General features: G+C 69.9%; 49 protein-coding genes and 1 tRNA gene. 26 read left to right on the forward strand and 24 right to left on the reverse strand.

Going from position 1 to position 53,073, the window contains the following annotated elements; all coding sequences use genetic code 11:
- Positions 1–68: 68 nt before the first annotated feature.
- Positions 69–1,847 carry an acetyl/propionyl/methylcrotonyl-CoA carboxylase subunit alpha gene (locus tag ACFWGD_RS11750; protein WP_377778879.1) on the reverse strand — a complete coding sequence of 593 codons (1,779 nt, stop codon included), beginning with the start codon at positions 1,845–1,847 and terminating at the stop codon, positions 69–71.
- A 483-nt stretch (positions 1,848–2,330) separates the two neighbouring features.
- Entirely contained in the window at positions 2,331–3,224 is an 894-nt protein-coding gene (locus tag ACFWGD_RS11755) for a sulfurtransferase (RefSeq protein WP_377778880.1), read from the reverse strand.
- Positions 3,225–3,515: 291 nt separating this feature from the next.
- Between ACFWGD_RS11755 and ACFWGD_RS11760 the strand changes: the two genes are divergently transcribed.
- Complete coding sequence (locus ACFWGD_RS11760) at positions 3,516–4,583, forward strand: Cj0069 family protein (RefSeq protein ID WP_377778881.1); 1,068 nt, start codon at positions 3,516–3,518, stop codon at positions 4,581–4,583.
- A 60-nt stretch (positions 4,584–4,643) separates the two neighbouring features.
- Here ACFWGD_RS11760 and ACFWGD_RS11765 read toward each other — a convergent pair whose 3' ends face one another.
- From ACFWGD_RS11765 to ACFWGD_RS11780, 4 genes are all read right to left on the reverse strand, one after another.
- Positions 4,644–5,330 carry a Maf family protein gene (locus tag ACFWGD_RS11765; protein ID WP_377778882.1) on the reverse strand — a complete coding sequence of 229 codons (687 nt, stop codon included), beginning with the start codon at positions 5,328–5,330 and terminating at the stop codon, positions 4,644–4,646.
- 104 nt (positions 5,331–5,434) lie between these two features.
- On the reverse strand, positions 5,435–5,698 hold the full coding sequence (locus tag ACFWGD_RS11770; RefSeq protein WP_377778883.1) for an acyl-CoA carboxylase subunit epsilon: 264 nt from the start codon (positions 5,696–5,698) through the stop codon (positions 5,435–5,437).
- A complete protein-coding gene (locus ACFWGD_RS11775; RefSeq protein WP_377778884.1) occupies positions 5,695–7,323 on the reverse strand; it encodes an acyl-CoA carboxylase subunit beta in 1,629 nt (542 codons plus the stop codon). The genes ACFWGD_RS11770 and ACFWGD_RS11775 overlap by 4 nt, the downstream gene beginning before the upstream one ends.
- A 126-nt stretch (positions 7,324–7,449) precedes the next feature.
- Positions 7,450–9,102: an acyl-CoA carboxylase subunit beta gene (locus tag ACFWGD_RS11780; protein ID WP_377778885.1), complete on the reverse strand. Its 1,653-nt coding sequence runs from the start codon at positions 9,100–9,102 to the stop codon at positions 7,450–7,452.
- A gap of 210 nt (positions 9,103–9,312) precedes the next feature.
- Between ACFWGD_RS11780 and ACFWGD_RS11785 the strand changes: the two genes are divergently transcribed.
- Both ACFWGD_RS11785 and ACFWGD_RS11790 read left to right on the forward strand, forming a co-directional pair.
- On the forward strand, positions 9,313–10,161 hold the full coding sequence (locus ACFWGD_RS11785) for a biotin--[acetyl-CoA-carboxylase] ligase (RefSeq protein ID WP_377778886.1): 849 nt from the start codon (positions 9,313–9,315) through the stop codon (positions 10,159–10,161).
- A gap of 2 nt (positions 10,162–10,163) precedes the next feature.
- Positions 10,164–10,625 carry a hypothetical protein gene (locus ACFWGD_RS11790; protein ID WP_377778887.1) on the forward strand — a complete coding sequence of 154 codons (462 nt, stop codon included), beginning with the start codon at positions 10,164–10,166 and terminating at the stop codon, positions 10,623–10,625.
- Between the two features lie 39 nt (positions 10,626–10,664).
- On the opposite strand, the gene ACFWGD_RS11795 is transcribed toward ACFWGD_RS11790, so the two are convergent.
- On the reverse strand, positions 10,665–12,161 hold the full coding sequence (locus ACFWGD_RS11795) for a DUF1846 domain-containing protein (RefSeq protein ID WP_377778888.1): 1,497 nt from the start codon (positions 12,159–12,161) through the stop codon (positions 10,665–10,667).
- A gap of 125 nt (positions 12,162–12,286) precedes the next feature.
- On the opposite strand from ACFWGD_RS11795, the gene ACFWGD_RS11800 reads away from it, so the two are divergent.
- A complete protein-coding gene (locus ACFWGD_RS11800; protein ID WP_377778919.1) occupies positions 12,287–13,534 on the forward strand; it encodes a 5-(carboxyamino)imidazole ribonucleotide synthase in 1,248 nt (415 codons plus the stop codon).
- Between the two features lie 55 nt (positions 13,535–13,589).
- On the forward strand, positions 13,590–14,114 hold the full coding sequence (gene purE / locus ACFWGD_RS11805) for a 5-(carboxyamino)imidazole ribonucleotide mutase (protein WP_377778889.1): 525 nt from the start codon (positions 13,590–13,592) through the stop codon (positions 14,112–14,114).
- A 40-nt stretch (positions 14,115–14,154) separates the two neighbouring features.
- Here purE and ACFWGD_RS11810 read toward each other — a convergent pair whose 3' ends face one another.
- The 6 genes from ACFWGD_RS11810 to ACFWGD_RS11835 form a co-directional block, all read right to left on the reverse strand.
- Positions 14,155–15,270: a S41 family peptidase gene (locus ACFWGD_RS11810; protein ID WP_377778890.1), complete on the reverse strand. Its 1,116-nt coding sequence runs from the start codon at positions 15,268–15,270 to the stop codon at positions 14,155–14,157.
- Between the two features lie 75 nt (positions 15,271–15,345).
- On the reverse strand, positions 15,346–15,561 hold the full coding sequence (locus tag ACFWGD_RS11815; RefSeq protein ID WP_377778891.1) for a hypothetical protein: 216 nt from the start codon (positions 15,559–15,561) through the stop codon (positions 15,346–15,348).
- A gap of 22 nt (positions 15,562–15,583) precedes the next feature.
- Positions 15,584–16,426: a carbohydrate ABC transporter permease gene (locus ACFWGD_RS11820; protein WP_377778892.1), complete on the reverse strand. Its 843-nt coding sequence runs from the start codon at positions 16,424–16,426 to the stop codon at positions 15,584–15,586.
- Positions 16,423–17,496 (reverse strand): carbohydrate ABC transporter permease, encoded by a 1,074-nt coding sequence (locus tag ACFWGD_RS11825; RefSeq protein WP_377778920.1) that lies wholly within the window; start codon positions 17,494–17,496, stop codon positions 16,423–16,425. The genes ACFWGD_RS11820 and ACFWGD_RS11825 overlap by 4 nt, the downstream gene beginning before the upstream one ends.
- 139 nt (positions 17,497–17,635) lie before the next feature.
- A complete protein-coding gene (locus ACFWGD_RS11830; RefSeq protein WP_377778893.1) occupies positions 17,636–18,892 on the reverse strand; it encodes an ABC transporter substrate-binding protein in 1,257 nt (418 codons plus the stop codon).
- A 119-nt stretch (positions 18,893–19,011) separates the two neighbouring features.
- A complete protein-coding gene (locus tag ACFWGD_RS11835; RefSeq protein WP_377778894.1) occupies positions 19,012–20,103 on the reverse strand; it encodes an ABC transporter ATP-binding protein in 1,092 nt (363 codons plus the stop codon).
- 159 nt (positions 20,104–20,262) lie between these two features.
- On the opposite strand from ACFWGD_RS11835, the gene ACFWGD_RS11840 reads away from it, so the two are divergent.
- From ACFWGD_RS11840 to ACFWGD_RS11860, 5 genes are all read left to right on the forward strand, one after another.
- The gene (locus ACFWGD_RS11840; protein WP_377778895.1) at positions 20,263–21,642 is read left to right on the forward strand and encodes a histidine kinase; all 1,380 of its coding nucleotides are present in this window, start codon (positions 20,263–20,265) and stop codon (positions 21,640–21,642) included.
- A 5-nt stretch (positions 21,643–21,647) separates the two neighbouring features.
- Positions 21,648–22,502, forward strand: a complete 855-nt coding sequence (locus tag ACFWGD_RS11845; protein WP_377778896.1) for a response regulator — start codon at positions 21,648–21,650, stop codon at positions 22,500–22,502.
- 281 nt (positions 22,503–22,783) lie between these two features.
- Complete coding sequence (locus ACFWGD_RS11850) at positions 22,784–24,511, forward strand: DUF222 domain-containing protein (RefSeq protein ID WP_377778897.1); 1,728 nt, start codon at positions 22,784–22,786, stop codon at positions 24,509–24,511.
- A gap of 167 nt (positions 24,512–24,678) precedes the next feature.
- Positions 24,679–25,419, forward strand: coding sequence for an ATP-binding cassette domain-containing protein (locus ACFWGD_RS11855; RefSeq protein ID WP_377778898.1), 741 nt, complete (start codon positions 24,679–24,681; stop codon positions 25,417–25,419).
- A 117-nt stretch (positions 25,420–25,536) separates the two neighbouring features.
- A complete protein-coding gene (locus ACFWGD_RS11860; RefSeq protein WP_377778899.1) occupies positions 25,537–26,400 on the forward strand; it encodes a hypothetical protein in 864 nt (287 codons plus the stop codon).
- Between the two features lie 70 nt (positions 26,401–26,470).
- Here the strand turns inward: ACFWGD_RS11860 and ACFWGD_RS11865 are convergent, their stop codons facing one another.
- The 6 genes from ACFWGD_RS11865 to rpmB form a co-directional block, all read right to left on the reverse strand.
- A complete protein-coding gene (locus ACFWGD_RS11865) occupies positions 26,471–27,184 on the reverse strand; it encodes a TIGR03089 family protein (protein WP_377778900.1) in 714 nt (237 codons plus the stop codon).
- Positions 27,185–27,304: 120 nt separating this feature from the next.
- Positions 27,305–28,243 carry an AEC family transporter gene (locus ACFWGD_RS11870; RefSeq protein WP_377778901.1) on the reverse strand — a complete coding sequence of 313 codons (939 nt, stop codon included), beginning with the start codon at positions 28,241–28,243 and terminating at the stop codon, positions 27,305–27,307.
- 260 nt (positions 28,244–28,503) lie between these two features.
- A complete protein-coding gene (gene rpsR, locus ACFWGD_RS11875) occupies positions 28,504–28,755 on the reverse strand; it encodes a 30S ribosomal protein S18 (RefSeq protein ID WP_005511410.1) in 252 nt (83 codons plus the stop codon).
- A gap of 15 nt (positions 28,756–28,770) precedes the next feature.
- On the reverse strand, positions 28,771–29,076 hold the full coding sequence (gene rpsN, locus ACFWGD_RS11880; protein ID WP_046649899.1) for a 30S ribosomal protein S14: 306 nt from the start codon (positions 29,074–29,076) through the stop codon (positions 28,771–28,773).
- Positions 29,077–29,079: 3 nt separating this feature from the next.
- A complete protein-coding gene (gene rpmG / locus ACFWGD_RS11885) occupies positions 29,080–29,244 on the reverse strand; it encodes a 50S ribosomal protein L33 (RefSeq protein ID WP_018019289.1) in 165 nt (54 codons plus the stop codon).
- Positions 29,245–29,481: a 50S ribosomal protein L28 gene (gene rpmB, locus ACFWGD_RS11890; RefSeq protein ID WP_035119548.1), complete on the reverse strand. Its 237-nt coding sequence runs from the start codon at positions 29,479–29,481 to the stop codon at positions 29,245–29,247.
- 623 nt (positions 29,482–30,104) lie between these two features.
- Between rpmB and ACFWGD_RS11895 the strand changes: the two genes are divergently transcribed.
- From ACFWGD_RS11895 to ACFWGD_RS11920, 6 genes are all read left to right on the forward strand, one after another.
- The gene (locus tag ACFWGD_RS11895) at positions 30,105–30,374 is read left to right on the forward strand and encodes a type B 50S ribosomal protein L31 (protein ID WP_035119546.1); all 270 of its coding nucleotides are present in this window, start codon (positions 30,105–30,107) and stop codon (positions 30,372–30,374) included.
- A gap of 18 nt (positions 30,375–30,392) precedes the next feature.
- Positions 30,393–30,566 carry a 50S ribosomal protein L32 gene (rpmF, locus tag ACFWGD_RS11900; protein WP_295627907.1) on the forward strand — a complete coding sequence of 58 codons (174 nt, stop codon included), beginning with the start codon at positions 30,393–30,395 and terminating at the stop codon, positions 30,564–30,566.
- Between the two features lie 135 nt (positions 30,567–30,701).
- Complete coding sequence (locus ACFWGD_RS11905) at positions 30,702–31,394, forward strand: response regulator transcription factor (RefSeq protein ID WP_377778902.1); 693 nt, start codon at positions 30,702–30,704, stop codon at positions 31,392–31,394.
- A complete protein-coding gene (locus ACFWGD_RS11910) occupies positions 31,391–33,118 on the forward strand; it encodes an ATP-binding protein (RefSeq protein WP_377778903.1) in 1,728 nt (575 codons plus the stop codon). The genes ACFWGD_RS11905 and ACFWGD_RS11910 overlap by 4 nt, the downstream gene beginning before the upstream one ends.
- A gap of 189 nt (positions 33,119–33,307) precedes the next feature.
- On the forward strand, positions 33,308–34,783 hold the full coding sequence (locus tag ACFWGD_RS11915; protein WP_377778904.1) for a S1C family serine protease: 1,476 nt from the start codon (positions 33,308–33,310) through the stop codon (positions 34,781–34,783).
- Positions 34,784–34,969: 186 nt separating this feature from the next.
- Positions 34,970–35,551: a molybdenum cofactor biosynthesis protein B gene (locus ACFWGD_RS11920; protein ID WP_377778905.1), complete on the forward strand. Its 582-nt coding sequence runs from the start codon at positions 34,970–34,972 to the stop codon at positions 35,549–35,551.
- 315 nt (positions 35,552–35,866) lie between these two features.
- Here ACFWGD_RS11920 and mscL read toward each other — a convergent pair whose 3' ends face one another.
- From mscL to ACFWGD_RS11935, 3 genes are all read right to left on the reverse strand, one after another.
- On the reverse strand, positions 35,867–36,331 hold the full coding sequence (gene mscL / locus ACFWGD_RS11925) for a large-conductance mechanosensitive channel protein MscL (protein WP_377778906.1): 465 nt from the start codon (positions 36,329–36,331) through the stop codon (positions 35,867–35,869).
- A gap of 311 nt (positions 36,332–36,642) precedes the next feature.
- Entirely contained in the window at positions 36,643–37,272 is a 630-nt protein-coding gene (locus ACFWGD_RS11930) for an SAF domain-containing protein (RefSeq protein ID WP_377778907.1), read from the reverse strand.
- A 251-nt stretch (positions 37,273–37,523) separates the two neighbouring features.
- Positions 37,524–38,249 carry a 5-formyltetrahydrofolate cyclo-ligase gene (locus tag ACFWGD_RS11935; protein ID WP_377778908.1) on the reverse strand — a complete coding sequence of 242 codons (726 nt, stop codon included), beginning with the start codon at positions 38,247–38,249 and terminating at the stop codon, positions 37,524–37,526.
- A gap of 62 nt (positions 38,250–38,311) precedes the next feature.
- Between ACFWGD_RS11935 and ACFWGD_RS11940 the strand changes: the two genes are divergently transcribed.
- The 7 genes from ACFWGD_RS11940 (at position 38,312) to ACFWGD_RS11970 (ending at position 44,397) form a co-directional block, all read left to right on the forward strand.
- Positions 38,312–39,304, forward strand: coding sequence for a UTP--glucose-1-phosphate uridylyltransferase (locus ACFWGD_RS11940; RefSeq protein ID WP_377778909.1), 993 nt, complete (start codon positions 38,312–38,314; stop codon positions 39,302–39,304).
- Positions 39,304–40,554 (forward strand): gephyrin-like molybdotransferase Glp, encoded by a 1,251-nt coding sequence (glp, locus tag ACFWGD_RS11945; protein ID WP_377778910.1) that lies wholly within the window; start codon positions 39,304–39,306, stop codon positions 40,552–40,554. The genes ACFWGD_RS11940 and glp overlap by 1 nt, the downstream gene beginning before the upstream one ends.
- Positions 40,555–40,610: 56 nt before the next feature.
- The gene (locus ACFWGD_RS11950; RefSeq protein WP_377778911.1) at positions 40,611–41,234 is read left to right on the forward strand and encodes a GNAT family N-acetyltransferase; all 624 of its coding nucleotides are present in this window, start codon (positions 40,611–40,613) and stop codon (positions 41,232–41,234) included.
- 191 nt (positions 41,235–41,425) lie between these two features.
- Positions 41,426–42,826, forward strand: a complete 1,401-nt coding sequence (gene glpR / locus ACFWGD_RS11955) for a gephyrin-like molybdotransferase receptor GlpR (protein WP_377778912.1) — start codon at positions 41,426–41,428, stop codon at positions 42,824–42,826.
- A 145-nt stretch (positions 42,827–42,971) separates the two neighbouring features.
- Positions 42,972–43,044, forward strand: a tRNA-Ala gene (locus ACFWGD_RS11960).
- A 96-nt stretch (positions 43,045–43,140) separates the two neighbouring features.
- The gene (locus ACFWGD_RS11965) at positions 43,141–43,545 is read left to right on the forward strand and encodes a DoxX family protein (protein WP_377778913.1); all 405 of its coding nucleotides are present in this window, start codon (positions 43,141–43,143) and stop codon (positions 43,543–43,545) included.
- 9 nt (positions 43,546–43,554) lie between these two features.
- The gene (locus ACFWGD_RS11970; RefSeq protein WP_377778914.1) at positions 43,555–44,397 is read left to right on the forward strand and encodes a zf-HC2 domain-containing protein; all 843 of its coding nucleotides are present in this window, start codon (positions 43,555–43,557) and stop codon (positions 44,395–44,397) included.
- Positions 44,398–44,448: 51 nt separating this feature from the next.
- On the opposite strand, the gene ACFWGD_RS11975 is transcribed toward ACFWGD_RS11970, so the two are convergent.
- Positions 44,449–45,990: a dolichyl-phosphate-mannose--protein mannosyltransferase gene (locus ACFWGD_RS11975; protein ID WP_377778921.1), complete on the reverse strand. Its 1,542-nt coding sequence runs from the start codon at positions 45,988–45,990 to the stop codon at positions 44,449–44,451.
- A 65-nt stretch (positions 45,991–46,055) separates the two neighbouring features.
- On the opposite strand from ACFWGD_RS11975, the gene rsmI reads away from it, so the two are divergent.
- Entirely contained in the window at positions 46,056–47,000 is a 945-nt protein-coding gene (gene rsmI / locus ACFWGD_RS11980) for a 16S rRNA (cytidine(1402)-2'-O)-methyltransferase (RefSeq protein WP_377778915.1), read from the forward strand.
- 184 nt (positions 47,001–47,184) lie between these two features.
- Positions 47,185–48,999, forward strand: a complete 1,815-nt coding sequence (locus ACFWGD_RS11985) for a BCCT family transporter (protein ID WP_377778916.1) — start codon at positions 47,185–47,187, stop codon at positions 48,997–48,999.
- A 55-nt stretch (positions 49,000–49,054) separates the two neighbouring features.
- Here the strand turns inward: ACFWGD_RS11985 and ACFWGD_RS11990 are convergent, their stop codons facing one another.
- The gene (locus ACFWGD_RS11990) at positions 49,055–50,404 is read right to left on the reverse strand and encodes a chorismate-binding protein (RefSeq protein ID WP_377778917.1); all 1,350 of its coding nucleotides are present in this window, start codon (positions 50,402–50,404) and stop codon (positions 49,055–49,057) included.
- A 322-nt stretch (positions 50,405–50,726) separates the two neighbouring features.
- Between ACFWGD_RS11990 and metG the strand changes: the two genes are divergently transcribed.
- Complete coding sequence (metG, locus tag ACFWGD_RS11995) at positions 50,727–52,580, forward strand: methionine--tRNA ligase (protein ID WP_377778918.1); 1,854 nt, start codon at positions 50,727–50,729, stop codon at positions 52,578–52,580.
- Positions 52,581–53,073: the final 493 nt, after the last annotated feature.

The following is a 53,073-nucleotide window of genomic DNA, read 5'->3' on the forward strand; positions in this document are numbered from 1 at the left end:
CGCCGCACCATCCGGTGCGGCGGGGATCGCCGTCGTTCAGTTCCCGCCCGGAGGCGGGAGGGGGGAGCCTACTTCAGCTCCATGAGGACGTCGCCCTTGCCGACGCCCGCGCCCGCCTCGGCCGCCAGGCCGGTGACGGTGCCGGCCTTGTGGGCCTTGACCGGGTTCTCCATCTTCATGGCCTCGAGCACGACCACGGTGTCGCCCTCGGCGACCTCCTGGCCCTCCTCGACCTCGACCTTGATGACGGTGCCCTGCATCGGCGCGACCACGGCGTCACCGGAAGCGGCCTTCTTGGCGCCACCGGCGCGGCGCTTCTTGGCCTTCTTGCGGGCGCCGCCGGCGCCGCCGCCCAGAGCCAGATCGCCCGGCAGGGCGACCTCGACGCGGCGGCCGTCGATCTCGACGGTGACCTTCTGCGACGGCACGGCCTCGTCGGCGTCGACCTCGGAGTCGCCGGCGTACGGCTCGATGGGGTTGTCCCACTCCTCCTCGATCCACTTGGTGTAGACGTCGAACTTCTCGCCGTCGCCGACGAACGCCGGGTTCTCCACGATGTGGCGGTGGAACGGGATGACCGTGGCCAGGCCCTCGACGTTGTACTCGTCCAGGGCGCGGGCGGAGCGGCGCAGGGCCTCATCGCGGTCCTTGCCCCACACGATCAGCTTGGCCAGCATCGAGTCGAACTGGCCGCCGATGACGTCGCCCTCGCGGATGCCGGTGTCCATGCGGACGCCCGGGCCCGACGGCTCCTCGTACTTGGTGATGGTGCCCGGCGCCGGCATGAAGTTGGTGCCGGCGTCCTCGCCGTTGATGCGGAACTCGAAGGCGTGGCCGTGGAGCTCCGGGTCCTCCTTGAGGGTCAGCTCGCGGCCCTCGGCGATGGCGAACTGCTCGCGGACCAGGTCCAGGCCGGTGACCTCTTCGGTGACCGGGTGCTCGACCTGGAGGCGGGTGTTGACCTCGAGGAAGGAGATCAGGCCGTCGGAACCGACCAGGTACTCGACGGTGCCGGCACCGTAGTACCCGGCCTCCTTGCAGATGGCCTTCGCGGACTCGCGCAGGCGCTGGTCCTGATCCTCGGTGAGGAACGGGGCCGGGGCCTCCTCGACCAGCTTCTGGAAGCGGCGCTGCAGCGAGCAGTCGCGGGTGGAGGCGACGATGACGTTGCCGTGCTTGTCGGCCAGCACCTGGCACTCGACGTGGCGGGCCTTGTCCAGGTAGCGCTCGACGAAGCACTCGCCGCGGCCGAAGGCGGCGACGGCCTCGCGGGTGGCGGACTCGAAGAGGTCCTTGACCTCCGACATCTCGTAGGCGACCTTCATGCCGCGGCCACCGCCGCCGAAGGCGGCCTTGATGGCGATGGGCAGGCCGTACTCCTCGGCGAAGGCGACGACCTCGTCGGCGTCCTTGACCGGCTCCTTGGTGCCCGGGGCCATGGGGGCGTCGGCCTGCAGCGCGATGTGGCGCGCGGTGACCTTGTCGCCCAGCGAACGGATCGACTCCGGCGACGGGCCGATCCAGATCAGGCCGGCGTTCTCGACGGCCTCGGCGAAATCGCCGTTCTCCGACAGGAAGCCGTAGCCCGGGTGGATGGCGTTGGCGCCGGACTTCTTGGCGGCGTCGAGGATCTTGTCGAAGACGAGGTAAGACTCCGCGGACGTCTGGCCGCCCAGCGCGAACGCCTCGTCGGCCATCGTCACGAAGGGCGCGTTAGCATCCGGCTCCGCATAGACGGCGACCGACGGAATGCCGGCGTCCTTCGCGGCGCGGATGACGCGAACGGCGATCTCGCCACGGTTGGCGACGAGAACCTTCGTGATCTTCTCGGTGGTCTGCTCGGACACGAAACCCTCCTGTTTTCGTGGGCACCGGACGGCTCGTCCGACCGGCGTTTGGTACGACAGTCATCGGGGTCCGACGGTGCGGCAGGCCACATGCACGGGGCACATGTACGGGCTAACACCGTCCAACCCAATACGGCCATTCTGTCACAGGTGGCCGTCATGGCCTTTGTCGCCCCACCCCGCCTTGGGGACACCCTGCGAACTTGAACGGTGTTCGACCTCGGTAATTGGGTCGGCCAACTGGTTGCCCCGCCCAAAGTTCGCATTACATCGCACCAAGGGCCCAGGAAAGAACCCCCGGCGCGTGTCCGTGCCCGGCTCCCGGGGTGTGGAATGCACCCGGTTCCGGGGGGATCGCGTCGGGGGTGATGGAGGTGCGGGAACGGAAAGATGATGCGGGCGGAGGTGGCGTCGTCAAGCAAACGAGACGACCCGCCCGCAGGCCCGGGCCCGGTCCGCGGAGCCGTGACCTACTTTGCCGGCCTACTTCGCCGGGGCCTCGCCGGGCTCGGCGCCGCGGGCGATGGGCATGCGGATCATGTTGCCCCACTCGACCCAGGATCCGTCGTAATTGCGCACGTTTTCGCGGCCCAGCAGGTGATGCAGCACGAACCACGTGTGCGCCGACCGCTCGCCGATGCGGCAATAGACGATCGTGTCGCCGTCCGGCTCGACGTCGGAATAGATGGCCTCCAGCTCCTCGCGCGAGCGGAACCGGGAATTCGGGTGCACGGACTGGTTCCACGGCACGTTGACCGCAGTCGGGATGTGGCCGCCGCGCAGCACGCCCTCCTGCGGGTAATCGACCATGTGCGTGCGGTTGCCCGAGTACTCCTCCGGGGTGCGCACGTCGATGAGGTTGCCGTCGCCCATCAGCTCGCGCGCATCGGCGGCGTACGCGCGCAGGGTGCGGTCGTCGCGCTCGATGACCGGGTAGTCGGTGCGCGGGTACTCCGGGACCTCGAAGCTGGTGTCGCGCTCCTCCGTCATCCACGCATCGCGGCCGCCGTTGAGCAGGCGCACGTCCGGGTGGCCGAACAGCTCGAAGACCCACAGCGTGTACGCCGCCCACCAATTCGACTTGTCGCCGTAGATGACCACCGTGTCGTCGCGGGAAATGCCCTTCGAGCGCATCAGCTCGGCGAAGGCCTCCGCATCGACGTAGTCGCGCATCGTCGGATCGTTCAAATCGGAGTGCCAATCGATGCGCACCGCGCCCGGGATGTGCCCGATGTCGTAGAGCAGCATGTCCTCGTCGGACTCGACGACGCGCAGGCCGGGCGAACCGAGGCGGGCGGCCAGCCAATTGCTGGACACCAGGCGCTCGGGGTGCGCGTACTGCTGGAACTGCGGGTGCGGGTCGTGCGGGGCCGCCATCTTTGCTCCTTCTCGAGGGTGCCGCGCCGGCGCGGTCGGCGCGAAACGGTACCCACCACCTTACGGGCATCGCCCCCACTGCCCCCGCACCCGCCCCAAAGTGCCGCGTGACCTGCGATGACGCCGTGCTTTTCGGGCGGGGGTGAAAGTGGCGGATGTTACCCTAATAAGTTCTCAGTGCCCGTTTAAGATTTTCTTGGAACGTGCACTAAACCCGCGTGTTCCGGGGCCCCGACCTGCACGGGGAGGCGGTGCCGGCGAACCCGGCCCCATGCTTTCGAGGAGCAGAAAATGCACAAGAACATCGTCGTCTTCGAGGTCGAGGGCGGATCCGACAAGTACTTCGACGGCCACCGGCGCGACACCATGCCGATCGTCGAGGCCATCCGCGAAAAGGGCTGGGGCGCCGACGTCGTCTACTACCGCCCGGAATGGTCCGACGCCCTCTTCGATCACGTGTCCGCCAACTACGACGGCTACGTTTCCCGCGTCAACCCCGGCAACATCCCCGGCGGCGAGCAGGGCTACTTCCAGCTGCTGACCCGCCTCTCCAGCGAGGCCGGCCTAGTCGGCATGTCGACGCCGGAGGAGATGATGGCGTACGGCGCCAAGGACGCCCTGGTCAAGCTCAAGGACACCGACCTGGTGCCCTCCGACACCGCCGCCTACTACGACGTCGAGTCCTTCCACGAGACGTTCCCCACGTCCCTGTCCTACGGCGAGCGCGTGCTCAAGCAGAACCGCGGCTCCACGGGCTCCGGCATCTGGCGTGTGCAGCTGGAGGACAAGGAGCTCGCCGCCTCCGTCGAGCCGGGCACCGCCCTGCCGCTGGACACCAAGCTCAAGTGCACCGAGGCCGTGGACAACCACACCGAGGTCCGCGAGCTGGGCGACTTCATGAACTTCTGCGACCAGTACATCATCGGCGACAACGGCATGCTCGTGGACATGCGCTTCATGCCCCGCATCGTCGAGGGCGAGGTCCGCGTGCTCATGGTCGGCCCGCACCCGGTGTTCGTGGTGCACAAGAAGCCGGCCGCCGGCGGCGACAACTTCTCCGCCACCCTGTTCTCCGGCGCCAAGTACACCTACGACAAGCCGGAGGACTGGCAGGAGCTCGTCGACATGTTCGCCGACGCCCGCCCGGTCATCGCCGAAAAGCTCGGCGGCGACAACATCCCGCTGATCTGGACCGCCGACTTCATGCTCGACGACGCCGAGGACGGCGGCGACACCTTCGTCCTGGGCGAGATCAACTGCTCCTGCGTCGGCTTCACCTCGGAGCTGGACATGGGCATCCAGGAAATGGTGGCCGACGAGGCCATCAAGCGCGTCACCGACAAGTTCGGCGACGCCTAAGAACTGTTCCTGATCCGGCTCCTTATCCGGCCCCTTGCGCCGGATCGGGGAGCCGGTTTTTCAGGCCTGCGCGCGGCCCGGGCGGTTCCAGAACGCGGAAACGTCCAGGCCCCATCCGGCCAGGGTCCTCCGGATCAGCGGCAGCGACAGGCCGAGCACGCTGGACGGGTCGCCGTCGATGCCGTCGATGAACCACCCGCCCAGCGCCTCGAGCGTGAAGGCCCCGGCGCAGCCCAGCGGCTCACCGGACTCCGCGTAGGCGGCGATGTCCGCGTCGGACGGCTCGCCGAAGCGCACCACCGTCGACACCGCCTCCGTCGCCGACCGCGTGCCCCCGCCGGGCAGCAGGGCGGTGATCGAATGCCCCGTCACCAGCTCCCCCTCGCGGCCCCGCTGCGACTTCCACCGCCGCACCGTCTCATCGATGGTGTGCGGCTTGCCGGACAGCTCGCCGCCCATCAGCAGCATCGAATCGCACGCGATGACCACGGTGGTGCCCGCCCCGCTTGCAGCGTCCCCGGCCATCGAGTCCGCCACAGTGCCGGCCACCGCGGCCGCCTTCGCCTCCGCGAGGCGCTTGACGACGGTCCCCGCGTCCGCCCCCTCCGCCGCCAACTCCCCGAGAATGGCGTCCTCGTCGACCTCCGGGGGCGACACCACCGGCTCCACGCCCGCCGAACGCAGGACCATCAGCCGGGACGGGGAACTGGACGCGAGGACGATGCGGTGTGCGGGCGCGGTGCTCATGCACACCACGGTAGCGGCCCGGCGGACCCCGGAAACGGCGGCGCCGCCGCGTCCCGGTGAGGGGAGGCGGCGGCGTCGTCGTCAAGCAAGCCGTTCGGCGCGACCTAGAAGTACTGGACGTTCTGGAAGCTGCCCGGGTTGTGGCTCAGCGGCTGCTGCAGGCGCTCGTCCAGGTTGCCCCACTGATTGCGGGGGCCCTTCGGGCCGGCGTCGGCGGCACCGTTGGCCATGCCCGCGAACAGCACGGCCAGCGTCGCGACCTGCGCGTCGGTCGGGTTGCCCTTGACGACCTTGAGGAAGGGGGCCTTGGGGGCCTCCTGCGCCTCGGCGTTGTCGGCGGCGGTGGTGTCGGTGGCGTTATCGGTCACAGCGGAATGTTCCCATGCTTCTTGGCGGGCACGTTGACGACCTTGCGGTCGAGCAGACGCAGGCCCTCGATGATCTGGCCGCGGGTCTCCGACGGCGGGATGACCGCGTCGATGAGGCCACGCTCGGCGGCCATGTACGGGTTGACCAGGGTCTCCTCGTACTCGGCCTCGTACTCCTTCTGCACCGCCAGGACGTCCTTGCCGTCGGCGGCGGCCTGCTTCAGCTCCTTGCGGTAGATGAAGCCCACGGCGCCCGAGGCGCCCATGACGGCGATCTGGGCGGTCGGCCAGGCGAGGTTGATGTCCGCGCCCATGTCCTTGGAGCCCATGACGCAGTACGCTCCGCCGTACGCCTTGCGGGTGATGACCGTGATCTTGCCGACGGTCGCCTCGGCGTACGCGTACAGCAGCTTCGCGCCACGGCGGATGATGCCGTCGAACTCCTGGGACGTGCCCGGCAGGAAGCCCGGGACATCGACCAGCATGACGATCGGGATGTTGAAGGCGTCGCAGGTGCGCACGAAGCGCGCGGCCTTCTCGGACGCCTTGATGTCCAGGCAGCCCGCGAACTGGATCGGCTGGTTGGCGACGAAGCCGACCGAGCGGCCCTCGACGCGGCCGAAGCCGATGACCACGTTCTGCGCGTAGTCCTCCTGGATCTCCAGGAAGTCGCCGTCGTCGGCCAGGCGGGTGATGACGTCCTTGATGTCGTACGGCTGGTTCGGGGAATCCGGGATCAGCGTGTCGAGCTCGAGGTCCGTCTCGTTGATGTTGTCGGCGATCGAACCCTCGAACGGCTCGGCCTCCAGGCGCGGGGCCTCGGCGCGGTTGTTCGACGGCAGGTAGCCGACCAGCTCCTGGACGAAGGACAGCGCGTCCTCGTCGTCGGACGCCGTGTAGTGCGAGGTGCCGGAGGTGGCCATGTGGGTGCCGGCGCCGCCGAGCTCCTCCTGCGTGACCTCCTCGCCCGTGACCGTCTTGATGACGTCCGGGCCGGTGATGAACATCTTCGAGGTGCCGTCGACCATGATGATGAAGTCGGTCAGGGCCGGCGAGTACACGTGGCCACCGGCGCAGGCGCCCATGATCAGGGAGATCTGCGGGATGACGCCCGAAGCCTGGGTGTTGCGGAAGAAGATCTGCGAGTACAGGCCGAGCGAAACGACGCCCTCCTGGATGCGGGCGCCGGCGCCCTCGTTGATGCCGATGATGGGCACGCCGGTCTTGATCGCCAGATCCATGATCTTCACGATCTTCTCGCCGTAGACCTCGCCGAGCGCGCCACCGAAGATCGCGCCGTCCTGGGAGAAGACGCAGACCTTGCGGCCGTCGATGGTGCCGTAGCCGGTGACCACGCCATCGGTGACCGGACGACGGGCGTCCAGGCCGAAGTTCTTGGAGCGGTGGCGGGCCAGGGCGTCGATCTCGACGAAGGAACCGTCGTCGAGGAGGAACTCGATGCGCTCGCGGGCGGTGAGCTTGCCGTTGTCGTGGACGCGGTCGATGGAGGCCTGGCCCATCGGGGCCTGGGTCTCCGCGAGGCGTGCGCGCAGATCGGCGAGCTTGCCAGCGGTGGTGGACTTGTCCGGCTCGGTGCCGGTGGTGGTGTGTGCGGCAGTCGTCATGTTCACGAGTCTACGTTCAGGGAACAACGGTCCGGGAAATGGGGGCAACCGGCGTTCGCTTGGGGGTGGATAGGGGGTTGTCGCGGGGGTTGCGGGCACCCCCCGCGACTCCGTCGCCGCGGGTGGCTACAGCGGCATGTTGCCGTGCTTGCGCGCAGGCCAGGCAACCTTCTTGTCGCGCAGCAGTCGGAGATTGCGGGCGATCCGGGTGCGGGTCTCGGACGGCAGAATGACTTCGTCGATGAGCCCCCGTTCGGCGGCGAGATACGGGTTGAGCATGTGGTCCTCGTAGGCCTGCTCGTATTCCTTGACGAGCGCCGAGGCGTCGCCGGTCTCTTCCAGCGCTGCCTTGATCTCGCGGCGGTGCAGGAAGCCCACGGCGCCGGCGGCGCCCATGACGGCGATCTGCGCGGTCGGCCACGCCAGGTTGAGGTCGGCGCCCAGGCCCTTGGAGCCCATGACGCAGTACGCGCCGCCGTAGGCCTTGCGCATGGTCACGGTGATCTTCGGGACGGAGGCCTCGGCGTAGGCGTACAGCAGCTTGGCGCCGCGGCGCAGGATGCCCTGGTACTCCTGGTCGGCGCCGGGCAGGAAGCCGGGGACGTCGACGAGCAGGACAAGCGGGATGTTGAAGGCGTCGCAGGTGCGGATGAAGCGCGCGGCCTTCTCGGAGGCGTCGATGTCCAGGCAGCCGGCGAACTGCAGCGGCTGGTTGGCCACGAAGCCGACCACGCGGCCCTCGATGCGGCCGAAGGCGACGACGACGTTGTCGGCGCGGCCCTCCTGGATCTCCATGTAGTCGCCGTCGTCGGCGATGACGCCGATGACGTCGCGCACGTCGTAGGGCTGGGACGGGTTGTCCGGGATGATGGAGTCGAGCTCGAGGTCGTCGTCGTTGACGGCGGCGTCGAAGTCGTCCTCGACGATCTCCGGCAGGGAGCGGTTGTTGTCCGGCAGGTGGTCGAGCAGGTCGCGGACCCAGTCGAGGGCGTCTTCGTCGTCGGAGGCGGTGTAGTGGGTGTTGCCCGCGAGCTCCATGTGGGTGGTCGCGCCGCCGAGCTCTTCCTGGGTGATCTCTTCGCCGGTGACGGTCTTGATCACGTCGGGGCCGGTGACGAACATGCGCGAGGAGTTCTCCACCATGACCACGAAGTCCGTCAGGGCGGGGGAGTAGGCGTTGCCGCCGGCGCAGGCGCCGAAGATGACGGAGATCTGGGGGACGACGCCGGAGGCCTTGACGTTGTAGTGGAAGGTCTGGGCGATGTAGTCCAGGGACACGGCGCCGTCCTGGATGCGGGCGCCCGCGCCCTCGTACAGGCCGACGATCGGGCGGCCGGTCTTGATGGCCAGCTGCTGCAGCTTGACCATCTTCTCGCCGTAGACCTCGCCGAGCGCGCCGCCGAAGACGGTGCCGTCCTGCGAGAAGACGCAGACCTCGCGGCCGTCGACGGTGCCCCAGCCGGTGACGATGCCGTCGGTGGCGGGGCGCTTGGAGTCCATGCCGAAGTCCTTGGTGCGGTGGCGCGCCAGGGCATCGGTCTCGACGAAGGAATCCTCGTCGAGGAGGTGGGCGATGCGGTCGCGGGCGGTCATGCGGCCCTTGTCGCGGACCTTCTGGTGCGCGGCGGGGCCGACGGGCATGGAGGCCTCGGCGCGGCGGCGGAGCAGGTCCTCGTTCTTCGCCGCGGTGGTCTGCGGCGGGCGGTCGTCGCCGAAGTCGGCGGCGGACGCGGCGGCGGTGTCCTGATCGGCGGGGAGCAAACGTGAGGAGAAGGTCATGTTTGAGGAAGATAGCGTTTGGAGCCGAAAAGGTGAAGCCATTGCGGTGTGACAAATGTCACCCGCCATAACCGTAGCGCGCCGCCCGGCGAACACTGTTTCCCATACGTACAGGTCACGGGTAAATAACGGCCGGGTAACGGTGGCGTTCGGTTGGAAAAGTTTTTTCGCGTTCCGGTCGATCCGGGCCCCCCGCTAGACTGCGATGCCATGAGCCACGACCCCCGTTCCCCGTTGGATGCGGCCGCCCTGCGCGCCGCCTTGCCCAGGTGGCGCCGGGTGCACGCCGTGGAGTCCACGGGCTCCACGAATGCCGACGTCACGCGCATGGTGTCGGAGGGCGCGCCGGACCGCCTGGCCATGGTCGCCTCGGAGCAGACCGCGGGCCGCGGCCGACTGTCCCGGTCCTGGACGGCTCCCCGAGGTTCGTCCATCGCGGTGTCGGCGCTGTTCCGGCCCGAGGGCGTCCCGGTCGAGGACCTGGGCCTGCTGTCGCTGGTGGCGGGGCTTGCGGTGGTGGACATGGTCCGCGATGTGGCGGGTGTGCTTGGCGACGACGCCGTGGCGGGCCCCCCGGTCGGCCTGAAGTGGCCCAACGACGTGCTGCTCGGCGGCCGCAAGCTGTGCGGGATCCTCGTCGAGGCCGCGTCGATCGCCCCTCCCGCGCTGGTCGTGGGCATGGGCGTCAACGTCGATCTGCGGGAGGACGAGCTTCCGGTGCCGCATGCGACCTCGCTGGCGCTGGCGGGGGCGAAGAATCTGGACCGCACGAAGCTGGCCGCGGGCCTGCTCGATGCGCTGGACCGCCGCGAGCGGCAGTGGCGCCAGGATCGGGAATCGATGATGGCCGACTACCGCGCCACCTGCCTGACGCTGGGCACCCGCGTGCGCGTCGAACTGCCCGGCGGCGGCGAGCTGATCGGCGAGGCCGTGGACATCCTCGACGACGGTGAGCTCGTCGTGCGCGACGACGGCGGCGCCAACCGCACCGTCACCGCCGGCGACGTCCGCCATCTGCGGGCCGTCGACGGCGGGTACGCGGGGGAGGCGAAGAAGTAGGTATGTCCTTTCCCTGGGATGAAATGGACGACGGCGAGGACGTCCTGCTGGACACCAACCCGGTGTTCGGCCGATTGACCTGGCCGTTGCTCGAGCTCGCGGCGATCACGGGCGTGATCTGGCTCCTCGTCGGATTCATCGACTCCCCCCGTATCGCGCCGGGCGACTTGGCCGGCCTGCGGGACTTCCTCCTGATGATGTGGCCGATCCTGGTGGCGTGGCGCGTCGTCAAGCCCGGCCTGGAATGGCTGGGGGAGCGGTTCGTGCTGACGGACCGGCGGATCATCCTCCGGCGCGGGCTGCTGCGGCCGCGCGTGGTCACCGTCGACCTGCGTTCCGTGCGCGGCGTCGACCGGCGCGGCACCGTGCTGCAGCTGCGGGTGTCGCCGTTCGGGCCGCCGATGGCGATCCGCGACGTGCCGGCGACCCGCAAGGTGGCCAAGATGGTCAATCGGATGACGTAGGCACCGGCCTGCCCCGGGCCGACGCTGGCCCGTGAGGCGCTACCGCTTCCGGTAGAGCTGCTTGACCTGGTACTCCGGCTCGGAGGTGACCAGGATGCCCAGGTTGCGGAAGATGCCCTCGTCGACCGATCCGAGGATGGTCGTCGTGTGGGCGTCGCAGCCGCGGAGGTTCGCCAGCTCGTCGAGCGCGCGGCGGGCGTTGTCGTCGCCGTCGGCCGACACCGACAGTGCGATGAGCACCTCGTCGGTGTGCAGGCGGGGATTGCGGCTGCCCAGGTGGCGGGTCTTCAGCGTCTGGATCGGCGCGATGGACGACGGCGCCAGCAGGTCGACGCGCGGGTCGATGCCCGCCAGGTGCTTGAGCGCATTGAGCAACATGGCCGCCGAGCAGCCCAGCAGCGACGATGTCTTGCCCACGATGATCTCGCCGTCGGCGAGCTGGATCGACGACGCGGGGGCGCCGGTGGCCTCCGCCAGCTCCAGCGCCGGCTCGACCACGGGCCGCGAGCGGCGGTTGAGGCCCAACTTGCCCATGGTGATGGCGATGCGGTCGGAGACGACCGGGTCGGCCTCGTCGCGGCGCTCGTCGACGAGCGCCTTGTAGTAGCGGCGGACGACCTCCTGCTCGGCGGCGGTGCGGCACACGGCGTCATCGGAAATGGCGAAGCCGGCCATGTTCACGCCCATGTCGGTGGGCGACTCGTAGGGCGAGCTGCCGGAAATCCGCTCCAGCAGGTGCTTGAGCAGAGGGAACACCTCGACGTCGCGGTTGTAGTTGACCGCCTGCTCGCCGTGGGCCGACAGGTGGAAGGGGTCGATCATGTTGACGTCGTCGAGGTCGGCCGTCGCGGCCTCGTACGCCATGTTCACGGGGTGGTCGAGCGGCAGGTTCCAGATGGGGAACGTCTCGAATTTCGCGTAGCCGGAGGGCACGCCCCGGACGTGCTCGTGGTAGATCTGCGACAGGCAGGTGGCCAGCTTGCCGGAACCCGGGCCGGGGGCGGTGACCACCACGACGTCGCGGGTGGTCTCGGCGTATTCGTTGCGGCCGAAGCCGTCCTCGCCGACGATGCGCTCGGCATCGGCCGGGTAGCCGGGGATGATGTAGTGCAGCGACACCTTCATGCCCAGGCGCTCCAGGCGGGTGCGGAACGCCGCCGCGGCCGCATTGCCCTCCTCGTACTGGGTGAGCACCACGTGCTCGGTGAGGAAGCCCCGCTCGCGGAAGACGTCGACCAGGCGCAGCAGATCCTCCTCGTAGGGGATGCCCAGGTCGGCGCGGACCTTGTTGCGCTGCAGATCGCGGGCGTTGATGCACACCAGGATCTCCATGTCGTCCTTGATGCGCTCGAGCATGGCGATCTTGTTGTCCGGGGTGAACCCGGGGAGGACGCGGGAGGCGTGCATGTCGTCGAAAAGCTTGCCGCCCATCTCCAGGTAAAGGCGGCCGCCGACGGATTCGCGGCGCCGGCGGATGTGCTCGGACTGGAGGTTGATGTACTGGTCGCGATCGAATCCCACGGCATGATCCTGCATGGGCACCCATCGTAGTCGCCCCGGGAACCGCCGCAGGCCGCCGGTCCGCCGCAGCCTATGATGGACGCGTGACCGCACCGGAGAACAGCCACCGCAATCCCGCAGACGCTCCCGCCGACCGTCCCGTGCCCGCCAATCCGGCGCACGCGCCGGGCATGCCCGTCGTCGCCGTCATCGGCGACGGCCAGTTGGCCCGCATGATGCAGACCGCCGCCATCGAGATCGGCCAGTCGGTCCGGCTGCTGGCCGGGTCGCGCGATTCTTCGGCCGCGCAGATCTGCCACGACGTCGAGCTGGGCGATTACAGGGATCTCGAGGATCTGCGCCGCGCCACACGCGTGCGTTCCGGCGGCACCATCCGCCCGGTCGACGCCGTGACCTTCGACCACGAGCACGTGCCCACCGAGCATCTCCGCGCGCTGCAGGCCGACGGCATTTCCGTCCAGCCCGGCCCGGACGCCCTGGTCAATGCGCAGGACAAGCTGGTCATGCGCAAGCGCCTGCGCGAGATCGGTGCCCCGGTGCCGCCGTTCATGGCCATCGAGTCCGTCGAAGACGCCATCGGTTTCGCGGAGGTCGTCGGCGGCAAGGTGTGCCTCAAGGCCTGTCGCGGCGGCTACGACGGCCACGGCGTGTGGTTCCCGGAGGCCGATGAGCTGCAGGGTCTCGTCGACAAGCTCCTGGCCGACGGCGTGCCGCTGATGGCCGAGAAGAAGGTGGACCTCGCCCGCGAGCTGTCCGCCATGTGCGCCCGCACCCCGTCGGGGCAGGTCGCGGCCTGGCCGGTCGTGGAGTCGGTGCAGCGCGACGGGATCTGCGTGGAGGCCGTTGCCCCTGCTCCGGGGCTTGACGACGGCCTGGCGTCGCGCGCCCGCGACCTCTCCGTGCGCATCGCCGAGGAACTGGGCGTGACGGGCGTGCTGGCGGTGGAGCTGTTCGAGACGCGGGATGCCGCGGGGCAGCCGGAGATCTTCGTCAACGAGCTGGCCATGCGCCCGCACAACACCGGCCACTGGACGCAGGACGGGTCGGCGACCGGCCAGTTCGAGCAGCACATGCGCGCCGTGCTGGACTACCCGCTCGGCGACGTTGCCCCGACCGCGGCGGTGACCGTCATGGCCAACGCGCTGGGTGCGGCCGAGGACCCGGAGATGCCCATGAAGGACCGCTTCGCCGCGGTGTGGCGCCGCTTCCCGCATGCCAAGATCCACTGGTACGGCAAGGGGTACCGCGCCGGGCGGAAGCTGGGCCACGTCAACGTGCCTGGCCAGGATGGTTCGCCGGAGGGCGTCGCCGCGACGCGGCGCGAGGCGGACCTGGCCGCGGGCTTCATCGTCGGCGCAGTGTGGGCCGACGGGTACGTGGAGAAGTAGACCGGCCCGAAGCCGGGACCAACGGGACATCACCGAGAGATAGAGGACGAAGATCATGACCGCGAAGTTGAATGGCGTCGACGGGCCGCTGGTGGGCCTGATCATGGGCAGCGACTCCGACTGGCCGACCATGCAGCCGGCCGCCGAGGCGCTGGCCGAGTTCGGCGTGCCCTTCGAGGTGGGCGTGGTCTCCGCGCACCGCACCCCGGAGCGGATGCTGGATTACGCGAAGTCGGCGGCCGGGCGCGGCCTGAAGGTGATCATCGCCGGCGCCGGTGGCGCGGCGCACCTGCCGGGCATGGTGGCGTCGGCGACGGCGCTGCCGGTCATCGGCGTGCCGCGCGCCCTGGAGAACCTCGAGGGCATGGATTCGCTGCTGTCGATCGTGCAGATGCCCGGAGGCGTGCCGGTGGCCACCGTCGGCGTCGGCGGGGCGAAGAACGCGGGCCTGCTGGCCGTTCGCATCCTCTCCGCCGGCCACCCCGAGCTGGTGACGGCCATGGAGAAGTACCAGGCCGACATGCGCGACGCCGTCCTGGAGAAGGACAAGAACCTCCGCGACAGCCTCATGGGGGAGTAGCCCGGCCGGATCGGGGCGACGTTCGCTGCCGAACCGGCTCCTAGCCGCAGCCTCGGGTGGATAACCACTCGAGTGCTGCGGTTTTCGCGTCTGCTGCGTCCCCGCTCGACGCCGCGTCCGTGGCGGAGTCCGTGGAGCTGCCGGTGACGCTGTCGGTGGAGTTGTCGGTGGAGTGGTCGGGCCGGATCGGCTCGTCCATGTGGACGTCGCCCGTCCGGTCGCGGTCCTTGGCCACGGTGAGCATGAGTTTCATGCCGCCGGGCATGCCGATGACCGTGTTCGCGGAGGCATAACCGGCGGTCGGGGCCCCGAACGAGGCCGAGTTTTCCAACCCTCGGAACGCGAGCATCGTCGCTTCGCCGGAACTCGCCGTGCCGCCGTCGACGAGCACCGCGACGGGGACGTCGGCCTTGGGCCCGGCATCGACGGTGATCGGCGAACCGCCGCCGCTTAGCGACCCGCCGTGCAGGCTGACCGCCGATGAACCTCCCCGCCCGTCGAACCACAGCACGTCGCCGTCGGGAAGCAGCGCCGACAATCCGGCGACCATGGGCCCCATGTCCCCGCCACCGTTGCCGCGCAGGTCGACGATGGCGCCGCAGGCCCCCGCACGGGTCTCCCCGGCGATGCCCGCGGCGAGGGTGTCCGCGTAGCGCTGGGATTCCGGGCCGCCCGAATCGCCGCCATGGGCCGGGACGGTGGCGGTGAGCACGCGGCCACCGGCGGCGGTGTCCTCCGAGGTCACCGCCGGTGCGGCATCGCTCCCGGCTTCGTCCCCGGCATCGTCGCCGGTGCCCTGCCCGTCGCCCTCGGGGCGCAGGACCTTCGAGTGCTTTCCTCCGGCTGCATCGATGGCGAGATCGAGCGCCGGCCACGTGTCCGCGTAGTCGCGGAGGTCGGCGCCATCGAGCATGCGCTCCGCCTCGGCCCGGGCGGCGGCGAACTCGGGGGAGTCCCCGTAAATGCCCTGCTCTTGCATGATGTCCAGCGCGACGTTCGCATAGCGCGAGGGAGATGGGGGCACGAGGAAGATCGGCTTTCCGACGACCATCGCCCCCACCGAGGGGCCGAAGAAGTGAACTGCGGCCAGCGCGACGATGAGCAGGGCCGCGATCACGCCACCGAACCAGGAGAGGAGTTTCGTGGAGGTCTTCATGGGGCCGAAGCTATTCCGGGCACAGCGCGGGCGCATCGGACCACGGTCTGATTCCGTTCTCCCGAGAAGGTCCGGCTATTCCAGCTCCCGCCACTTCCGCCAGATGATCACGTCGACGATCACGAAGGCGAGCAGCAGAAGGCTCAGCGCCACCGAGGGCGCGCCGACCGCGATCCGGTAGGCGGCCCATGCACCGATGACGAGGGTCCAGAAGATCATGAACCCCGCCACCGCCTCCACCCGCATTCTGCGGGCCTTGGCGTCGTGGCGGGGTTGATGCGATCCGGTCATGGGAAGCGAGTGTAGGCGGCGGTCACGCCTTCACGCCGCCGGCGGTGAGGCCGGAGACGATCCACTTCTGGAAGATGAGCACCATGATCACCAGCGGAATGGTGACCAGGGCGCCGGCGGCCATCGTCGCCGCGTACGGGTACTCGAACGCCGACGGGCCGGTGAATCGCGCGATGGCCACGGTGACCGGCTCGGTGGCGGTGTTGGACAACTGGCGGGCGAGCATGAATTCATTCCACGTGGCCACGAACGCCAGGATCGCGGTGGTGAACAGCGCCGGGGTGGCCAGCGGCAGGATGACCATGCGGAACGCCTGGCCGCGGGTGGCGCCGTCGACGCGGGCGGCCTCTTCGAGCTCCCAGGGGAGGTCGCGGAAGAAGCTGGTCAGCGTGTACACGGTCAGCGGCAGCACGAAGGAGATGTTGGGGATGATCAGCGCCTGATAGGTGCCGATCCACTTCAGCTCGCCGAAGAGCTGGAACAGCGGCGTCACCAGCGCGATGCCCGGGAACATCGACGCCGCGAGGATGATGCCGGTGACGAACCCCTTGCCGGGGAAGTCCATCCGGGCCAGCGCGTAGGCGGTGAACACGCCGACGGCCAGCGCCACCAGCGTCGTCGCGCCGCCGATGATCAGCGAGTTGATGATCGCCCCGAGGAAGTCGTTGCCCTTGTCGGTGGCCAGGGCGTCCTCGAAGTTCTGCAGCGTCACGTGCGTGAACCACGGGGTGGTGTCGAAGGTGTGCGCCGAGTCGCGCAGCGCGGTGACCAACATCCAGTAGAACGGCGCCAGGCCCCACACGAGGATGAGGATCACGGCCAGGTAGTTGCCGGCCCAGGAACGGATGCGCTTGCCGGCGGTCATTTCGCCACCTCCGGGATCTCGGCCTTCTCGGTTTCTTCCGCCTCAGTCTCTTCCGCGGCTGCGGCCTTCTTTCTGTGCTTCATCCCCCGGGAGCCGGATACGTCGGCGCCGAGGAAGCGGATCATCACGAACGCGACGCCGAAGATGAGCAGGAACACCAGCGTCGACAGGGCCGACGAGGAATTGAAGTTGCCCTGCCGCATGTCCTCGACGACCAGCTGCGAAATGGTGGCGGTCGGCGAGTTCGACGACGACGAGATCATGATCACCGGCAGGTCGTACATGCGCAGCGCGTCGAGGGTGCGGAACAGCACCGCCACCATCAGCGCCGGCTTGACCAGCGGGAGCGTGATGTGGAGGAACCGCTGCCACGTGGTGGCGCCGTCGACGCGGGCGGCTTCGTGGACGTCCTTGGGGATCATCTGCAGGCCGGCGAGGATGAGCAGCGCCATGAACGGCGCCGTCTTCCACACGTCGGCGACGATCACCGCCGACCGCGCCGCCCACGGGTCGGTGGTCCAGCGGATCGCCTCATCGGTGAAGGGCGACAGGATCTTGTTGGCGATGCCGTAGTCGGCGAAGATGAACTGCCACAGCTTGGCGGTCACCGCGGTCGGGATGGCCCAGGGGATGAGCACCGCCGCGCGCAGCATGCCGCGCCCGGCGAAATCCCGCGCCATGATCAGCGCCATGCCCAACCCCAGCAGGGTCTCCAGGGACACGGTGACCACGGCGAAGAACAGCGTGATGCCCACCGCGGGCCAGAAGTCCGTGGACAGGGTGCCCGGGGCACAGGTTCCCACGGTGCCGTCGGAAAGCATGCAGCGCTGCGTCAGCCAGTACAGGTAGTGCTGGAAGCCTGCGAAGCCGCCCTCGACGAACATGCCCGTGGACGGGTCGAGGTGGCGGTCGGCCTGGAAGGACAGCCAGATCGCGCGGAGGATCGGGTAGCCGATGACCACCGCCAGCACCGCCAGCGCTGGGCCGACCAGCCACAGGGCCTTCAGCTTCGACTTCGGGCGGGTGCGGGCCCTGCCGCCGCCGGGCTTCCCGGCGCTGTCCGGCGGCACCGGGTTGCGGTGCTTGCCGACGGTCGACGTGGACACGCTCGACTCTCCTTCGATCGTGGAACGGGCCCCGGGCAGGAGCGGGGCCCGCGGGCGTTGCTGATGCGCGGGCGGTGCTGGTTCGCGGTGCCCGTTCGCGGTGCTAGTTGGAGGCCTGCTCCAGGGCGGCCTTCATGTCGGTGATCGCCTGGTCGACGTCCTTCGTGCCGTTGATGGCGGCGTAGGCGTTGTCCTGGACGGCCTTGGACATGGCGGCGTAGTACGGGGACACCGGGCGCGGCTTGGCGTTTTCCAGCGACTCCTTCAGCGCGGGCAGGTACGGGAACTTCTCCACCAGGACCTCATCGTCGTAGATGGAGGCCAGCACCGGCGGGAAGGACTCCTCGGCGAAGCCCATCTGGCTCTCCTCGGAGATGACGAACTCGATGAAGTCGCGGGCCGTGGCCTTGTTCTCCGAGTGGGCGTTGATGCCGTTGTTGTAGCCGCCCAGCGTGGACACGCCCGTGCCCTCGGGGCCGACCAGTGGGGTGACCTCGAACTTGCCGGCCACCGGGGTCTCGTCGGCGGCGTCAAACATGTACGGCCAGTTCACGGCGTACGCGGACTGCTCGTTGGTGAAGGCCTGCATGGTCTCCTCCTCCGTCGCGCCCGTGGACTCCTTGGTGACGGTGCCGTCGCCGTAGGCGTCGACCAGCGCCTGCAGGCCGGCCTTGGCCTCCGGGGTGTCGACCGTGACGTTGCCCTGGTCGTCGATGAGGGAACCGCCCCAGGCGTGGATGGCGTCGAGGGTGTTGACGCTCAGGCCCTCGTACTGCGACAGCTGCAGCGTCAGGCAGCCCTTGTCCTCCGGCAGCGCCTCACACGAGGAGCGCAGGCCATCCCAGTTCTCCGGGGCCTCCGGGACCAGCTCGGTGTTGCGGTAGAGCAGCTGGCCGTTGGTGTTCTGCGGCACGGCGAAGACGGTGCCGTTGTAGGTGGCGGAGTCCACGGCCGGCTGGAGCAGGCCGGAGGTGTCGACCTCCATGGCATCCTGCAGCGGCACGAGGTAGCCGTTGGCGGCAAACTCGGCGGTCCACGTGACGTCGAGCGCCATGACGTCGAACTCGCCGGAGGACGCCTCGAGCGACTGGACCAGCGTCTCGCGCTGGGCGTCGGCCTCGCCGGCGAGCTCGTGGACGCTGACCTGCTCCTCGGGCTTCTCGGCGTTCCAGCGCTCGGCGATCTTCTGGACCTTCTCGATGTCGTTCTTGCCCATCGCGAAGGTGATCGGGCCGCGGGCGTCCTGGCCCTCGTTGGCCGCCGCGTTGCCGGCGCCGCCCTCGTCGTCGGAGGAGCAACCGGCCAGGACCAGGCCGGAGACGGCCAGACCTGCCAGGAGAGACTTGCGGAATGAGACCATGATGGTCGTCCTTTCGTGTCCGTGAACGTCCCCGGCAATCGGGGGTTGTGGTCGAGTCTAAATGTTATGTGGGGCGAATCACAGGGTTGTTTAAGGTGCGGCGATTGGGTAAGTGCCGGTCAGTTCAGCCGCCCGCCCGACTCCGCATCGAAGAGGTGCAGCTTGCCCGGATCGGCGACGAGCGTGACGCGGGTGCCCACCGGGGGAGCGGTGCCATCGCCGACGCGGGCGATGAGGGGCTCGGATGTCCCGTTGGTGTGGGCGTAGACGTAGGAATCGGCGCCGAGCTCCTCCACGAGCGCGACGGTCGCGGCAATGCCCCGCGTACCGGCCCCCGCGCCGCCACCCAGCGTCGTGTCCTCCGGCCGCACGCCGACGATGATCTCGCCGGACGCGCCCGCCGACCCACCGGCGACGGCGGCATCGACGGGGATGCGCTGGTCGCCGAGGACCACCGCACCGTCGTCAAGCCGGGCCCGCAACAGATTCATCGACGGAGAACCGATGAAACCCGCGACGAACACGTTCGCCGGCCGGGCGTACAGCTCCTTCGGCGGCGCGACCTGCTGCAGAATGCCCGCATCGAGCACCGCCACGCGATCGCCCATGGTCATCGCCTCGACCTGGTCGTGGGTGACGTAGACCGTGGTCACGCCCAACTCGCGCTGGAGCGCGGCGACCTGGGTGCGCGTCTGCACGCGCAGCTTCGCGTCGAGGTTCGACAGCGGCTCGTCCATGAGGAACACCTGCGGCTCGCGCACGATCGCCCGCCCCATGGCCACGCGCTGGCGCTGGCCGCCCGACAGATCCTTCGGCTTGCGGTCCAGATACGGGGTCAGGTCCAGCATCTCGGCGGCCTTCTCCACCCGGGCATTGCGCTCGGCCTTGCCCACCTTCGCCAGCTTCAGCGCGAAACCCATGTTCTCGCGCACCGACATGTGCGGGTACAGGGCGTAATTCTGGAACACCATCGCGATGTCCCGGTCCTTCGGATCCTCGTGCGTGACGTCGCGGCCATCGATGAGGACCCGTCCCGCCGTCACCTCCTCCAACCCCGCGAGCATGCGCAACGAGGTGGACTTGCCGCAGCCCGACGGGCCGACGAGCACCAGGAACTCCCCGTCCGCGATGTCCAGGTCGAGGTCCTTCACCGTGGGCGCATCCGCGCCGGGATACGTGAGCTGCACTCGTTCGAAAGTGACGGTCGCCATGGATTCAAGCTAGCAGAGGCATCGGATGAGCTTTCCCGGTTTTCGACTCCGCCGCCGCGCGCCGCTGACGCGCGCCGCCGCGCGCGCTGCCACCGCCCGGCACCGGATCTCATACCCGGGGCCGATGGCGCCGCCGCGCCGCCGCGCTAGTTTTGGGGCATGCCAGGTCCGACCCCCGGCCGCCCCAGCCACGCCAGCCACGCCGACCAAGCCAGCCACTTGCCCAGCCCCGACCCAGCCACTGCCCCTGCCACCGCCACCGCCACCGCCACCGCCGACGACGGCCCCGGGCCGTCGCGCCGGGGCGTGGCCGTCGACGCGGTCATCGCCGCCGCGGTGATGTTCTTCGCCACGACCATGGACACCGACTTCCTCTACGCGCCGCCGGTGACCATGCCCGGCCAGGAGCTTCCCCCGTCGTGGCTGCGGTGGGTGCTCGTCGGGTGGGCGCTGGCCGTCTGGGCGGTGCTGGCGGTGCGCAGGCGCGTCCCGGGCGTCGCCAACGTCGCTCTGCCGGTGCTGCTGGCGGTGCATCTGGCGGCGCTGCCGACGGGGTACGCGTCCTTCGTGGTCACCGCGTTCACGGTCCATCACCTGGGCCGGTTCGTGCCGCGCAAGTGGTTCATCCCGGTCTGGGGCGCCGTGGCCGCGGGCGTGCTCGTCGCGCTGACCACGCGCTCGGAGTACCTCATGGTCCAGCCGGAGGTCGGTCTCGCGCTGACGCCGGTGGCGCTGGCGGTACTGGGCTTCTTCTGGATGCTCGGCCTCAACGGCCGCCGCCGCGACCAGGAGCTGCTGGCGCTCCGTGACCGCGCCGAGCTCGCCGCCATCGCCGAGCGCACCCGCATCGCCCGCGAGATGCACGACATCGTCGCCCATTCCCTCACCGCCGTCATCGCGCAGGCCGACGGTGGCCGTTTCATCGCTGCGAAGCACCCCGACAAGGCCGTCGAGGCCCTGGAGAACATCGCCTCGACCGCCCGCGATTCGCTGGGGCAGATGCGCCAGTTGCTGTCGGTGCTCCGGGACCCCGCCGATGCGGGGACCTCCGGCTCGCTTGACGACGACCCCGCCCCCTCCCACATCACCGCCCCCTCCGATCCAACCGACGTGCCACCGGTGCCGTACACGCCGATGCCCGGCTTGGACGCGCTGCCGCAGCTCGTCGCCGAATCGACCCGGTCCGGGTTGCGGGTGCGCATGTCGGAGGAGGGCGAGCGCCCCGCGGTCGGGGCGACGATGCAGCTGACGATCTACCGGATCGTCCAGGAGTCGCTGACCAACGCGCTCAAGCACGCCGGCCAGGTCGCCGTCGAGGTGGTCCTGGAGTGGGGCAAGCGCGGCTGCACCGTCACGGTGCGCAATGAGGCGGGGCCGGGGAACGTTGAGGTGGAGGCGTCGCAAAGCAATGGCGGTACACCCCGCATCGGCCGGGGAATCACCGGCATGCGCGAGCGCGTGGCGCTGCACGGCGGCACGCTGGACGTCGACGATGAACCGGGCGGATTCACCGTGACCGCGCGGCTGCCGAAGGGATGAACGTGATGGACGAGCGGGATAAGCGGGCTGACGGGATGGGCGAGGGGCCGATCACCGTGGCGCTGGTCGACGACCAGGCGCTGGTCAGGGCGGGTTTCGCCATGGTCGTGGATTCGCAGGATGACATGGAGGTCGCCTGGCAGGCCGACGACGGGGCGGCCGCCGTGGATCGCGCAGCGGCGGAGGTGCCGGACGTGATCCTCATGGACATCCGCATGCCCGGGCTCGACGGGATCGAGGCGACGCGGCGGATCCTCGGCGAGGTCGGGGATGGGGTCGGAGTCGGGGCCGGGGTTGGGGGCCGGGATGGTGGGAATGGCGGCGCGCCGCGGATCCTCGTGCTGACCACCTTCGACGTCGACGAATACGTCACCGACGCCATCGCGGCCGGGGCTTCCGGGTTCCTGCTCAAGGACGCCGCGCCCGAGGAGCTGCTCGCCGCCATCCGCGACGTGGCGGCCGGCGATTCGGCCCTGTCCGCGAGGTCGGCGGCGCGGCTGATCGCGCAGGTCCGGCCGATGCTCGGGCAGGGCGCGCCGGGCGGAGCGGGGAGTGCCGCCAGCCAATCCGGGATGGGCGGCGGATTCGGGGGCGAGGGGTCGTCGTCAAGCGAGGTCGTGGGGGAGGCGCGCACCCGCGACGACCTGCCCGACCCGCTGACGCTGCGCGAGGAGGAGATTCTGCGGCTCATCGCGATGGGCCGGACGAACGCGGAGATTGCCGAGGAACTGTTCATCGCGATGCCGACCGTGAAGACGCACGTCGGGCGCGTGCTCATGAAAACCGGCGCCCGCGACCGCGTCCACGCCGTCCTGTTCGCGCTGAGCACCGGGCGCGTCGGCGTCGGCGAGCTGGAGTAGGGCGGGGCGGGGCTCGTGCTTGACGACGACGCCGCGCACCCGCTTGCGCCTTCGTACGTGCGGTCGGTAGGGCGTTGGGTGGGTTCGGTGGTGGGTCAATTTCGACGCCCGTCCGAAAAGTACAGTGACGGGTGTAGCGAACGGGGTTAGTGCAGTTGGGGAAGAGTTTTTCCGCCAAATCCGTTGTCGCACAAGCGTTTCATGGGGCGCGGTGAGCGCAAGTCGAAATATTCCCCGTTTAGTACTGGCGTACGACGTGGAGTGCGCTTAGCTTCGGGGGCATGAACTCGCCAGCCGGATGCGCCGCCGATCTCCTCGGCGCCATCGATGCACTCGCGGAGGCCGCCACCGTGGCGTGCGGCGCGTGGGACCGGTTGGCCGGGGATCAGCGCGAGGCCGCGTACCGGAAGCTCGACGATGCGCGGAAGGTGCTGGCGGTCATCGACGCCGAGTACCTGCAGGCCCGGTGCGATGATTCGCCGATCGCGGAGTCGAAGATGGCGGCGGTGGTGGCCCATGCCCAGCACATCAGCCGGGCGGAGGCGCGGCGGCGCCAGGCCTGTTACCGGCGGCTGACGCCGGGGCATGCGGCCCCGGGGTGCGCGAAGGCGGGGCGTGCGGCCAATGAGGCGTACATGCCGTGCGTGCGGGAAAAGGTGGAGGCCGGGGTCATCGGAGCCGATGCGGTGGAGAAGATCGACCGGGTGCTGCGTGGTTTCCCCAAGTCGGTTCAGGCCGAGCTGACGGCCGCGGCGGATCCCCACATTGCGGAGTTGGTCGAGCATGTGGAGGTCGATGATCTCGACCACCTGGCGCCGATGCTGCGGGCGATGCTGGGCATCGATGACCCGTACACCGATGCCGACCGCAAGCGTGCCCGTGACGTTCGCGTCGGCGTGCAGGGCCACGATGGGATGAGCAAGATCTCCGGCTGGCTGACGCCGCACCTGGCGGCGATTCTCAAGCGATTGGCCGCGGACCATGGTCGGCCGGGCGGCCTGTTGGACGAGGGCGCCCGCGATGAGCGCAGCCCGGGCCAGCGGATGCACGACGCGCTGGAAGCGGCATTGGCCGCGGGCTTCGGTAAAGGTGCAGGGCCCGTGGACGACGGGCACCGTGCCACCGATGAGTGCACCGGCGCTTCAGGGGCCGCCGGTGCTGCCGGTTCCGGCGGTGAGCACGGGGCGAACGGAGGACACTCCGGTGCCACCGATGAGCACTGCGGTGTCACCGATTCAGACGGCGAGCAATCCGGAACGGCCGGCTACGACGAGGAACACGGCGTCACCGGTCCCGGCGTGGGCCCGGAGCCGATCATCGACGTCGACTTCGGTGCGCGGGCCGATACGGCCTTCGACCACACCATCGAGACAGCGGCCGATGAAGCACGTGATCCTCCCTGGAGGCGGGGCAGGCTGCAACCGGCCAGGGGCACGACGTCGATAGTGGTGGTGGCAACTCTCGATCAATTGGAGTCGATGAGCGGCATGGTGGTCTCGGATACCAACGTGCACATGTCCGTGGCCGAGGCCGTGGAGCATTGCGATGCCCGGAATCTGTTCCTGTCGGTGCTGGACTTCGAGGGGCAGCCGCTGTACCTGGGCCAGAACCGCCGGCGGGGATCATTGGCGCAGTATCTGTCATTGTTTGCGGCAGAGGGGATGAGCTCGGCACCGGGGTCGTCGGCACCTGCGGCGTGGTGCCACATCCACCACACGGAAGGTTGGCAGTACGGAGGTGACACCGACATCGATCTGTTGACGCTGGTGGATCCCAAGACCCATGCCAACGTCGACGATTCGAGAACAGACGAGGACAAGTGGTGGACGCGGAAGGGCGAGGGGCCCGGCGAGCCGCGGATCGTGTGGCAACCGCCGAAGGCACGGGACCCGAAGCGGGCGCCGAAAGAGAATCGGCACCCGGCGGGGTGGACCAACCCGGGACGGACGATGCGGCGGGAAGCGACGAAAAACCACGACGCGCAACACGACGCAGAAGGCGGACCGTAAGTCGCGACGCACAAGACGGACCGTAACCGGGGCCCCAGTTTGTCCACCCGCCGTGGGCATCAGCTCCGGCTCTCGTACCCGGGTATGACTCGGGTACCGCGAATCTCCCCATGGAAACCATCCCGTGGGGCGATTAGAAACGTGGGAGATCCCGCGACCATGGGGTCATGTTCGAAATCCAGAATCTGACCAAGTCCTACGGACGCCACCGCATCATCGACGACCTGACCTTCGCCGTCCCCGACGGCGCGGTCACCGGATTCCTCGGCCCCAACGGCTCCGGCAAGTCCACGACCATGCGCTGCATGCTCGGCCTCGACCGCATCGACCGCGGCGATGCCCTCATCGATGGACGGCCGCTGACCGGATACCGCGCACCGGCCCACATCGTCGGCGCGATGCTCGACGCCGGCTGGCTGAACCCCAAGCTCACCGCCCGCGGCCACCTCCGGTCGGTCGCCCGCTCCGCCGCCATCGACGGCGACCGCGTGGAGAAGTGCCTCGCGCTCGTCGGCCTCGAATCCGTCGGCGGCAAGCGCATCGGCGGCTTCTCGCTCGGCATGAAGCAGCGCCTCGGCCTGGCCACCGTGATGCTCGGCGACCCGGCGCACCTGGTGCTCGACGAACCGGTCAACGGGCTCGACCCCGACGGCATCCGGTGGATCCGCCGCTCCATCCGCGCCTTCGCCGACGAGGGCCGCGCAGTCCTCGTCTCCTCGCATCTGCTCTCCGAGATGGAGGTGACGGCCGACCGGCTGGTGATCATCGGCAAGGGACGGCTGATCGGGGAGTGGGACAAGCAGGAACTGCTCCGCGGCCACTCCTCGCTGGAAGAGGCCTACTGGTCAGTCGCCTCCGCCCACGCCGAATACGGCAGCGGTGACGGCCTCGACACGGCCGTCGCCTAAGTCGCCCCCGCCCGCACCCCACCGCAGGCAACACCTTCCTGAATCACCCCGCCCGCACCGCACCGCAGGCACCGCACCACCTTGCACCACACCGCACTCATTCCAAGGAGCGAAACCATGACCACGTCACCCGGCACCGCAACCCAGACCGGCCGCACCACCCAGGCCACCCGCATCTCAGACCGCACTACCCAGTCCACCCACACCACCCATCCCACCCCGACCTTCGCCGTCCCCGACGGCGCCGCCCCCGGCCCGCTGAATCTGCTCGGCGCGGAGCTGGGCAGGCTGCTCAATCTCCGCTCGACGTGGGGGTACATCGCCGCGATGCTGGCGTTCCTCGTCGGCTTGCCGGTGCTGATGTGGCTCGGCACGCGCGGCGGCCCCGCCGAGCTCATGTACGAGCCGACGTTCCCGCAGGTCCTGCTGGGCGCCGACATCGTGGTGATCATCGCCATGGTCTTCGCCGCCGCCGGCTCCGCCTCGGACATCTCGGGGCGCCGCGTCGCCTTCGGTTATCTCACCGCCGGCACCCGCCCCGGGGTCCACGTGGCCAGGCTCGCCGCGCAGGTCACCATCGTCGCCGCCACCATCCTCGCGGGCGTCGCCATCGCCTGCGGCCTCCTCGCCGCCGTCGGCGCGCTGGTCCCCGAGGACGCCGGCACGGCCGCGGCGACCATCGGCATTCTGCTGCTGTGGACGGCGATCGGATCGGCCGTCGGCATGCTCGTCCCCGTCACCGCCATCGCGGTGGGCCTGCCGATCGCCTGGATCATGGTCATCGAAATCGCCGTCAGCACCGTCCCCCTGGAGTTTCTGCGGACGCTGAGCACGTACCTGCCGTGGGTGTCGTCGCGCCAGCTCATCGGCATGATGGACATCGGCGTCACCGACCTCCACGCGGGCATCGTCCTCGCCGCCTGGTCGGTCGCCATCATCGGCGGGGGCATCCTCGTCGCCGCGCGCCGCGACGTGAAGTAGGTTCCGCCGCTCCGACTGGTCCCGCTCGGGCGGGCCCCATCAATCCGGTTGCTTGACGACGTCCCGGCCGCTACCCCAGCGGCCGGGCCTTCTCGATGTCGGCGATCCGCCCCATCCGCTCCTCGTCGCCGCCGCGCACGATCACCGCCGCCCCGCCCACGGACCATGCGGCCAGCACGCAGCGGATCCACTTGTCGGCAGACGGGCCACCGTCCCACCCGGCGGAAATGACGCGTGCGCCATCGTCCAGGCCAGCCTCTGCCGCGACCTCCCCGGCGCGGGCGGCGAGCTCGGCGGGCGCCAGGCCGTCGACAAGCACCTGCCCCGCATCCGGGCCCATGCCGATGTACCCGTCGGGGTGCAGGCGCACCTCCGGGCCGAAATCGACGACGCCCGGCGGGATCTCGCCGCCGGTCTCGACGACGCCGCGGCCGAAGACGTCATCGGTGACCGCCGCGAGGTAGGCGTCGGGGAACTTCTCCTCCCACTCCGACAACTTGCCCACGGTGGTGAACACCACCAGCGGATCCTCGTCGCTGAGCTCCACGCCCGCGCGCTCGGCGCCGACGACGATGCACGCGGCCTGCCAGATCGGCGGCAAATCGATCCAGGCGGAATCCCCCGGGTCGAGGTCGAACTCGTCGTGGAGCATGTTGGCGATCTTCGACGCCCAGTTGTCCAGCGTGGTGGCGCTCAAATCGGTGCGGCCACCAGTGGTTTCGTCGTAGCAGGTGAGGCGGGGGACGGATGGATCGGCGGACAGGAGTTCCTTGAGCAGTTCCACGCCACCAAGGGTAGCGGCGAACCAGGAAAGGGCGGCGGGCTCAGGTGTCAGGCTCCGGCGGCGGCGCCAGCTTCGCCACGGGCGGCGGGCTCAGGTGGCGGGCCCCGGCGGCCCCGGCCCCTATCCCAGCAGCAGCGCGATGACGAGCACCACCGGCACGCACGCCAGCGTGGTCACCACGGCCGAGTCGCGGGCCTGGATGGTGCCGCGCCCGAACCACGACGAGAAGGTGTACACGTTCTGCGCCGTGGGCAGCGCCGCGATGACGACGGCGGCCAGCAGCGCGTGGCTCTCCATGCCCAGCAGCACCGACGCGATGAACCACGCAGCCAGCGGCTGGCCCAGGTTCTTCAGCACCGACGACACGGCGATCGCCCTCCGCGGCGCCGTCCCCTTGCGCAGTACCGCCGCGCCGTGCAGCCCGATGCCGAACGCCAGCAGCGCCATGGGCACGGCCGCCTGGCCGAGGAGGCCGATGGGGTGGGCGAGGACCGTCGGCAAGCCCCCGGGCAGCGCGCCCGCGGCCAGGCCCAGGGCGGCGCCGACGAAGATGGGGTTCTTCAGCGGCGTCGCCAGCGTGCGCCGCAGGACGAGGCGCCCGTGCCGGGCCGTCATGATGTCCAGCACCGTCAGGCAGATCGGCGCGTAGAACGCGATCTGGAAAATCAGCGCCGGCACGATCGCCGTTGCATCGTGCAGCACCGCCGTGGCGATGGGAATGCCCAAATTGGCCACGTTGTTGTAGCTCGCCGACATCGCGCCGACGACGCGCTCGGGCCCCCGCTGGCCCACGAGCGGCTTTGCGACGACCACGTACACCGCAGCCGTCGCCAGCGCCGACCCGGCCGCCACCACGAAAGCCTGCCCCAGCGCCGCACCCGTGTCCGACGTCGACAGCGTGTGCAGCAGCATGCACGGCATGGCCACCCAGTAGACGACCATGTTCAGGGCGTGGCCGCCGTTCTTGCCCAGCACGCCGCCGCGGCCGACGAGCCAGCCCAGCGCGATGATCAGCGCCACCGAGCCGAAGCCGGCGAGGATCTGCATCAGATCGGGCATGGGGGGCCTTTCGGGGTGAGGGGCGGCGGGGCTGGAAGAAGACGGGGCAGGGAGCGGGAAAAGGTTGGAGCGGGAATGGGGACGGGAGGCGGGCGAGGCGGGTGAGACGGCCGAGCATAGAAAACGGACCCGGTCGCCTCCCTGGGGAAGCGGACGCGGGTCCGTTTACGCTGTCATCGCATGTTCATCGTCATGCGGCCAGCGCGTGAATCAGCCTTGCGGCGGGTGTTCGATTGATCGGCTCCCGCCGACCAGCCGATTTAGCGGCTGGTGAACGGCAGGAGGGCCATCTCGCGGGCGTTCTTGACCGCGGTGGCGACCTGGCGCTGCTGCTGGGGGGTCAGGCCCGTCACGCGACGGGAGCGGATCTTGCCCCGGTCGGAGATGAACTGACGCAGCAGGTTGATGTCCTTGTAGTCGACCTTCTCAACGCCGGCGGCCTTGAGCGGGTTCTTCTTCGGGCGGCGGGACTGCTCCATCCGCGCCTTCTTGTTGCTGTGGTTGCGCTTCATGTGAGTGTCTCCCTCTTACCAGCTGGACTTACGGACGCCCGGGAGCTCGCCACGGTGGGCCATCTCACGGACGCGGACGCGGGACAGGCCGAACTTGCGCAGGTAACCACGCGGGCGGCCGTCGGCGGCGTCACGGTTGCGGACGCGGACCGGGGAGGCGTCGCGCGGCTGACGGTTCAGCTCGTACTGCGCCTCGGCACGATCCTCGTCGGAGGTGTTCGGGGACTTGATGATGGCCTTGAGCTCAGCGCGACGCTCGGCGTAGCGGGCGACGATCTCCTTGCGCTGCTCGTTCTTGGCGATCTTGGACTTCTTGGCCATGAGTTAGCGCTCCTCGCGGAATTCGACGTGCTTGCGGGCGATCGGATCGTACTTCTTCAGCGTGATGCGATCCGGGTTGTTCCGCTTGTTCTTCCGCGTGACGTACGTGTAACCCGTACCCGCGGTCGACTTCAGCTTGATGATGGGACGAATGTCATTCCGGGCCATTTAGATCTTCTCCCCACGTGCGCGGATCTGGGCCACGACGGCCTCGATCCCGTACTTGTCGATGGTCTTCAGACCCTTGGGGGACACCGTCAGGGTGATGGTGCGACCCTCAGAGGCGAGGTAGAACTTCTTGCGCTGCACGTTGGGGTTCCAACGGCGTGACGTGCGCCGGTGCGAGTGGGAGACGGTCTTGCCGAAGCTCGGCTTCCGTCCCGTGACCTGGCAAATCGCCGACATGGGCTTTCCTTTGCTTCCTAGCCGCCCATCAGCCGGCTCCAACGCGCCACACCGGGGGCAGAATCGCGGCTTCCCCTCCTGCTCGTGGTGCCGATTTCGTGGTTGCCACGGCGGCGGTACGTGCGTGAACACTGCTCAGGTGCTCGGAGGGGGAGTGCTCTTCTGCATCCGGGGCGCCGTCGTGCCAGGGCACTGGGCGTCAAACGAATAAACAGACAACAGCGAGGATTTACCCTACAGGCGGCCCCGGTGGATTCCTAATCGCCTGGGAGCGCGTGCATTTGCCCGCGCCCGGTGCCCGGCCCGCGCGGTTGCTTTGCGACGATCATGTCACGCGCAGCCGCCCTTCGCCGGTTGCGCCGCGCCGGGGAAGTGCCGCGGCGTGCAGGCCGGTCCCCGGTGGCGGCCGACGGCGTTTTTCCTTATGGGCACCGGTGCGTGTATGGTGCTAAAGGTTCATCGCCCACCGTAGCGGCGATGTTGCACGCATACGAACCCAACTCGGGCACGATCCGGGCTCCGGCGGTTCCCTTAGGTTTGCGGCGCATTAGACGTCGTAAAGCAATGGTCCGCCCATGCCGCCCGGAAGCGACCCGTAGTTCAATCCTGAGGGAATCGACAGCATGAAGAAGGACATCCACCCCGACTACCACCCGGTGGTCTTCCAGGATGCGGGTACGGGCACTCAGTTCCTGACCCGTTCCACCGCCACTTCCGGCCGCACCGTCCAGTGGGAGGACGGCAATGAGTACCCGCTCATCGTCGTCGACGTGACCTCCGAGTCGCACCCGTTCTGGACCGGCGCCCAGCGTGTCATGGACACCGCGGGCCGCGTCGAGAAGTTCCAGCGCCGTTACGGCAACCGCGTTCCGCGCCGTTCCAAGAAGAACTAAGAAGGAGGGTAAACCCAAATGGCAGTTCCCAAGCGCCGCATGTCGCGGGCGAATACCCACGCCCGCCGTTCCCAGTGGAAGGCCGACAACGTCGCCCTCCAGGAGGTCAAGATCGACGGCCAGGTGCACATGGTGCCCCGCCGCCTGGTCAAGGCCGCCCAGCTCGGCCTGATCGACGTCAAGCAGTTCTAATAGCGTCGGATCGCGCCGATTCCGGCCGATCGAAGGTTGATCCGCAGACCCGCTCCCCGCGATGGGGAGCGGGTCTTCGGCTTTCTCCGGCGTTGCTCTCAGCGGCGGCACAGCCGTTCACGGCACAATGGGGGCATGAAGATTTTGGTGGTGGATGACGACCAGGCCGTGCGCGAATCGCTGCGGAGGTCGCTGACGTTCAACGGGTACACCGTGGAGTTGGCGGAGGACGGCGAGCAGGCGCTGGCGAAGATCACGTCGGACCGGCCCGACCTGGCGATCCTCGACGTGATGATGCCCAAGCTCGACGGCCTCGACGTGTGCCGCCGGCTGCGCAGCGAGGGCGACGACCTGCCCGTGCTAATGCTCACCGCGCGCGACTCGGTGTCCGAGCGCGTCTCGGGCCTCGACGCCGGCGCCGACGACTACCTGCCCAAGCCGTTCGCGCTCGAGGAATTGCTGGCGCGCGTGCGCTCGCTGCTGCGCCGCGCCGCGCTGGAGCCGACGACGTCGCAGGACCCGGTCACCCTCAAGTTCGAGGACCTGAGCCTCGACCCCGACACCCGCGAGGTGTTCCGCGGCGAGCGCGCCATCAGCCTGACCCGCACGGAGTTCGCCCTGCTGGAGCTGCTGATGAACAATCCCCGCCGGGTGCTGTCGCGCACGGCGATCCTCGAGGACGTGTGGGGCTACGACTTCCCGACCTCCGGCAACGCGCTGGAGGTGTACATCGGGTACCTGCGCCGCAAGACCGAGGCCGAGGGCGAGTCGCGGCTCATCCACACCGTCCGCGGCGTCGGCTACGTCCTGCGGGAGACCGCGCCGTGATCCTGCGCCGTTCCCGCGGTTCCGCCGGGGCCGGCGCTGCAGCCGGTGCCGGTGGGGCCGAACCCGGAGCCGGGCATGCAGCCGGACGAGGCACCGGGCAGGTAGCCGGGCAGGGGGAGGACCCGGCGTCGAATGCCGGGAAGACGGGAATACCGGGCCAGGCAGACCCGTCCGGGAAGGGCGGCAAGCCGGGCAAGGCCGGTAGAACCGGCAAGCCGGGTAAGGCGGGCAAGCCGGCCAAGCCCGCCAAGTCGGGGAAGTCCGTGTGGGGCGCGAAGCGGTCCGATTCCCCGTCCCCAGTCGACGGCGAGGAGTTCGACCGCGCCTTCAATTCGGGGTTCGGCCACCGGTTGTCGCTGCGCTGGCGGCTGACGCTGATGACCGCCCTCATCGTGGCTGCGTCGGTGGGCCTGATGACGCTCGCGGCGTTCGTCACCGTGCAGGCGACGCTGTACCGCGAGGTCGACGCGAACCTGAAGACGCAGGCGACGCAGCTGCTCAACTCCCCGTACGCCTCCGAGTTCGCCATCGAGCCGATCGTCACGGCGGATTCGCTGAAGATCCTCAACCCGGATCTCGACGCCATGTTCTTCGCCCGCGACAGCATGACCGGCCGCGGCGGCACCATCAACATTGGCGGGCCGGAGTTCGCCGTGATCAGCGGCAACCGGTCGGAGTCGTTGCGCACCGACGAGTTCAGCAACAAGCGCATCTACGCCATCCACGACCCGTCGGGAGCGACTCTCGTGCTGGCGCACAGCCTGGACTCGACCAACGCGGTCCTTCGCTCGCTCGGCGGCGTGCTGTTCGTGATCTCGGCGATCGGCGTGTTCTTCGCCGCCGCCGCCGGCATCACCGTGGCCACCGCCGGCCTGCGCCAGGTCGCCCGGCTGCGCCGGGCCGCCGACCGGATCGCCGAGACCGACGATCTGCGCCCGATCCCCGTCCACGGCCGTGACGAGCTCGCCCGCTTCACCCGTTCATTCAACGAGATGCTCGCGGCGCTGCAGGCGTCGCGCATCAAGCAGACGGAGCTCGTCGCCGACGCCGGCCACGAGCTGAAGACGCCGCTGACGTCGCTGCGCACCAACGTCGAGCTGCTGATGATGGCCTCACGGTCGGGTGCGGCGATTTCGGCGAAGGACCGCGAGGAGCTCGAGGCCGACGTCATCGCGCAGATCGAGGAGCTGTCGACCCTCGTCGGCGACCTCGTGGACCTGGCGCGCGAGGACGGCCCGCAGCAGGTGATCGAGGAGGTCGACGTCGTCGACGTCATCGAGACCTCTCTGGAGCGCGTCGAGCGCCGCCGGCCCGACGTGACGTTCATTCTCAAGCTCAACGATTGGTTCCTGTTCGGCGACCCCGCCGCCCTGGGCCGCGCGGTGCTCAACCTCATGGACAACGCCGCGAAGTGGTCGCCGGAGGGCGGCACCGTCCGCATGGAACTGCGCCCCGTGGGCGAGGATCTGGTCGAGCTCACCGTCGCCGACTCCGGCCCGGGCATCCCCGAGGCGGAGCGGGCGAAGGTGTTCGAGCGCTTCTACCGCGCGATCCAGTCGCGATCGATGCCGGGGTCGGGGCTGGGGCTGGCCATCGTCAAGCAGGTCATCGCCCGCCACGGCGGCACCATCGCCGTGGAGGAATCCGACGACGGCGGCGCGCTCATGCGCGTCCGGCTGCCCGGTTCCGCCACTCGTTCGGAGCACCCCGCCGTCGTCCAGTGATGCGGGCGGCGGCGCCGGTGCCGCCCTCGCCGCACGATTTCCGGATCAGCTGTCCGGCCAGGTTTCCGGGCCAGTGTTCCGGACCAGGTTTTCCGGCCGACATTCCGGGCGGACTTTCCCGCCAACTTCATCGACGCCACGCAGTAGCCTCTCAGTGTTCTGTCAGATGGAAAAGGCAAGGTAGTCCGCATGACTAACGACGAATCCCGTTGGGGCAGGGGAGCCGGCAACCAGCACGGCCCCGAGAGCTTCGAATCCCGCACTCCCGAGTCGGGTTCCGGGCCGGGGGGCCAGTGGGGTTCTCCTCCCAACGGTGGATTCGGAACCAACGGAGCGGGCCCGCACGAGAGCGCGCCCTCCTCCGGGAACCAGTACGGGGCCACCGGTCACGGGGCAGCCGGCAACGGCGGCACGGGGTACGGCGCCACAAGCAACGGCGCCTCGGGTTACGGCGCGCCCGGCAATGGCGGCACGGGTTACGGCGCCACCGGCTACGGCTCCGGTCAGCTGCCCGCGAACGGTCCCGGCGATGGGCCCGGGGGATACGCGGACCAGGGCGGAGCGAAGAAGGCCAAGGGCATCGGCGCGCTGGGCATCGCCGCCCTGATGCTCGGCTCGGCCGCGGTCGGCGGCGCCACCGCCGCCATCATCACGAACGCCAATTCGGGTGGCGGTGCGTCGTCGGGAAGCAACTCGAACGTGACCAACGCATTGGAGGAGCCCGGCGCCGCCCGCACCGAGCCCGCCCCCGAGGGATCCGTCGAGGCGGCGGCGCAGGCGGCGCTGGACAGCGTCGTGTCCATCCAGGTGGTCACCCCGCGCGGCACGGGATCGGGCTCGGGTTCGGTCCTGTCGTCCGACGGCCTGGTGCTGACCAATCAGCACGTCGTCGCCGAGGCCGAGGAGCCCGGCGCCCGCATGACGGTGCTGCTCAACGACGGCACCTCGCATCCCGCGCAGTACGTCGCCGGGCATGGGCCGTCCGACATCGCGGTCATTCGCGTCGACGGCGTGAACAACCTGCGGCCGATCTCGCTCGGCGACTCGTCGAAGCTGGCCGTGGGGCAGGAAGTCGTCGCCGTCGGCTCGCCGTTGGGGCTGACGTCGACGGTGACGTCGGGCATCGTTTCCGCCGTCAACCGCCCCGTCGGGGTGTCGGGCGCCGGCGGCGAATCGACGGTCATCGACGCAATCCAGACCGACGCCGCCATCAACCCGGGCAACTCGGGCGGCGCGCTCGTCGACCTCGACGGCAACCTGGTCGGCGTGCCCAGCGTCATCGCCTCCAACGGCGGCGGCGAGCAGGCCGGCAGCATCGGCCTCGGTTTCGCCATCCCGGTCAATCAGGCGCGGCGCATCGCCGACGAGCTCATCGCCAACCAGTCGGTGCAGATGCCGGCGATCAACGCATCCATCGACACCCGCTCCCCGCTGCCCGGCGCTCTCGTCGGCGAGGTCATCCCCGGGGGTGCGGCGGAACGAGGGGGCTTGCGGCCGGGAGATTTGATCGTGAAAGTAGATGATCGAAGGGTCGACTCGGGCGTCGCCCTGATCGCCGCGATCAGGTCGCGTGCGGTCGGCGATACTGTCACACTGACCGTGACGGACGAAGACGGCCGCGGCGAACGCACCGTCGACGTCACGTTGGAGGCCGCCGGGGAGTGATCCCCGCCCCGCCGTTTACCGGCGGGGGTTGTCGCCGGTGCCCGCCGGATTTCGCCGGCGTGCGCTGGCGTCCGGTCGGCGTCTGGTCGGCTTCCGGCTGGATTGCGGCTGGATTGCGGCCGTTAGTGCTTGATGTTCGGTTGATGTGCGATTTGTGTGTGACTGAGATGCGACAAGGAATGCGACATGGGTGAATTGGACGGCGCCGGACGTTTCGACGGCGGGGCCCTGGCCCCCGACCTGGAACCCGACGAAGGCAATCTCGAGGCCATCGAGCGCGAGATCGCGGCGGCGGCGCAGACCCGCCGGGCGCTGGTGGTGCTCGTCGGCGATCGTGCCGCGGAGGATGAGCGCACCGGCGAGTTGATGGTGGAGCTGCTCGAGGAGGACGGCTACCACGTCGATGCGGTGGTCACGTCTCCCTCGGAGAAGCGCGAGGTGCGCAAGGCCCTGGAGACCGCCGTCGTCGGCGGCGCGGACCTGGTGGTCACCGTCGGTGGCGTGGGCGTCAGCCCCCGCGACCTGGTGCCGGAGGCGACCCGCAAGGTGCTGGACCGCCGATTGGGCGGCATCGAGCAGGCGCTGCGTGCGTCGGGCTTGGCCGCCGGATCGACCGAGGCGGGCCTGTCGCGCGGTTTGGCCGGCATTTCCGGCTCGACCGTCGTGATCAACCTCGCCGATACCCGCGCCGCGGTGCGCGACGGCATGGCGACGCTGGGCCCGCTGGTCGCCCACGTCGTCGAGGAAATGGGCCGGTGGCGGATGTGACCGTCTCGGGGGAGGGGGACCGGGGCAACTCGGGGGACGCAGGGGACCGCGCAGCTGACGGCCCGGCAGCCGGCGATCGGGGAGCTTTGCGACGGCGCCGTCCCCGCCGCCGCGCCGGGGCCTCGCCCGCGGCGTTCACCCGCAAGAAGTCGAGGGCGGACAGCGGAAACCCCCCACCGGAATCTCCCGACGACGTCGGGGATTTCGATGAGGGGTTCTGGCGGGGCGAAATGCCGCCGCACTGGGGCTGAGCCTTATTGGGGGCCGAGCCCCGCGCCGCGGCTCCCGCATGAAGGGGCCGGGCGGCGTCGCGGCTTAGGCGCGGTGGGCGCCACCGTCGGTCAGGTCGCCGTCGATGTTCTTGTTGAGGGCGGAGTCCGGGGTGCCGGACTGCTTGGCCAGCAGGTCGCGGATCTCGGTGAGCAGATCGGCCTCGGTGACCTCGTCCTCGGCGGTGGTCTCCAGCTTGGCCTCGCGCATGGCGTTGAACTTGTTCATCGGGGCGACGATGACGAAGTAGACCACGGCGGCGACGAGCAGGAAGTTGATGGCCGCCGAGATGACGGAACCGAAGTCCATGAACGTCGAGGGGTTGTCCGACAGGATGCGGAAGCCGAGGCCGTCCGCGGCGTCGGTGCCGCCGATGGCGTTGATCAGCGGCTGCATGAGGTTGTCGGTGAAGGCGGTCACGATGGACGTGAACGCAGCGCCGATCACGACACCGACCGCGAGGTCGATGACGTTGCCGCGCATGATGAATTCCTTGAAGCCCGCGAGCATATTATTTCCCTTCGTAGCGGAAGCTTGACGGACACAACATAATCGGTCATCACCGGAAATGCACCATGAGGGGTAACCATCACATCCCCCCGCTGCACGTGGTCGCCGCGACCTGCCTTTTCGCGCCGCTTTCCTGGGGCTTTATTGAACATCGGGTCCAGTATCAACCCCTGGTTCAGAATGCCCGTTTTGCCCGATTGGATGGCTAATGCCCGATTCTCTGGGCGTCGACCCAGGTCGCGCCGGTTGTCGACTCGGTCATATGTGTCACGCACTGTTGGCATAGGTTCGAGCGCCGCGCCCACCCCACCTCACCTGGACAGCACCAGCGTCAGCGGCAAATCCAGCCCCGCCGACGCCACGGTGGCCGCCGCACCGGGGGGAAGGGCGAGCAGGACGACGCCGTCGTCGTCGGAAAGCACGACCCTGGCACCGTTGGCGACGGGCCTCGCCGAGCCCGCCTCCGGCCCCGGCGCCAGCACGTCGACGACGTCGCCCGTGCGCAGCATCGGCGTCAGCCCGGCATCGCGCGGGGTGACGGCGACGATGTGCGCGTCCTCCGCCCCGGTGAGCGCCTGCGCGAGCGCGACCCCGGCGAAGCGGGCGTCGGTGAGGATCTCCCCGCGCGCCAGCGGCCCGGCCGGCGTCGATCCGACGATGTCCTCGGCCCGCCGCACCGCCCGGTCGGGTATGTGCTCCTCCGGCACGGCCACCACGGTCACGTCCGCCTCCGCGATGGGGTCGCCCGCCGCGACGTCCTTCGCCGCGACGACGACGGTGACGGTGCCGTCGTCCGGGCCGGCCAGGTCCCGCACCGCGACGCCCACCGCCAGCACGGCCAGGGCCAGGGCGATTGCTTGACGACGCCTCCGCGCAGGAAACCGCCGCGCCCACCCCGCGGCGCCGGATCTTCCCTCGCGGCGGATCCCGATGCCGCCCACGTCCCGGCCGGTCGCCTTTCCTTCATTCCTTGGATTCCCTGTTGCTGTACCGCTCCGCATGGTGCTGCCCCGCATGAATCCGTCCCGCATGTTTCCGCCCCCGTGGTCTCGTCGCCCGCTGTGCAATGTGCCCGACTGCAGCCGCCTGACTGCAATGTGCCTTACTGCAATGGACGCGCGCGGGGGCCGATCGGTTCCATCGGATTTGGGCGGGGGCACCCCACGGTGAACCGGGAGGGGAAAGCGGGGGATCAGGAACCCGGGATGATCAGCTCATCGGCGGTGATCACCGCATCGACCGGGACATCGTGGGCGTCGTGGGGGACGGCGTCGACGACTTCGCCGGGATGCAGGATCGCGGCAACCCGGCCGGTGGCGTGGGCGAGGCTGCGGTCGTAGTACCCGGCGCCGCGCCCCATCCGCATCCCGGAGCGGTCGGCGGCGACCCCGGGGACGATGATGATCTCCGCCTGCGCCAGAGCGTCGGGTTCCAGACGCGGGCCGACCGGCTCCGGCAACCCGTATTTGCCGGGCGCCAATCCGCCCGACTGCACCCCGCCAAAGTCCACCCCGCCCGAGTTCTCTCGCGCACCCCGATACTCCGCCCACTGCAGGGCGGCCGGCGGGCCCGGCGGGCACACCGGCAGCAGCAACCGCACCGGCGGCATGCCCTCCGCTTCCGCCGCCGCCGCGAGGTCGGAGAGCAGCTGGTCCGGCGTCAGCGACGTCGCCCCCGGTTCGACGTCGACCGGCACATGGGCGGCGATGGTGATCGTGGTAGCAGGGCCCGCCGCCACCTGCGATGCGATCCACCCCACCACCCGCGCGGCGAGCCGGGCGTCATCGGAGGCCCGCGCCGCCGGGTCGGAGGCGGCGCGGGAAGAGAGGATGGACCGTCGCAAAGCAGCCTTGCCGGACGGTCCCGGCGACGCCCCGCGATCCCCGCCCCCGTGCCCGCCATCCAGCCCGTTTCCCATGTGCGCGACACTACCCCGCGGGTTCCCCGGACCAGGCGGGGACAGTCGGTAGGGTGGCCGCCATGACCACTCCGCACGACGCCCACGACAACGCCGGACGCGGCGCCTCCGGACGCAACGCCGCCCGCACGGTGATCGTCCCCGCGGCCGGCATGGGCACCAGGTTCCTGCCGGCGACGAAGACGGTGCCGAAGGAGCTGCTGCCGGTCGTGGACACGCCCGGCATCGAGATGATCGCCGAGGAGGCCGCCGCCGCCGGCGCGTCCCGCCTCGCCGTGGTCACCGCCCCTAGCAAGGACGGCGTGCTCGGCCACTTCGAGCGCCGCGCCGACCTCGAGGAGACGCTGCGCGAGCGCGGCAAGGACGACATCGCCGACAAGGTCAACCGCGCCCCCGAGGTCATCGAGGTCAGCGGCGTGATCCAAGAAAAGCCCCTGGGCCTGGGCCACGCGGTGCTGGTGGCCGAGGAGCTGCTCGCCGACGACGAGGACGCCGTCGCCGTCATGCTGCCCGACGACCTGGTGCTGCCGCTGGGCGTGATGGAGCGCATGGCCGCCGTCCGCGCCGAGTACGGCGGGTCCGTGCTGTGCGCCCTTGAGTTGCCGCGCGAGGACGTGTTCAACTACGGCGTCTTCGACATCGAGGAGCCCGAGGAAGGCTCCGATGGCGAGGCCGCCGCCGACGTCAAGCGCGTGCGCGGCATGGTGGAGAAGCCCTCCCCGGAGGAGGCGCCTTCGACGTTCGTCGCGGTGGGCCGCTACCTGCTGGACCGGGCGATCTTCGATGCTTTGCGACGGATCGACCGCGGCAAGGGCGGCGAGTACCAGCTCACCGACGCCATCGAGCTGCTGATCCGCGAAGGCCACCCGGTGCACATCGTCATCCACGACGGCTTCCGCCATGACCTGGGCAACCCGGGCGGGTTCATCAAGGCGTGCGTCGACTTCGGCCTGCGCCACCCGTCCTACGGGAAGTCGCTGCGCCGCTACCTCGAGCGCCGCCTGCCCCAGGGCGATTCGCCCGACTTCTGCGACGAGGCACCCGGGGAGGCCTGATGCGTTCGGTCGAGGAGCAGCTCGCGGCGATCACCGCCAATGCGGCGATGCCCGCCCCGGTGCGCATCGCCATTTCGGAGTCCCTGGGGCTGCTCTGCGCCGAAGACGTCGTCGCCGAGACGCCGCTGCCCGGTTTCGTGCAGTCGGCGATCGACGGCTACGCGGTCCGCGCCGTCGACGTGCGCGGCGACTCGGGGGAGACGCTGGCGGAGTTCGACGAGGTGACGCTGCCCGTCGTCGGCGAAGTGTCCGCCGGTTCGCATCATCCGATGCGGCTGCAGCCCAAGCAGGCCGTGCGCGTGCACACGGGTGCGCCGCTGCCGACGCTTGCCGACGCCGTCCTGCCGCTGGATTGGTCCGACCGCGGGGAGCGGCGCGTCACCGCGCTGCGCGCCGTGAAGTCCGGCGATTTCGTCCGCCGCGTCGGCGACGACGTCCAGCCCGGCGACGTCGCCGTGTCCGCCGGCGCCGTGATCTCCCCGGCGCAGGTCGGCCTGCTCGCCGCCGTCGGCCGGTCGAAGGTGCTGGTGCACCCGCGCCCGCGCATGTCGGTGGTCTCCATCGGCGCCGAGCTCGTCGACGTCGACCGCGATCCCGGCCTGGGCCAGGTCTACGACGTCAATTCCTATGCGCTCGCCGCCGCCGGCCGCGACGCCGGTGCGGAGGTCCACCGCGTGGGCATCGCCGCCGGCGAGCCCCGCCGGATCCGCGAGATCATCGAGGGCCAGCTGATCAAGTCGGAGCTGCTGGTCATCACCGGCGCCGTCGGCGGCGCGGCGGGCGACGAGGTCCGCCGCGTGCTCGCCGAGATGGGCGAGATCGACGTCGAGCGCGTGGCCATGCACCCCGGTTCCGTGCAGGGCTTCGGCCTGCTCGGCGACGATCGCATCCCCACGTTCCTCCTGCCGCCCAACCCGGTGTCGGCGCTGGTCGTCTTCGAGGTGATGGTGCGGCCGCTGATCCGCATCGCGCTGGGCAAGGGCAACCCCCGCCGCCGCACCGTCGCCGCCCGCGCCATCGCGCCTGTCGATTCGCTGGCCGGGCGCCGCGGCCTGATCCGCGGCCAGCTCATGCGCGACCGCGAGACGTCGGAGTACCTGGTGCAGCCCTTCGGCGGCGCCACCGGGGCGCAGGCCCACCTGCTGGCGGGCCTCGCCGAGGCCAATTGCCTGGTCGTCGTCCCCGATGACGTCACGCACGTGCGCCCCGGCGACATCGTCGACGTCCTCTTCCTGGCGAGGCAGGCCTAGCGGGGTCGCGGCGGGCCGTCGTCAAGCAAGGACCGCAGGAGCGGGAAGCACCGACCATGGAAATGCGTTCGCAGCGGTTGACCACCCGCGCAGGCACCGTGCGGCTGAGGCCGTTGCGGCGCTCCGACCTGCCCGAATGGCGGGCGGCCAGGCGTGCCGACGAGCACATCCTCCGCGCCGTCGAACCCGCCGGCGACGTGGACTGGGGACGGGCGACGTCGCCGCGGGCGTTCCGGAAGATGCTGCGCGGCGCGCGGGCGGCGGCCTTCGACGGCGACGCGGCGATCGCGGCCATCGAGTTGGACGGGCGATTCGCCGGGCAGATGACGCTCGGCTCGATCCGGCCGTTTCCCGTGGCCACGTGCTGGGCCGGGTACTGGGTGGCGTCGGCGTACTGGGGCGGGGGAGTCGCGACCGCGGCGCTGGCCCTGGCGTGCGACCACGCGGCGGCGCTGGGCGTCCACCGCATCGAGGCCACCGTGCTCGCCGACAATGCGGGGTCGCGCAAAGTGCTCGAGCGCTGCGGGTTCCGCGAGGTCGGCGTCGTGCGCGAGGCATTCCACATCGACGGGGCGTGGCGCGACCACCTGCTGCTGGAGAGGCTGGCGTCGCAGGGCGGGGCCGTCGACGCGCTCGTGGCGGCGGGGGCCGTGGCGAGGTTGCGCGGCGAGACCGCCTGAGTCGCACCCGGCAGAGGGGCGTGGTGCGGTGACTGCGCCGCGGGTCACGGGCGAGTTTCGGCACGGCAACCATTCGGCGTGGCGGGGCCGGATCGGCGGTGCCGGGCGTTAACGTTGGGCCAAACCCATGCCGGGTCGGGGAAGGGCCCGCGGCACCGGGGACATTTCCGACGACAGGAGGAATCCCGACCATGTCGAGCTCTCTGCTCCTCGTGCTCATCGTCGTGGTGTGGCTGTTCGTTCTCGCGCCTCTGGTGGTCAACACCAGGCAGCCCATCCGTCGCACGTCCGAGGCCCTTGGCCGCACCCGCCTGCTCCACCAGGGCGGCGAGTCGGTGGCCACGCGGCGCCGCCGCCCGACCCTGACCGAGCGCGACGTGCGCAAGCCCGGCGAGGAGGTCGACGAGTCGCTGGAGACCGTCGACGCCGAGCTGGATGATCCGATCGATCCGGAGGCCGGCGTCACCGGTGGCGCGACGCGCTACCGCCGCGATCTGGACGACGACATCCTCATCGACGATCTCGAGGACGCCGACCACCGCGCCGATCGCGCCGATCGCGACGCATCGCGCGCCGGTGGTGCTGCCGCCGGTGCCGCAGATGCCGACCGGGACGCCGCCGAGGAGGTCCCGGCCGTCGTCGAGGGCGACGTCGTCTACGAGCTCGAGGCCGCCGACGCCGCCAATGATGCCGACACTGCGGACCTGGTCGACGCGGAAGTCGCGCCCGAGGCCGGCTCCTCCGATGACGCTATCTCGCTTGACGACGCCCCCGCCCGCGCCGAGAAGCCCATCGCCGACGGTGCCGCCGAGGATGTCCGCGCGTACCTGTCGCCGGAGGACTTCCTCGTCGTCGACGACTCCACCGCTGCCAACGAGACGGCCGGCGCCGCCGGGTCCGCCGAGGTTGCCGAGACCCGCGAGGCCGAGTCTGTCGAGGATCGCGACGGCGCCGCTGCGGCTGCAACGAGCGACGCTGTCGAGGCGGAGTCGGCCGAGGAGCGCGACGATGCGGTGCTCGCCGACGACGCGATCGATGCGGAACTCGACGCCGAGCTCGACGGCGAGCGCGACGGCGACCGCGAGTACGAGGACGGGCGCGAGCCCGCCGCCGAACTCGACGACACCCTCACCGACGACGACCTGGCCTTCGCCGAGCGCCGCCGGGGCCGGGGCGGTTTCGATCCCGTCTCCGATGCCCGCTACGCCGAGACCCGCTTCGCGCGTCGCCGCCGCAGCGTCGGCGTGCTGGCGGCGTTCATCATCATCGGCGTCGCCCTCGGCGCGTTCGTCGGCGGCTGGGCCTGGTGGCTGCCGCTGGCCGGTGCCGGCCTGCTGGTGCTGTACCTGGTGTACCTGCGCCGCACGGTCCTGGCCGAAAACGAACTGCGCGCCCGCCGCATCCGCCGCATGAAGATGGCCCGCCTGGGCGTGCGCAACTCCGAGGACGAGGAGCTGGGCATCCCCGAGCGCCTGCGCCGCCCCGGCGCCGTCGTCGTCGAGCTCGACGACGAGGACCCGGACTTCGCCGATCTGCCGTACTCCACGTACGAGTTCCCGGAGGAGGACATCCGCCGGGCCGCGGGCCAGTAGCCGACTGCCGGCCAGCAGTCGGCGGTCATCGCCCGCAGGCCAGTGACCTGCGGATTTTGGCCCCCGGGGCGGGGCTGTTAAAGTTGCTTTCGTCGCAGACGGGGTACCGGTACCTTCGCCGGAATCCGGTACTCCGTAGGCGCGAGGGGCTATAGCGCAGTTGGTAGCGCGTCTCGTTCGCATCGAGAAGGTCAGGGGTTCGATTCCCCTTAGCTCCACGCTCGACACCCGGGTGTCAGCGACAAGGGTTCTTCCGAAGGGGTTCGGAAGGGCCCTTTTTCGCGCTCGGTGCGTCCCGGCTATCCTTGCTTTCCATGAACCGACCCGCCGTACGCGATGGAGCGCTGCTCGTCCTCCGCCTCATCCTGGGCGTGATCTTCATTGCGCACGGGTGGGACAAGATCTTCCTCACCGGCATCGACAAGACGACCGGCTATTTCGTCGCCGCGGGCATCCCGCAGGCGGAGTTCACGGTGTGGCTGGTGGCCATCGTCGAGTTGGTCGGCGGCGCGCTGCTGATCCTGGGCCTGCTGGCCCCGGCGGTGGCGATGGTGCTCGTGGTGACCATGTTGGGCGCCCTGTGGGCCGTGCACTTGGGCAACGGGCTGTTCATGCGCGACGATGGCGCCGAGCTGGTGCTGTCGCTCATCGGCGGCCTGGTCATCGTGTGGGCGTTCGGGGCGGGGCGCGCGAGCCTCGACCGGATGTTCACCAGGTAGGCGGGGCCCATGAAGTGCGAGGACGTCCGCGCCGCGTTGTCGGCCCGCTTGGACGGTGAGCCGTCGGGTGCCGATGACGACGTCGTCGACGCCCACCTCGACGCCTGCGACGATTGCCGCGCGTGGTTCGAGAAGGCCGTCGCGCTGAACCGGTCGCTGCACATGGGGCCCGCGCGCGAGCCGGGTGCCGCCGGGCCGGGCCCCTCGGGCCCGGGTCAGGGGCATGGGGTGGGGCGGGGCCCGGGTTCCGGTCCCTTGCTTCCCGACGCCGCCGAGATGGCCGCATTGTCCGAGCGCATCCTGTCCACCGTGGAGCCCGAGCGGCGCCGGCGGGAACGGACGTGGATGTTCGTCGCGGGCTCCGCGCGCGTGCTGCTGGTGGTCCTCGGCGTGCTGCATCTGCTGTGGGGCATCGAGCTGCTGCTCGGCGCCGGAGGGGCGATGGCGCAGGTGTCCATGGACGCGGGCGTGGACGTCGCCGAAGCGCTCGGCGACGAGGCGGCAGCAGCGGCCGCCGCCCTCGACGAGATCGTGGCCCCGACCATCGACGCCGCGGCGATCCGCATGGCCTTTGCCGTCGGCATGTTCTGGGCCGCGTGGCGCCCGCGCGCGGCGATGGGCATGACGCCGGTCTACGGGGCGGCGGCGATGTTCTCCATCGGTTTCGCCACCCGCGACCTGGTCCTGGGCACGCTCGACGTCACCGATTTCGCGGGGCTGGCGCTCATGGCCGCCTCCGCCGTCGCGCTGGGCCTGGTGTGGCTGGGCGGATACACGCCCTCGGCCATGGCCCAGGCGTGGCGTGCGGCCGCGGGGCGCCCCGTGCGGGGCCTGCCCGGCGAACTCGACTGAGGTCCTCGGCCGACTGACGCGGCGGAGCGCTCGGCCGGCGGGCCTGCCTCCCTACTTCCAGCTGGGCAGCCACAGGCGCATGTCGAAGGTCTCCAGCGGCAGGGGGATGCCCGACATGATGGGCAGCCAGAAGACGAACGCCGCCGCCACGACGGCGAGGTACGCCGCCACGAGGCCGATGCCGATCGGACGGCCCTTCGGCCGCCAGCAGCTGACGTCGGAGGCGATGATTGCGATGGCCACCAGCACGAAGGGGATCAGCGCCGTGGCGTAGAAGAAGTACATTTGCCGGTCGTAGGCGATCAGCCACGGCACCCACGAGGCGATGAAGCCGACGGCCGGCAGCGCGAACCGGCCGTCGCCCCGGAGGACCCAGCGGTACAGGGCCCACAGCATGACGGGCACGAGCAGCCACCAGATCGGCGGGGTGCCGAAGAGCATCAGCCACGCCTTGCAGTCCCGCTCGCCCAGGCACGTGGTCTCCTGTGAGTAGTACAGCATCGGCCGGCCGGACCAGATCCACTCCCACGGCTTGGATTCCCAGGGGTGCTCGTGGCCGCCGGAGGTGGTCAGCGACCCGTGGAACTCCAGGACGCCGCGCTGGTAGTGCAGCCAGTTCTGCACCGCCTCCGGCAGCCACCCGGTGCCGGGGATGCCGGTGTCGCGCTTGGCCTCGGGGATGTGGCGGTAGACCGACGTTTCCTCGGCGAACCACGACCGCCACGACAGCAGGTACACCACCAGCGGCACCGCGACCAGGTGGCCGAGCGCGGGCAGGGTGTCGCGGGCCAGCGCACCGAGCGTCGGCTTTCCGACGCCCACGCGCTTCCTGTCGGCCAGATCACAGAACACGCTGAGCAACCCGAACGCCGCGACGTAATACAGCCCCGACCACTTCACGCCGAGCGCCAGCCCCAGCATGATCCCCGCCGTGAAACGCCACCAGCGCCAGGGCAGGGGAGGGCCGAGGTCGTCGTCAAGCGGCCCCGGATAAGCCGCCAGCCTGCGGGCGACCTGGTCCCGGTCCACCATCAGCGCCCAGGCCGCGCCCATGATGAACGCGGTCTGGATGATGTCGAGCATGCCCATCCGCGACGACACGAACAGCACGCCGTCGGCGATGGCCAGCACCCCGGCGACCAGCGTGGCCACGGCCGAGCCGGACAGCCGGCGCGTGATGTCCATGATCGCCAGCACCACCAGCACGCCGCACACCGCCGACATGAAGCGCCAGCCCAGCGGGGTGTAGCCGAAGAGCCACTCGCCGAACGCCATGACCTGCTTGGCCACCGGGGGATGGACCACCAGGCCGAAACCGGGGTTGTCCTCGATGCCGCCGGAAATCGGGTCGCCCGAGGAGCGGAGGATCTGCCACGCCTGCGGCACGTAGTGCTTCTCGTCGAAGACGGGCGTGCCCTCATCCGTCGGGAAGCTCAGCCCCACGAACCGCGAGATGCCGGCGATGATGCCCAGCACGATGAACGCCCGCGTATCCCACGGCGTCCACCGCACGGGCAGGCGCCGGGGCTTCGGCGCGGCCGTCGCCACCGGTGCGGCACCGCCCGGAGTGGAATCCGGTGCGATGCCGTCGATCGTCGGCTCGGGCGGGGGCTGGGTCACGTCCACGATGATAGGCAAGGGCCGTTAGGATCGCGTCCATGGCTTCCAACGGCGAGACCGACCGCACCCCGACGGGCGACACCGGGGCCGGCGCCGGCTGGGAACCGGCCCGCTCCGGCGGGCGGGTGCTCCAGGCGGGCATCACGCTGGCGGCGACGCCGCTGGGCAACATCGGCGACGCCACCGACCGGCTGCGCGCCGCGCTCGGCGAGGCCGACGTCATCGCCGCCGAGGACACCCGCCGCGCCCGCCAGCTGGCGTCGGCGCTGGGCGTGGAGATCCGCGGGCGGGTCGTGTCGAACTTCGACCACAACGAGGAGCAGCGCATCGCGCAGCTTCTCGACGCCGCCCGCTCCGGGCACCGCGTCCTCGTGGTCACCGACGCGGGCATGCCCGTCGTCTCCGACCCGGGGCTGGCCGTCGTGGCCGCCGCCCATGATGCGGGCTTGCCCGTGACGTGCCTGCCGGGGGCGTCGGCGGTGACCACGGCGCTGGCGCTGTCGGGGCTCAAGGTCGGCCGGTTCATCTTCGACGGCTTCGCCCCGCGCAAGCAGGGCGCGCGCCGCGAATGGCTGCAGTCGCTGGCCACGGAGCAGCGGGCCTGCTGCTTCTTCGAATCCCCGCACCGCATCGCCGCGACGCTGTCCGAGGCCGCCGACGTCCTCGGCGGGGAGCGCCGCGTGGCCGTGTGCCGCGAATTGACCAAGATGTACGAGGAAACCCGCCGAGGCACGCTCGAGGAGGTCGCCGAGTGGGCGGCCGACGGCGTGCGCGGCGAGATCACCGTGGTCATCGAGGGCGCGGGCGTGACCTCGGCGCCGGTGAACCCGGAGGACCTCGTCGACGAGGTCGAGTTCCGCGTCGCCGGTGGTGACCGCCTCAAGGACGCCTGCCGTTCCGTCGCGGGCACCGCCGGGCTGGTCAAGCACCGCGAGCTGTACCAGGCCGTGCTCGATGCCCGCGCCGCGCGCGAGGCCGATTAAGGCTGAGCGCTCCCATTGATCTGCATATTGTTAACCAATTGTGACGATCGTTCACCGCACTATTGGCTGACCAGGGGATATGCGGGCGCCGGGGCGTCGTAAAGCTGCCCGAAAACTGGGAAAAACCTGAGATTTATGGCGTTCACATTTGTCATCCCAGGTCAAGGGCCGTCATGGTGGTTTCATGACCACCTCTGACCGTGAACACGGACCATCAGACGAACGAGAAGGGATCGACTCGGGCTTCGGCGACGCCGGCGGCGTGGCCACCGGCGCGGTGATCCCCCCGCCGGCCATCGCCGACTCCGACCTCCCGGGCGAGGAGCCCGGCGGGCGGTCCGGCTCCGGCATCGACTTCGGCGTCACCCTCCCCGCGATCGGCCTGATCCTGGCCATCGTCGCGTGGGGCCTGATCTGGCCGGACAACTTCGCCAATTTCGCGTCGACGTCGCTGGGCTGGGTCGTCGACAACACCGGCTGGCTGTTCGTCCTGGCCGGCACGGTGTTCGTGTTCTTCATCGTGGCCATCGCCCTGTCGAAGTTCGGGCACATCCGCCTCGGTGGCGATGACGAGAAGCCCGAGTTCTCCACGGTCAGTTGGATCGCCATGATGTTCGCCGCCGGCATGGGCATCGGCCTGATGTTCTACGGCGTCGCCGAGCCGCTGACGTTCTACCGCAACGGCGTGCCCGGTCACCAGCCCAACGAGGTGGGCACGGCCATGGCCACGACGATGTTCCACTGGAGCCTGCACCCGTGGGCCGTCTACGCCATCGTCGGCCTGTCCATCGCCTACGGCACCTACCGCCTGGGCCGCCGGCAGCTGATCTCGGCGGCGTTCATCCCGCTCATCGGCGTGCGCAACGCCGAGGGGTTCCTGGGCAAGCTCATCGACGTCCTGGCGATCTTCGCCACCGTCTTCGGCACCGCCGCCTCGCTGGGCCTGGGCGTCCTGCAGATCACCGCCGGCCTGGAGTACACCGGCCTGGTGTCCAACCCGGGCACGTGGCTGATGCTGGGCATCATCGTCGTGCTGGGCCTGGCCTTCCTGGCCTCCGCCCTGTCGGGCGTGAGCAAGGGCATCCAGTACGTGTCCAACTTCAACATGATCGCCGCGCTGGTCCTGGCCGTCTTCGTGCTCATCCTCGGCCCGACGGTGATCATCCTGAACACCATCCCGACCGCCGCTGGCTCCTACCTGTCGCAGTTCTTCGAGATGGCCTCGCGCACCGGCGCATCGGCCAACGGCACCGCCGGCGAGTGGCTGTCGGGATGGACCATCTTCTACTGGGCGTGGTGGATCTCGTGGTCCCCGTTCGTCGGCATGTTCCTGGCGCGCATTTCGCGCGGCCGCACGATCCGCGAGTTCGTGTTCTCCGTCGTGCTCGTGCCGTCCGTTGTGTCGCTGGTGTGGTTCGCCATCTTCGGCGGCTCGGCGATCCACCTGGAGCAGATCGGCCAGTCGATCTGGGGCGACGGTTCCGCCGAGGGCCAGCTGTTCAGCCTCCTCGACGCGTTTCCCGGCGGCGGCATCGCGGCGTTCGTGGCGATGATCCTGCTGGCGACGTTCTTCATCACCTCCGCCGACTCGGCGTCGACGGTGATGGGCACGATGAGCCAGAACGGCCGCCTCAACGCCTCGCGCCCCGTCACCGCGATGTGGGGCATTTCCACGGCGCTCATCGCCGTCGTCCTGCTGCTCACCGGTGGCGAGGATGCCCTGTCGAACCTGCAGTCCGTGACCATCCTCGCGGCGAGCCCGTTCGTGCTGGTGATCATCGCGCTCATGTTCGCGCTGGTGAAGGGGCTTTCCGACGACCCGCTGTACCTCGACGACAAGGAACAGCGCCGATTCGCCCTGAAGCTGGCCCGCGAGCGCCGCATCGCCGCCGCCGCGGAGGGGCGCCGTGCCGCACGCGGTGGCCGCGGCCACAAGCACGGCAAGACCGGCAAGACCGGCAAGGCCGACAAGGCCCACGTGGCCGACGAGGTCAAGTAGGCCGCGACCGTCCAAGTCCGCCCCCTCTGATCTGTCCGCTTCAGATCCGGCCGCTCTAAATCCGGCGGAGCAGCGGCGCGGCCTTGGCCAGGATCTCGTCCCACTCGGCGGCGGGGTCGGAGTCGATGGTGATGCCGCCGCCGACGCCGGCGTCGACGGTGATGGGGGCGTCGTCAAGCAGGGGCCCCGGGCCCCGGAACTCCGCGGTCCGGATGGCGACGTTGAGTTCCAGCGCGCCCCCGGCCGCCGCGCCGATCGCGCCGCAATGCACGCCGCGGGCGACGGGCTCCCAGCCGGCGATGAGCTCGGCGGCGCGGATCTTCGGCGTCCCCGTCACCGAGGCCGGCGGGAAGCAGGCGCCGATGAGGTCGGCGTGGGGGAGGCCCGCCGGCAGCTGCGCGGTCACCTCGGACACTAGGTGCCACACGCCGGGGGCGGGCCGCACGGCCAGCAGATCGGTGACGCGCACGCCGCCGGTGACCGCGACCTGGCCGAGGTCGTGGCGGACGAGGTCGACGATCATGATGTTCTCCGCGACGTCCTTGCGCGACGCAGCCAGTTCCGCCGGATCGGCCGTCAGCGGCACGGTGCCCTTGATCGGCGACTCGCGCACCGTCGCGCCGTCGCGGACGAGGAACTCCTCGGGGCTCAGGCTCGCGACGACCACGTCGCGTTCATCGGCGTCGATCCCCGCGAGGAATGCCGCACGTACGGGGGAATGCGTGACGACGCGCCGCGCCCACCACCCCGCAGCGGCCCCCACCGTCGGGTTCGCGGCGGGCGATGCGGTGCCGGGAGAAGGGGCGATGTCAGGAAGTGGGGAGGTGCCGTGAGAGGGGGCGATGCCCGAAGAAAGGGCAGTGCCCGCCGGTGCCACGGTCCCGTGGAAACGCGTGGACAGGCACGCCTGGTAGACGTCGCCGGCGCGGATGGATTCGAGGCAGTCGAGCACGCCGCGCTCGTGGGCGGCGCGGTCGCCTTCGTCCCAGTCGATGACGGGGTCATCGGGAAGCTCGAAGGCGGTGGCGCCTGCGAGCAGGTGCGGCAACTCCGCGGCCAGCGCAGCCGACGCGCCGGGCGCCGCGGACCAGGCGTCGCCGTCGAACAGGAGGACGTCGCGGGTGCCCGCCGAAAACGCCTCGCCCGAATAGGGCAGCCAGCCGAAGGTCCACCTGTCCGCCGCAATGGGGTCCGGCGCATTAGAGTCCGCCGCAATGCCGGAATCGGGTGAGGGGGCGGGGGATGGATCGTCGTCAAGCGAAAAAGCCGACGCCGCGGCAACCGGCCGCAACGCCACGTCCGGCGCGACCACCGCCGCGTGCCCGAACCAATCGCCAACCAGAGCCGCCGGCCGCTGACCGGTGGCGGCGAGGTAGGCGACGAGGCGCGCGGGCGAGGGGGTCACGGGAGATGATCGTAGCGGGCGCCGCACCCCGACCTGTGAGGGGAGCGACGAGTCCAGAAAAAGATCCAGCCCACTCTCGACCGAGGTCGAGGCGGGCTGAACGATTGCCCCGATGATAAACCGAAGATTCGGGATGCGCCAGCAGGACGGCACCTACCGTCGAAGGAGCTCCACGGATCGTCTACCGATTCCCGTTGCCGCTCCGGTGATCCATTTCGGCACGGGGACGTCGTAAAGCAAGGAAACCCGGGCCCATGTTCGGGGAAACCGGGCGCGCCCACACTGCGCGAAGCCATCCGGGCCATGGTTTAACCTGAGAGGCATGTCTCGCATCCTCACCGCCGTCGCCTGGCCGTACGCCAACGGACCCCGCCACATCGGGCACGTCGCCGGGTTCGGCGTCCCCTCCGACGTCTTCGCCCGCTACCAGCGCATGGCGGGCAACGAGGTGCTCATGGTCTCCGGCACCGACGAGCACGGCACCCCGCTGCTGGTCCAGGCGGAGAAGGAGGGCGTCACCGTCCAGGAGCTCGCCGACCGGTACAACCGGCAGATCGTCGAGGACCTCGCCGGGCTGGGGCTGAGCTACGACCTGTTCACCCGCACCACCACCCGCAACCACTACGCGGTGGTGCAGGAGCTGTTCCGCGGGCTGCACGACAACGGCTACATGGTGCGGCAGACGACCATGGGCGCGATCTCGCCGTCGACCGGCCGCACCCTGCCGGACCGCTACATCGAGGGCACGTGCCCCATCTGCGGTGCGTCGGGCGCGCGCGGCGACCAGTGCGACAACTGCGGCAACCAGCTCGACCCGGCCGACCTCATCGACCCGGTGTCCAAGATCAACGGCGAGACGCCGAAGTTCGTGGAGACCGAGCACTTCCTCCTCGACCTGCCGGCCATCGCCGAGTCGCTGGCGCAGTGGCTGCGCGAGCGCGAGGACTGGCGGCCGAACGTGCTGAAGTTCTCGCTGAACCTCCTCGAGGACATCCGCCCCCGCGCCATGACCCGCGACATCGACTGGGGCGTGCCCATCCCGCTGGACGGCTGGTCGGACGACAAGGCCAAGAAGCTCTACGTGTGGTTCGACGCGGTCGTCGGCTACCTGTCGGCGTCGATCGAGTGGGCGTATCGCGTGGGTCGCCCGGAGGCGTGGCGCGAGTTCTGGAACGTCGGCGGCGGCGAGGACGGCGCGGGCGCCGAGTCCTTCTACTTCATGGGCAAGGACAACATCACGTTCCACTCGCAGATCTGGCCGGCGGAGCTGCTGGGCTACGCGGGCCGGGGCTCGCGCGGCGGCGAGGCCGGGGAGTTCGGCGAGCTGGCGCTGCCGACGGAGGTCGTGTCCTCGGAGTACCTGACCATGTCGGGGTCGAAGTTCTCGTCGTCGAAGGGCGTGGTCATCTACGTCAAGGACTTCCTCGCGGAGTTCGGCCCGGACCCGCTGCGCTACTTCATCGCGGTCGCCGGCCCGGAGAACCAGGACACCGACTTCACGTGGGACGAGTTCGTCCGCCGCGTGAACAACGAGCTGGCCAATGGCTGGGGCAACCTGGTCAACCGCACCGTGTCCATGGCACACAATAATTTCGGCGAGGTTCCGCAGCCCGGCGAGTTGCTTGACGACGACCGCGCGCTCCTCGACCTGGCCTCCCGCACCTTCGACGAGGCCGGCAAGGCGCTCGGCGCGTCGCGGTTCCGTGCCGCGGTGACCGCCGCGATGCACGTGGTCGGCGAGGCGAATGCGTACATCGCGGCGCAGGAGCCGTGGAAGCTGGCGAAGGACGACGCGCAGCGCGAGCGTTTGGCCACGGTGCTGTGGACCGCGCTGCAGGTGGTGTCGGACTGCAACACCCTGCTGACGCCGTTCCTGCCGGCGTCGGCGCAGAAGGTTCACGAGACCCTCGGCCGCGATGGCGTGTGGGCCGCAATGCCGGAGGTCCGCGAGGTCGCCGACGACATGCCGGTCGAGCCGGTGGGCGTCGGTCTGCCGGAGGCCGGCCGGACGTACCCGGTGATCATGGGCGACTACGCCGATCAGTTGGCCACGTGGGGGCGTGTGGACATGGTGCCGGGGGCGAAGCTGTCGAAGCCGAAGCCGCTGTTCGCCAAGCTGGATCCGGAGCTGGCGGAGACCGGCCCGCAGTGGGCGCCGGTCAACCCGGGGCAGTAGGCGCGGGGCCGGGGCGGACGAGGCGCGGAGCCGCGGCAAGCCCTCGGCCGGCGTCGCTGGTGGGCTCCATCGGGGACTTTCCCGGCGCCACGCGGGCCGAATCGGGTGCCGCCCTCACTAGTGGGCCCCATCGGGGACTTTCCCGGCGCCACGCGGGCCGAATCGAGTGCCGCCCTCGCAAATAGACGCCGAGTGGACAGAAAGAACTGGTCAACCGCGTCTTTCTGTTCGCTGGACGTCTATCTGGAAGTGAAGGCCGGGCGGGGAGGGTGCGTCCGCGGTTCGGCGAGCCCTCCGGCGGCCTTGGTCGGCGCCGCTGGTGGGCGTCGCGAGAACCCGCCGCTTGTCGATGCTGTCCGCCTGCGTCCCGAGAGCCCGTAGGCCGGCGTCGCTTGTCGGTGCCGCCTCATTGGGGCCCGCGACGATTCGTGTCGCCCCATCGATGCCAGGTACCTACGTTTCGGCCAGGTACCTACGTTTAAACGTAGGTACC

The sequence above is a fragment of the Corynebacterium sp. NPDC060344 genome (genome assembly GCF_042725215.1).
Classification (GTDB): domain Bacteria; phylum Actinomycetota; class Actinomycetes; order Mycobacteriales; family Mycobacteriaceae; genus Corynebacterium.

Coding starts and splice junctions, on each gene's coding strand:
- rsmI (WP_377778915.1), top strand. CDS start 46,056: ATGGCTTCCAACGGCGAGACCGACCGCACCCCGACGGGCGACACCGGG.
- ACFWGD_RS11810 (WP_377778890.1), bottom strand. CDS start 15,270: ATGAAGACCTCCACGAAACTCCTCTCCTGGTTCGGTGGCGTGATCGCG.
- ACFWGD_RS11795 (WP_377778888.1), bottom strand. CDS start 12,161: ATGCAGGATCATGCCGTGGGATTCGATCGCGACCAGTACATCAACCTC.
- ACFWGD_RS11830 (WP_377778893.1), bottom strand. CDS start 18,892: ATGGTCTCATTCCGCAAGTCTCTCCTGGCAGGTCTGGCCGTCTCCGGC.
- ACFWGD_RS11850 (WP_377778897.1), top strand. CDS start 22,784: ATGAACTCGCCAGCCGGATGCGCCGCCGATCTCCTCGGCGCCATCGAT.
- ACFWGD_RS11905 (WP_377778902.1), top strand. CDS start 30,702: ATGAAGATTTTGGTGGTGGATGACGACCAGGCCGTGCGCGAATCGCTG.
- ACFWGD_RS11775 (WP_377778884.1), bottom strand. CDS start 7,323: ATGACGACTGCCGCACACACCACCACCGGCACCGAGCCGGACAAGTCC.
- glp (WP_377778910.1), top strand. CDS start 39,304: ATGCGTTCGGTCGAGGAGCAGCTCGCGGCGATCACCGCCAATGCGGCG.
- ACFWGD_RS11785 (WP_377778886.1), top strand. CDS start 9,313: ATGAGCCACGACCCCCGTTCCCCGTTGGATGCGGCCGCCCTGCGCGCC.
- ACFWGD_RS11895 (WP_035119546.1), top strand. CDS start 30,105: ATGAAGAAGGACATCCACCCCGACTACCACCCGGTGGTCTTCCAGGAT.
- ACFWGD_RS11965 (WP_377778913.1), top strand. CDS start 43,141: ATGAACCGACCCGCCGTACGCGATGGAGCGCTGCTCGTCCTCCGCCTC.
- rpmB (WP_035119548.1), bottom strand. CDS start 29,481: ATGTCGGCGATTTGCCAGGTCACGGGACGGAAGCCGAGCTTCGGCAAG.
- mscL (WP_377778906.1), bottom strand. CDS start 36,331: ATGCTCGCGGGCTTCAAGGAATTCATCATGCGCGGCAACGTCATCGAC.
- ACFWGD_RS11820 (WP_377778892.1), bottom strand. CDS start 16,426: ATGACCGCCGGCAAGCGCATCCGTTCCTGGGCCGGCAACTACCTGGCC.
- ACFWGD_RS11780 (WP_377778885.1), bottom strand. CDS start 9,102: ATGACCTTCTCCTCACGTTTGCTCCCCGCCGATCAGGACACCGCCGCC.
- ACFWGD_RS11970 (WP_377778914.1), top strand. CDS start 43,555: ATGAAGTGCGAGGACGTCCGCGCCGCGTTGTCGGCCCGCTTGGACGGT.
- purE (WP_377778889.1), top strand. CDS start 13,590: ATGACCGCGAAGTTGAATGGCGTCGACGGGCCGCTGGTGGGCCTGATC.
- glpR (WP_377778912.1), top strand. CDS start 41,426: ATGTCGAGCTCTCTGCTCCTCGTGCTCATCGTCGTGGTGTGGCTGTTC.
- ACFWGD_RS11815 (WP_377778891.1), bottom strand. CDS start 15,561: ATGACCGGATCGCATCAACCCCGCCACGACGCCAAGGCCCGCAGAATG.
- ACFWGD_RS11855 (WP_377778898.1), top strand. CDS start 24,679: ATGTTCGAAATCCAGAATCTGACCAAGTCCTACGGACGCCACCGCATC.
- ACFWGD_RS11870 (WP_377778901.1), bottom strand. CDS start 28,243: ATGCCCGATCTGATGCAGATCCTCGCCGGCTTCGGCTCGGTGGCGCTG.
- ACFWGD_RS11860 (WP_377778899.1), top strand. CDS start 25,537: ATGACCACGTCACCCGGCACCGCAACCCAGACCGGCCGCACCACCCAG.
- ACFWGD_RS11845 (WP_377778896.1), top strand. CDS start 21,648: ATGGACGAGCGGGATAAGCGGGCTGACGGGATGGGCGAGGGGCCGATC.
- metG (WP_377778918.1), top strand. CDS start 50,727: ATGTCTCGCATCCTCACCGCCGTCGCCTGGCCGTACGCCAACGGACCC.
- rpmG (WP_018019289.1), bottom strand. CDS start 29,244: ATGGCCCGGAATGACATTCGTCCCATCATCAAGCTGAAGTCGACCGCG.
- ACFWGD_RS11915 (WP_377778904.1), top strand. CDS start 33,308: ATGACTAACGACGAATCCCGTTGGGGCAGGGGAGCCGGCAACCAGCAC.
- ACFWGD_RS11935 (WP_377778908.1), bottom strand. CDS start 38,249: ATGGGAAACGGGCTGGATGGCGGGCACGGGGGCGGGGATCGCGGGGCG.
- rpsR (WP_005511410.1), bottom strand. CDS start 28,755: ATGAAGCGCAACCACAGCAACAAGAAGGCGCGGATGGAGCAGTCCCGC.
- rpmF (WP_295627907.1), top strand. CDS start 30,393: ATGGCAGTTCCCAAGCGCCGCATGTCGCGGGCGAATACCCACGCCCGC.
- ACFWGD_RS11985 (WP_377778916.1), top strand. CDS start 47,185: ATGACCACCTCTGACCGTGAACACGGACCATCAGACGAACGAGAAGGG.
- rpsN (WP_046649899.1), bottom strand. CDS start 29,076: ATGGCCAAGAAGTCCAAGATCGCCAAGAACGAGCAGCGCAAGGAGATC.
- ACFWGD_RS11760 (WP_377778881.1), top strand. CDS start 3,516: ATGCACAAGAACATCGTCGTCTTCGAGGTCGAGGGCGGATCCGACAAG.
- ACFWGD_RS11790 (WP_377778887.1), top strand. CDS start 10,164: ATGTCCTTTCCCTGGGATGAAATGGACGACGGCGAGGACGTCCTGCTG.
- ACFWGD_RS11755 (WP_377778880.1), bottom strand. CDS start 3,224: ATGGCGGCCCCGCACGACCCGCACCCGCAGTTCCAGCAGTACGCGCAC.
- ACFWGD_RS11920 (WP_377778905.1), top strand. CDS start 34,970: ATGGGTGAATTGGACGGCGCCGGACGTTTCGACGGCGGGGCCCTGGCC.
- ACFWGD_RS11765 (WP_377778882.1), bottom strand. CDS start 5,330: ATGAGCACCGCGCCCGCACACCGCATCGTCCTCGCGTCCAGTTCCCCG.
- ACFWGD_RS11835 (WP_377778894.1), bottom strand. CDS start 20,103: ATGGCGACCGTCACTTTCGAACGAGTGCAGCTCACGTATCCCGGCGCG.
- ACFWGD_RS11840 (WP_377778895.1), top strand. CDS start 20,263: ATGCCAGGTCCGACCCCCGGCCGCCCCAGCCACGCCAGCCACGCCGAC.
- ACFWGD_RS11940 (WP_377778909.1), top strand. CDS start 38,312: ATGACCACTCCGCACGACGCCCACGACAACGCCGGACGCGGCGCCTCC.
- ACFWGD_RS11950 (WP_377778911.1), top strand. CDS start 40,611: ATGGAAATGCGTTCGCAGCGGTTGACCACCCGCGCAGGCACCGTGCGG.